The 52,809-nt window shown below is 61.4% G+C and carries 52 protein-coding genes and 2 pseudogenes; 27 read left to right on the forward strand and 27 right to left on the reverse strand.

Going from position 1 to position 52,809, the window contains the following annotated elements; all coding sequences use genetic code 11:
- Positions 1-19 precede the first annotated feature (19 nt).
- Positions 20-172, forward strand: a complete 153-nt coding sequence (locus tag INT12_RS23220) for a DUF3309 family protein (RefSeq protein ID WP_010208879.1) — start codon at positions 20-22, stop codon at positions 170-172.
- Positions 173-226: 54 nt separating this feature from the next.
- Here the strand turns inward: INT12_RS23220 and INT12_RS23225 are convergent, their stop codons facing one another.
- From INT12_RS23225 to INT12_RS23245, 5 genes are all read right to left on the reverse strand, one after another.
- On the reverse strand, positions 227-2,314 hold the full coding sequence (locus INT12_RS23225; RefSeq protein WP_046382577.1) for an LTA synthase family protein: 2,088 nt from the start codon (positions 2,312-2,314) through the stop codon (positions 227-229).
- Positions 2,315-2,728: 414 nt separating this feature from the next.
- Positions 2,729-2,920, reverse strand: coding sequence for a PLDc N-terminal domain-containing protein (locus INT12_RS23230; RefSeq protein ID WP_010567448.1), 192 nt, complete (start codon positions 2,918-2,920; stop codon positions 2,729-2,731).
- A gap of 67 nt (positions 2,921-2,987) precedes the next feature.
- Complete coding sequence (locus INT12_RS23235; RefSeq protein ID WP_193041174.1) at positions 2,988-3,518, reverse strand: hypothetical protein; 531 nt, start codon at positions 3,516-3,518, stop codon at positions 2,988-2,990.
- A gap of 41 nt (positions 3,519-3,559) precedes the next feature.
- Positions 3,560-4,075, reverse strand: coding sequence for an ankyrin repeat domain-containing protein (locus tag INT12_RS23240; protein ID WP_017845853.1), 516 nt, complete (start codon positions 4,073-4,075; stop codon positions 3,560-3,562).
- 111 nt (positions 4,076-4,186) lie between these two features.
- On the reverse strand, positions 4,187-6,013 hold the full coding sequence (locus INT12_RS23245) for a long-chain-acyl-CoA synthetase (RefSeq protein ID WP_193041173.1): 1,827 nt from the start codon (positions 6,011-6,013) through the stop codon (positions 4,187-4,189).
- Positions 6,014-6,408: 395 nt separating this feature from the next.
- On the opposite strand from INT12_RS23245, the gene INT12_RS23250 reads away from it, so the two are divergent.
- Entirely contained in the window at positions 6,409-6,687 is a 279-nt protein-coding gene (locus INT12_RS23250) for a DUF3509 domain-containing protein (protein ID WP_016970113.1), read from the forward strand.
- A 55-nt stretch (positions 6,688-6,742) separates the two neighbouring features.
- Here the strand turns inward: INT12_RS23250 and INT12_RS23255 are convergent, their stop codons facing one another.
- The 4 genes from INT12_RS23255 to aroC form a co-directional block, all read right to left on the reverse strand.
- Positions 6,743-7,009: a response regulator transcription factor gene (locus INT12_RS23255; RefSeq protein WP_017845849.1), complete on the reverse strand. Its 267-nt coding sequence runs from the start codon at positions 7,007-7,009 to the stop codon at positions 6,743-6,745.
- Positions 7,010-7,219: 210 nt separating this feature from the next.
- Complete coding sequence (locus INT12_RS23260; RefSeq protein WP_193040811.1) at positions 7,220-7,750, reverse strand: acireductone dioxygenase; 531 nt, start codon at positions 7,748-7,750, stop codon at positions 7,220-7,222.
- Complete coding sequence (locus INT12_RS23265) at positions 7,747-8,910, reverse strand: MFS transporter (protein WP_017845847.1); 1,164 nt, start codon at positions 8,908-8,910, stop codon at positions 7,747-7,749. Before INT12_RS23265 ends, INT12_RS23260 begins: the two co-directional genes overlap by 4 nt.
- Positions 8,911-8,962: 52 nt before the next feature.
- Positions 8,963-10,054 carry a chorismate synthase gene (gene aroC, locus INT12_RS23270; RefSeq protein WP_046382572.1) on the reverse strand — a complete coding sequence of 364 codons (1,092 nt, stop codon included), beginning with the start codon at positions 10,052-10,054 and terminating at the stop codon, positions 8,963-8,965.
- A gap of 142 nt (positions 10,055-10,196) precedes the next feature.
- Here aroC and INT12_RS23275 point away from each other — a divergent pair, with 142 nt between their 5' ends.
- Both INT12_RS23275 and INT12_RS23280 read left to right on the forward strand, forming a co-directional pair.
- Positions 10,197-11,159, forward strand: coding sequence for an alpha/beta hydrolase (locus INT12_RS23275; RefSeq protein WP_193040810.1), 963 nt, complete (start codon positions 10,197-10,199; stop codon positions 11,157-11,159).
- A 99-nt stretch (positions 11,160-11,258) separates the two neighbouring features.
- On the forward strand, positions 11,259-12,065 hold the full coding sequence (locus INT12_RS23280; RefSeq protein ID WP_017845844.1) for a hypothetical protein: 807 nt from the start codon (positions 11,259-11,261) through the stop codon (positions 12,063-12,065).
- Between the two features lie 105 nt (positions 12,066-12,170).
- Here INT12_RS23280 and prmB read toward each other — a convergent pair whose 3' ends face one another.
- Complete coding sequence (gene prmB / locus INT12_RS23285) at positions 12,171-13,079, reverse strand: 50S ribosomal protein L3 N(5)-glutamine methyltransferase (RefSeq protein WP_017845843.1); 909 nt, start codon at positions 13,077-13,079, stop codon at positions 12,171-12,173.
- A 240-nt stretch (positions 13,080-13,319) separates the two neighbouring features.
- Between prmB and INT12_RS23290 the strand changes: the two genes are divergently transcribed.
- From INT12_RS23290 to INT12_RS23310, 5 genes are all read left to right on the forward strand, one after another.
- Complete coding sequence (locus tag INT12_RS23290) at positions 13,320-13,910, forward strand: cysteine hydrolase family protein (RefSeq protein ID WP_026139885.1); 591 nt, start codon at positions 13,320-13,322, stop codon at positions 13,908-13,910.
- A gap of 140 nt (positions 13,911-14,050) precedes the next feature.
- Positions 14,051-14,371 (forward strand): hypothetical protein, encoded by a 321-nt coding sequence (locus INT12_RS23295; protein ID WP_046382569.1) that lies wholly within the window; start codon positions 14,051-14,053, stop codon positions 14,369-14,371.
- Between the two features lie 75 nt (positions 14,372-14,446).
- Complete coding sequence (locus INT12_RS23300) at positions 14,447-15,004, forward strand: Smr/MutS family protein (protein ID WP_017845840.1); 558 nt, start codon at positions 14,447-14,449, stop codon at positions 15,002-15,004.
- A gap of 78 nt (positions 15,005-15,082) precedes the next feature.
- On the forward strand, positions 15,083-15,628 hold the full coding sequence (gene folE / locus INT12_RS23305) for a GTP cyclohydrolase I FolE (protein ID WP_017845839.1): 546 nt from the start codon (positions 15,083-15,085) through the stop codon (positions 15,626-15,628).
- Between the two features lie 100 nt (positions 15,629-15,728).
- Positions 15,729-16,100 (forward strand): glutathione S-transferase N-terminal domain-containing protein, encoded by a 372-nt coding sequence (locus INT12_RS23310; protein WP_017845838.1) that lies wholly within the window; start codon positions 15,729-15,731, stop codon positions 16,098-16,100.
- A 16-nt stretch (positions 16,101-16,116) separates the two neighbouring features.
- Here the strand turns inward: INT12_RS23310 and INT12_RS31430 are convergent.
- The 4 genes and pseudogenes from INT12_RS31430 to INT12_RS23325 form a co-directional block, all read right to left on the reverse strand.
- Positions 16,117-16,242 (reverse strand): annotated as a pseudogene (locus tag INT12_RS31430) (outer membrane lipoprotein carrier protein LolA); the annotation flags it as partial.
- The gene (locus INT12_RS23315; protein WP_046483978.1) at positions 16,212-16,529 is read right to left on the reverse strand and encodes a hypothetical protein; all 318 of its coding nucleotides are present in this window, start codon (positions 16,527-16,529) and stop codon (positions 16,212-16,214) included. The pseudogene INT12_RS31430 and the gene INT12_RS23315, both read right to left, overlap by 31 nt.
- Positions 16,526-17,851: an acyclic terpene utilization AtuA family protein gene (locus INT12_RS23320; protein WP_193040809.1), complete on the reverse strand. Its 1,326-nt coding sequence runs from the start codon at positions 17,849-17,851 to the stop codon at positions 16,526-16,528. The genes INT12_RS23315 and INT12_RS23320 overlap by 4 nt, the downstream gene beginning before the upstream one ends.
- Before the next feature lies 1 nt (position 17,852).
- On the reverse strand, positions 17,853-19,145 hold the full coding sequence (locus INT12_RS23325) for a CitMHS family transporter (RefSeq protein ID WP_193040808.1): 1,293 nt from the start codon (positions 19,143-19,145) through the stop codon (positions 17,853-17,855).
- Between the two features lie 111 nt (positions 19,146-19,256).
- Between INT12_RS23325 and INT12_RS23330 the strand changes: the two genes are divergently transcribed.
- Positions 19,257-20,153 (forward strand): LysR family transcriptional regulator, encoded by an 897-nt coding sequence (locus INT12_RS23330; protein WP_193040807.1) that lies wholly within the window; start codon positions 19,257-19,259, stop codon positions 20,151-20,153.
- 42 nt (positions 20,154-20,195) lie between these two features.
- Here INT12_RS23330 and INT12_RS23335 read toward each other — a convergent pair whose 3' ends face one another.
- Both INT12_RS23335 and INT12_RS23340 read right to left on the reverse strand, forming a co-directional pair.
- The gene (locus INT12_RS23335) at positions 20,196-20,798 is read right to left on the reverse strand and encodes a glutathione S-transferase family protein (RefSeq protein WP_017845833.1); all 603 of its coding nucleotides are present in this window, start codon (positions 20,796-20,798) and stop codon (positions 20,196-20,198) included.
- A gap of 10 nt (positions 20,799-20,808) precedes the next feature.
- Positions 20,809-21,975 carry a PLP-dependent aminotransferase family protein gene (locus INT12_RS23340; RefSeq protein ID WP_193059033.1) on the reverse strand — a complete coding sequence of 389 codons (1,167 nt, stop codon included), beginning with the start codon at positions 21,973-21,975 and terminating at the stop codon, positions 20,809-20,811.
- 81 nt (positions 21,976-22,056) lie between these two features.
- Between INT12_RS23340 and INT12_RS23345 the strand changes: the two genes are divergently transcribed.
- The 3 genes from INT12_RS23345 (at position 22,057) to INT12_RS23355 (ending at position 24,728) form a co-directional block, all read left to right on the forward strand.
- The gene (locus INT12_RS23345) at positions 22,057-22,491 is read left to right on the forward strand and encodes a MarR family winged helix-turn-helix transcriptional regulator (protein WP_046382563.1); all 435 of its coding nucleotides are present in this window, start codon (positions 22,057-22,059) and stop codon (positions 22,489-22,491) included.
- A 197-nt stretch (positions 22,492-22,688) separates the two neighbouring features.
- On the forward strand, positions 22,689-24,020 hold the full coding sequence (locus INT12_RS23350) for an NCS2 family permease (protein WP_167331342.1): 1,332 nt from the start codon (positions 22,689-22,691) through the stop codon (positions 24,018-24,020).
- Positions 24,021-24,086: 66 nt separating this feature from the next.
- Positions 24,087-24,728: a LysE family translocator gene (locus INT12_RS23355; RefSeq protein WP_057003890.1), complete on the forward strand. Its 642-nt coding sequence runs from the start codon at positions 24,087-24,089 to the stop codon at positions 24,726-24,728.
- On the opposite strand, the gene INT12_RS23360 is transcribed toward INT12_RS23355, so the two are convergent.
- The 6 genes and pseudogenes from INT12_RS23360 to uraH all read right to left on the reverse strand — a co-directional run bounded on the left by INT12_RS23360 (position 24,709) and on the right by uraH (position 35,150).
- The gene (locus INT12_RS23360; RefSeq protein WP_193040449.1) at positions 24,709-29,973 is read right to left on the reverse strand and encodes a dermonecrotic toxin domain-containing protein; all 5,265 of its coding nucleotides are present in this window, start codon (positions 29,971-29,973) and stop codon (positions 24,709-24,711) included. The two genes, INT12_RS23355 and INT12_RS23360, sit on opposite strands and share 20 nt — an antisense overlap.
- Before the next feature lie 588 nt (positions 29,974-30,561).
- Complete coding sequence (locus INT12_RS23365) at positions 30,562-32,907, reverse strand: T6SS phospholipase effector Tle1-like catalytic domain-containing protein (RefSeq protein ID WP_193040450.1); 2,346 nt, start codon at positions 32,905-32,907, stop codon at positions 30,562-30,564.
- Entirely contained in the window at positions 32,895-33,410 is a 516-nt protein-coding gene (locus INT12_RS23370; protein ID WP_082643800.1) for a DUF3304 domain-containing protein, read from the reverse strand. Before INT12_RS23370 ends, INT12_RS23365 begins: the two co-directional genes overlap by 13 nt.
- Positions 33,411-33,512: 102 nt before the next feature.
- Positions 33,513-34,268 carry a DUF4123 domain-containing protein gene (locus INT12_RS23375; protein WP_026139883.1) on the reverse strand — a complete coding sequence of 252 codons (756 nt, stop codon included), beginning with the start codon at positions 34,266-34,268 and terminating at the stop codon, positions 33,513-33,515.
- 291 nt (positions 34,269-34,559) lie between these two features.
- Positions 34,560-34,667: pseudogene (locus INT12_RS23380) on the reverse strand (IS110 family transposase); the annotation flags it as partial.
- Between the two features lie 129 nt (positions 34,668-34,796).
- Positions 34,797-35,150: a hydroxyisourate hydrolase gene (gene uraH, locus INT12_RS23385; protein WP_017845823.1), complete on the reverse strand. Its 354-nt coding sequence runs from the start codon at positions 35,148-35,150 to the stop codon at positions 34,797-34,799.
- 389 nt (positions 35,151-35,539) lie between these two features.
- On the opposite strand from uraH, the gene puuE reads away from it, so the two are divergent.
- From puuE to INT12_RS23420, 7 genes are all read left to right on the forward strand, one after another.
- A complete protein-coding gene (puuE, locus tag INT12_RS23390) occupies positions 35,540-36,466 on the forward strand; it encodes an allantoinase PuuE (RefSeq protein WP_017845822.1) in 927 nt (308 codons plus the stop codon).
- On the forward strand, positions 36,463-36,978 hold the full coding sequence (gene uraD / locus INT12_RS23395; RefSeq protein ID WP_017845821.1) for a 2-oxo-4-hydroxy-4-carboxy-5-ureidoimidazoline decarboxylase: 516 nt from the start codon (positions 36,463-36,465) through the stop codon (positions 36,976-36,978). The genes puuE and uraD overlap by 4 nt, the downstream gene beginning before the upstream one ends.
- A gap of 41 nt (positions 36,979-37,019) precedes the next feature.
- Positions 37,020-38,021, forward strand: coding sequence for an allantoicase (gene alc, locus INT12_RS23400; RefSeq protein WP_017845820.1), 1,002 nt, complete (start codon positions 37,020-37,022; stop codon positions 38,019-38,021).
- Between the two features lie 141 nt (positions 38,022-38,162).
- Positions 38,163-38,666 (forward strand): ureidoglycolate lyase, encoded by a 504-nt coding sequence (locus INT12_RS23405; RefSeq protein WP_017845819.1) that lies wholly within the window; start codon positions 38,163-38,165, stop codon positions 38,664-38,666.
- A gap of 51 nt (positions 38,667-38,717) precedes the next feature.
- Positions 38,718-40,001 (forward strand): urate hydroxylase PuuD, encoded by a 1,284-nt coding sequence (locus INT12_RS23410; protein WP_017845818.1) that lies wholly within the window; start codon positions 38,718-38,720, stop codon positions 39,999-40,001.
- A gap of 107 nt (positions 40,002-40,108) precedes the next feature.
- The gene (locus tag INT12_RS23415; protein ID WP_126589161.1) at positions 40,109-40,486 is read left to right on the forward strand and encodes a hypothetical protein; all 378 of its coding nucleotides are present in this window, start codon (positions 40,109-40,111) and stop codon (positions 40,484-40,486) included.
- Between the two features lie 15 nt (positions 40,487-40,501).
- The gene (locus INT12_RS23420) at positions 40,502-41,287 is read left to right on the forward strand and encodes an outer membrane protein OmpK (RefSeq protein ID WP_026139882.1); all 786 of its coding nucleotides are present in this window, start codon (positions 40,502-40,504) and stop codon (positions 41,285-41,287) included.
- Positions 41,288-41,333: 46 nt separating this feature from the next.
- Here INT12_RS23420 and INT12_RS23425 read toward each other — a convergent pair whose 3' ends face one another.
- Positions 41,334-42,488, reverse strand: a complete 1,155-nt coding sequence (locus INT12_RS23425) for a patatin-like phospholipase family protein (protein ID WP_193059034.1) — start codon at positions 42,486-42,488, stop codon at positions 41,334-41,336.
- 30 nt (positions 42,489-42,518) lie between these two features.
- Positions 42,519-43,454 carry a lipid A biosynthesis lauroyl acyltransferase gene (locus INT12_RS23430; RefSeq protein WP_046483992.1) on the reverse strand — a complete coding sequence of 312 codons (936 nt, stop codon included), beginning with the start codon at positions 43,452-43,454 and terminating at the stop codon, positions 42,519-42,521.
- A gap of 119 nt (positions 43,455-43,573) precedes the next feature.
- Here INT12_RS23430 and minC point away from each other — a divergent pair, with 119 nt between their 5' ends.
- From minC to INT12_RS23465, 7 genes are all read left to right on the forward strand, one after another.
- On the forward strand, positions 43,574-44,311 hold the full coding sequence (minC, locus tag INT12_RS23435) for a septum site-determining protein MinC (protein ID WP_193059035.1): 738 nt from the start codon (positions 43,574-43,576) through the stop codon (positions 44,309-44,311).
- A 200-nt stretch (positions 44,312-44,511) separates the two neighbouring features.
- On the forward strand, positions 44,512-45,324 hold the full coding sequence (minD, locus tag INT12_RS23440; protein WP_003209098.1) for a septum site-determining protein MinD: 813 nt from the start codon (positions 44,512-44,514) through the stop codon (positions 45,322-45,324).
- Between the two features lie 3 nt (positions 45,325-45,327).
- A complete protein-coding gene (minE, locus tag INT12_RS23445; RefSeq protein WP_003175252.1) occupies positions 45,328-45,582 on the forward strand; it encodes a cell division topological specificity factor MinE in 255 nt (84 codons plus the stop codon).
- Positions 45,583-45,678: 96 nt separating this feature from the next.
- Positions 45,679-46,314, forward strand: coding sequence for an RluA family pseudouridine synthase (locus INT12_RS23450; RefSeq protein WP_015885133.1), 636 nt, complete (start codon positions 45,679-45,681; stop codon positions 46,312-46,314).
- Positions 46,315-46,475: 161 nt separating this feature from the next.
- On the forward strand, positions 46,476-47,765 hold the full coding sequence (locus INT12_RS23455) for a M18 family aminopeptidase (RefSeq protein ID WP_193059036.1): 1,290 nt from the start codon (positions 46,476-46,478) through the stop codon (positions 47,763-47,765).
- Between the two features lie 143 nt (positions 47,766-47,908).
- Positions 47,909-48,085: a hypothetical protein gene (locus INT12_RS23460; RefSeq protein ID WP_017845812.1), complete on the forward strand. Its 177-nt coding sequence runs from the start codon at positions 47,909-47,911 to the stop codon at positions 48,083-48,085.
- A 72-nt stretch (positions 48,086-48,157) separates the two neighbouring features.
- A complete protein-coding gene (locus INT12_RS23465; protein WP_102618023.1) occupies positions 48,158-50,326 on the forward strand; it encodes a mechanosensitive ion channel family protein in 2,169 nt (722 codons plus the stop codon).
- Between the two features lie 72 nt (positions 50,327-50,398).
- Here the strand turns inward: INT12_RS23465 and INT12_RS23470 are convergent, their stop codons facing one another.
- The 3 genes from INT12_RS23470 to INT12_RS23480 form a co-directional block, all read right to left on the reverse strand.
- On the reverse strand, positions 50,399-50,620 hold the full coding sequence (locus tag INT12_RS23470; protein WP_017845810.1) for an MbtH family protein: 222 nt from the start codon (positions 50,618-50,620) through the stop codon (positions 50,399-50,401).
- Between the two features lie 82 nt (positions 50,621-50,702).
- Positions 50,703-52,115, reverse strand: a complete 1,413-nt coding sequence (locus INT12_RS23475) for an aspartate aminotransferase family protein (protein WP_046382551.1) — start codon at positions 52,113-52,115, stop codon at positions 50,703-50,705.
- A 174-nt stretch (positions 52,116-52,289) separates the two neighbouring features.
- Positions 52,290-52,809, reverse strand: a 520-nt coding sequence (locus INT12_RS23480; RefSeq protein WP_193059037.1) for an N-acetylmuramoyl-L-alanine amidase, incomplete at its 5' end; no start/stop codon positions are given.

Below are 52,809 nucleotides of genomic sequence, written 5' to 3' on the forward strand. Positions count from 1 at the left end.
CCTATAAGGAAATACAATTATGAGCCTCATTTTAATCATCATCCTGATTCTCCTGCTGGTCGGCGGTTTGCCAGTGTTTCCACACTCCCGTAGCTGGGGTTATGGTCCATCGGGTATTCTCGGCGTAGTCCTGGTGGTGCTGCTGGTGCTGTTGTTACTCGGCAAGATATAAACGCCGGACAAAAAAAGAGGCCTTCATGAAGGCCTCTTTTTTATTGCCGGTCAATCAGTCCGGCTTGCCATCGACAACACCGGCGGTGTTATCCAGCAAACTTTTGGTCGCGGTCTGCAGGAACGATTCGAGCTTCTGTTTCAGCCCTGCCTCGTCCGGCGATTCCGCGATCACTTTACCGGTCGGCTCAGCGCCCAGTTCGTATTCCCACAGCTTCGGAGGCATTTCCTTAGGCAATACCAGCACGCGGTCGCCGGTGACCAGCGCCACGGTCTGATCGCTGCCCGAAGGCTTGATCACGCCGAAACCCTTGTCGCCTTCCGGCAGGTTGAGCAGGTCACGCCCCCAGCACTGGTGCAGAGTGTCGCCACCCAGACGGCCCATGATGGTCGGCACGATGTCGATCTGGGTGCCCACGGTGTGGTCACGCACGCCGAACTTCTCTTGCATGCCCGGAGCAATCATCAGCATCGGCACGTTGAAGCGGCCCAGGTCCATCTCGGTGATCTGCTGCTCGTTGCCGAAACCGTGGTCGCCCACGATCACAAACAGGGTTTCCTTGAAGTACGGCTCCTTGCGGGCCTTTTCAAAGAACTGGCCGAGGGCCCAGTCGGAGTAGCGCATCGCCGTCAAATGCTCGTTGAGGCTGCCACGGTCGGTGACTTTCTCCACCGGCAACGGGGTCGGCAAGGCATACGGCGTGTGGTTGGACAGGGTTTGCAGCAGGGCGTAGAACGGCTTGCCGCCTTCACGCGCTTTCAGTTCTTCCAGGCCACGGTTGAACATGTCCTGGTCGGACACGCCCCAGGTCGGGTCGGAGAACACCGGGTCGACAAAGTCGTTGCGGCCGATGAAGTTGGTCATGCCCTGGTTGCTGAAGAAACCCGACTGGTTGTCCCAGGCGAAGTCGCCGTTGTAGACATACACGTCGTCAAACTTGCGCGCACTGAGCAGCTGCGGCAGGCCCGACAGCTTGTGGCTGCCTTCCGGGGTCTGCATCAGGTATTCGAAACCCGGCAGGTTCGGGAAGCATGCCATGGTGGCAAACATACCCTGGTGGGTGTGGGTGCCGTTGGAGAAGAAGCGGTCGAACAGCAGGCCTTCCTTGGACAGTTTGTCGAAGTACGGCGTGATATTGCCCGGACGCCCCAGGGCGCCCACCGAGTGACCGGCGAAGCTCTCCATCAGGATCACCACGACGTTCTTGATCGGCAGGGTTTTCTCGGCCGGTGGCGTGAAATCACGGCGCACGGCGGCGGTGTCGGTATCCACCAGCTTCTCTTGCGGCAACACCAGCATGTCGCGCACGGTCTGGGTGGCCAGTGGTTGTTCCAGGGTAGCCTTCCAGATGTTGGTGCGTTCTTCGGAGAAGCGCGACTTGGCCGCGGCGATCAACGACAACGTGCCATTGAGGCCCAATTGGTTGGCGAAGTTCGAGTCGGTGGTGTAGACGTCACCCCAACGCAGCGGCGGGCCCTGGCGCAGGGTGCCGCGAGCGGCGACCACGGCGACCAGCAGGCACACCACAAACACCGCGATGCGCGAATACCACGGCGCCACCTGGCGGGTGCCGATACTGCCGCCGCTGAACGGGCCGCGTGGGCGCGTCGCCCGGTCGGCGCCCTTGAAGGCCACGCTGAGGATCAGCGTGCCGACGGCCCAGGCGAGCAGGTAGCGCACCACCGGGAAACCGTACCAGAGCATGCTCATCACGGTTTTCGGGTCTTCCTTCACGTACTGGAAGACCAGGCCGTTGAGGCGCTGGTGGAATTCGCGGTAGAAGTCCATCTCCATCAGGCCCAGGAACAGCGCGATGCTGGAGGCAAGGGTCAGCCAGAAACGGAAGAACCCCCGCGCGGCCATGGCCCGCACGCTGAACAGTGACAGCAGCAAGGGGATCGTCAGGTACACCACCAGGCGAATGTCCAGGCGCAGGCCGTTGGCGAATGCTTCCAGGAAGGTCGAGGCCGGTGTGTCGAGGATCATCTCGCGGTTGTAGGCCAGCAGCGCCAGGCGCAGCAAGGAGAACATCACCATCATGACCAGTGCACAAAGCAGCGTGTATGCCAGATGGGATTTGACGGTCGGTTGCAGCAGGCGATTAGAAGCTCGCTGCTGATTCAGGGCGTCCGGGTTAGCCATGTCGTTTCAGGACCCATTGGAGGTTTAAGTTGCGAAAAAGAGTGCAGTGGCGTCCGGCCCTCGCCCAGGCTGGCTGGGGTAGGCGGTAAACGCGATGGCGCAAATGGTGCCCGATCACTGCCGGCAACGCCATTAATTACTGAGCGCGTGCCGCAAACCTGCAACTGGCGGTGCTTGAGATAGAGCCGTTGCAGGGAGATAAAGCCGGCGAATTGTCTTGGATGAGATGTGAAAATTTCGTACAGCGAATATTTCGACACACAATATCAAGGCATTTGCTGAAACCATTGTGGGAGGGGGCTTGCCCCCGATAGCGGTGGTTCAGTCACTGTTGTAACGACTGATACACCGCTATCGGGGGCAAGCCCCCTCCCACATTTTCCGTGCCCGCTTCAGCTTGAGTGAAGCTGGAGCTCAGAACCGCACGTTGCCCCGCGGCCCGGCAATCGCCCAGATGATCAGGCCCAGGACCGGCAGCAGCAGGATCAACAGAATCCACAACACCTTGGCACCGGTGCTCGCGCCGCTTTTGAACACATTGATGATCGCCCAGATATCCAGCGCGAGGATGATCAGCCCGACCAGACCGTTGAAAGTGGAACCCATGGTGTCGCTCCTAAGTGAGGGCATGCCCTTGTAGGATAGCCAGCCCTGGCCGGGGTTCCGTTTTATTTCAGACGTGGACCGCGACCCGCAGGGCTTCCAGGGACGGTTCGCCGTGGATGCCGACTTCGGCGCACAGTTCCAGCACGCGCGGCAGGTCGTTGCCGTACACCAGCACGGCCTGGATCTCGTCATCCAGCGGGTGGCTGAAGTTCAGCAACACATAACCACCGTCTTGCGGGCTGAGCGCACTCATCTGGATCTGGATGCGATTGAGCGCGGTGAGGGCTTCGGTCTTGGCCAGTTGCTTGGGCTTGAGGTTGAACGCCACGCCGGGGCCGAACGAGGCGACGATCTGCGCAAACAAGTCGCCATAGGTGTCGGCCTGGAACAGCACCGTGTCCGGCAGGCTGCCGACCACCACCCACTCGCCCAGCGGAATCGGGAAAGTATCGTCGTAGTTGATGTCCGGGTTCGCCGCCAGAAAGGCCACCGGGTCGGCGTAGGCCTGCGCCGCTTCCTCGGCGATGCGCGCCACCTCGTCGTCGCCCATGACGCCGGCGCTGATTTTACGGATGAGTTCGACGAGGGCGTTTTTCATGAAGGGGTCCTGTGGCGGGCGGGTTTTCGAGGGCGCGTAGCCTACACCAGTTTCTGCAACTGCGCCGCCGTATCCACCGCGCCCATGGTCTGTGCCGCGGCCAATGCCGTGGCGCCCTGGGCGTCGGCAGTCTTGGGGTTGGCGCCCTGGCTGAGCAGGTAGTCGACCATTTCAACGCGGTTGAACATCGCGGCCATCATCAATGCCGTGCGGCCGTCGGAGGACGACGCGTCAACCGGCGCGCCGCCTTCGATCAGCGCCTTGACCACGGGCAAGTTGCCCTTGAACGCCGCGCCGGCGATCGGCAGTTGATGCTTGTCGTTGGCGATCTGTGGGTCGGCCTTGAACTCCAGCAGCACTTTGACCGCGTCGGCGTGGCCGTGATAGGCGGCCAGCATCAGCAAGGTGTCGCCATTGTGGTTACGCAGGTTGGCTGGCAAGCCCTTGGCCAGCAGCGCGGCAAGCAAGGCGGCATCGCCTCTGCGCGCGACGTCGAAGACCTGCTCGGCAAATTCGGCGGCTTCGTCTTCGGTCATTTGTTTGGCATGGTCTGACATGTGGGGGCTCCTTGTCTGGTGCGGCTTCGGGTACTGAAGAGTAGGCGCCCAGTGTCGCGAGGGAGTTCCCCACTGTCATGGTTTTTTTGTCAACAGCCACCATAGGCAGAATCAATAGCGGAACTGTCCGCCCTGGATCTGCGCCAACAATTGCCCGGTGACCGGCACATAGCAATCCGAACCGGGCAGCCAGGCGTAGACCGGGTCGTTGCCGGCCTTGGCCGGGTCGAACGCTTCTTCCTTGAGCCGCACTTTCTGGTATTTGAACGTGCCCGTTGTCTCCATCTTCATCTTGATCCGCAGGAACAGCGGCACCGCATAGTGCGGCAACTGGCCATGAGCGAACTGCAGCAACTCGCGCATATCCAGGGCGGCCAGGGATTCGCTGGGAGTGATGGCGACCATGCCGGCGCGGCCATTGGTGTTTTCGATCTCGACACCGTAGGCCACCACTTCGGCGATCTGCGGGTGTTGCAGCAGGATGTTCTCGACCTCGGTGGTGGAAACGTTTTCGCCTTTCCAGCGATAGGTGTCGCCCAGGCGATCGACAAACTGCGCATGGCCGAAACCGATGCTGCGCAGCAGATCGCCGGTATTGAAGTAGCGGTCGCCCTTTTCGAACACGTCGGTCAGCACCACCTTGCGGTTCTTTTCCGGGTCGGTGTAACCGTCGAACGGCGCCTTTTCGTCAATCCTCGCCAGCAACAGGCCCTCCCCGCCCGTTTGCACCTTGCGCATGAAACCATCGGCGCCACGCAGCGGCTCACCGTTGTCGTGGGCGTAGTCCACCAGCGCCCAGCGCTGCAGGCAGAAGCCGATGGTGTTGTCGAAATTCAACACATTGGTGAAGCCGATATTGCCGTCACTCGCGGCATACAGCTCACAGATATGCTCGACGCCAAAGCGTTGCTTGAACTGCGCCCATACACCGGGCCGCAGGCCATTGCCGACCATCTTGATCACCCGGTGGTCACGGTCCTGGGCGCTGGCCGGCTGGTCGAGCAGGTAACGGCACAGCTCACCGACATAACCCAGGGTGGTCGCGTTGAACTTGCGCACATCGCCCCAGAACTGGCTGGCGCTGAATTTGCGGCGAATCGCGAACCCCGACTCGCCGACGATCGCCGAGCCCCAGCACACGCAAAGGCCGGTGGCGTGGTACAGCGGCAAGGTGCAATACATGACGTCGGCGGGGCCCATGTCGAGGGCGATGCTGGCGAAGCTGACCGCGGTTTTGGTCCAGCGGCCATGTTTCATGATGCCGGCCTTGGGCAAGCCCGTGGTGCCGGAGGTATAGATATAGAAGCACGGGTCGTTGAAAAAGATCTGCCGGGAACTGGCCGGGTTGTCCAGCGCGCACTCGGCGCTGGCCGCCATCAGGTCGACATAGCCGGCAGGCACCGCGCTGCCGGGTTGATCCGCGACAAACCAGGTGCGATCGGCCGCGATCACCACTTGATCGCGCACCGCTGTGTAGGCCTCCACCAACTCCGCCCCCACCACAATCGCCACCGGGTTGACCAGATTCAGGCTGTGTACCAGCGCCGCCTGGGTTTGCGAGGTATTGAGCATGGCGCAGATGCCGCCCAGCTTGGCCACGGCCAGCACGTTGAGCAGCAATTCGGGGCGATTTTCAATAAACAGCGCCACCACATCGCCTTTGCGGATGCCCTGGCTCTGCAGGTGGTGGGCGATGCGGTTCGCACGCTGGTTGGCATCGCGGTAACTGAGCACGCTGTCGCCGTACAACAACGCCGCGCCGTCAGGGTTGCGCAGGGTGGCTTGCTCGAAATGCCAGCCCAGGCCACAGGGCTGCGCGGGGTCGGTGACATTCGCGGCACGCATGCCGCGGACCACCCGTGGCAAGGCGCGGACGATGGCGGGCACCTTACGCAGCAGCATGCTCCAGGTAATCATGTCGTTTTGCGGATGGCGCATGGAGGAACGTCCTTTTTCTTATTCTTCGTCGGGGCCAGAAACTCCGGCATTTTTTGTAGGCAGGAAGCCAAATGCTCAGGGGAAAATACGCCAGCCGTTCTTCGGCTGTACACGCGGGATTTGAAATGTTTTGTATCCCGAAGCCGCAACCGCCCCACAGGGAATTTTGCGACACATCGGCAGTCCCTATCAGTGACGAGGCGCCCGCCCGGCCGGATCGAGTAGCGCAAAATGCAGGATGCATGATGGCCATTCATGCAATTTGCACGAAATCAAAAATCCTGAATTTTTACAAGTTATTGATTTTTAAAGACTTTATATAAAAACGTGAGATGGCACAATCACTGCACCTATCACTCCATGCTTGCCAACTTGAGCCAACGGAGCTGATAGACATGAGCCTGATCCAAGATAAATTCGCATCAGTATTCTCCCAATACGACGTCACCACTCAGCCACGCCCGGACGGCGGTATCCTGCTGACCCTGCGCAACAGCGAAGGCAAGCAGGTCAAGCGCTCGATCTCCTACCAGCAACTGCACACAGCCGATCAGCTCACCTGGGTGATCAGCGCCATTCGCCGCGACCTGGCCGAACAAGCCAGCGAACTGCCGCAGATTTCCATGCTGCAGAGCCAGAACCGCTTTGCCCTGCCGACTTACCATTCGGCCTAAGACACACAAAAAAGGGCCGCGACGCCATCCAGCGTCGCGGCCCTTTTTCATGGGTTCAGGAAAGGCCCAATCGAGCGGCTTCATTCATCGCTTGTACACGATTGCTGACTTGCAACTTGCCATAGATGTTACGCAGGTGGAATTTCACCGCGGCTTGGGACGTTTCACGAATCCGGCTGATTTCCCAGATGGTCTTGCCTTCGGAGGCCCAGCGCAAGATCTCCAATTCGGTCGGAGTCAGGGGCTTGCCGGACAAGGCCAAGCGTTTTCTGACATCGGTGGGCACGCTCAACGGCGCACCTGACGCCTCTGGATCACTCATCGCTTTCTCTCCTTATTGTTGGCTGATGCTTATCGCCTTTCGGATTCCTCCTATTGACAGGCGATACAAACATTAAGACCGGAGAGAGTTACATAATGGAGCGCGTCAAAGCGTAAGGCCGGCGATAAACAGCCAGGCCTTACAGATAAATAAGCTTCTTCCCACAACAACTTCCAACTCGTCGGGGTTGAAGATTCAAGTCGATTAAGCCTAATCATCCAACCCAGGGAAACCAGCGGCGATATCGTCCCCGCTGAATTCAGGCACCCCGCCGCCTGCCGCATGGGACAGGCGCAGCGTCACAAAATGTGGGTGCTCGCCCATATCAAACCAATGGGGCATGCCGGCCGGGATCAGCAGCAGGTCATTTTTCTCACAGCGCACGCCGTACACATAGTCACCAATGTGCAAGGCAAACAGGCCTTGGCCGGCGATGAAAAAGCGCGCTTCATCTTCGCTGTAACGCCGCTCGGCAAGGAACTGATCGCGCAATGCCGCCTTCTGCGCAGGGTCGCCGGGAGCATGCAGCACCTCGACGCAGGCGTAGCCGAGGGCGTCGATCCGTGGCTGATACGCCGCGATCATGGTGGCGTCGTCCGCGCCTTTTTCAATAACGGCGGGCTGCCAGCGCTCGAATCGCACGCCATGCTCGGCCAGGGTCGACGTGATATCGTCGAAGTGGGTCAGGACTTTGTTCGGTGTATCCGGTGTGGCGACGTGGTAAACGGCTACATAACTCATAGGACGGTTCCTTGGTTCTGCTCGTGCAATCGAAAACCGATGATAAGGGCGGCGGCCAGGGCCGCGACGCTGGCGATACTGAAGGTCAGGGCCGGCCCCAACAGGTTCCAGCTGTAACCGGCGTACAGCGCGCCAAGCGCGCCGCCGGTGCCGGCCAAGGCCGCGTATAACGCCTGGCCCTGACCTTGCTGGCGGGCGCCGAAGCTGCGCTGCACAAAGGCAATCGCCGCCGCATGAAAACTGCCGAAGGTAGCCGCGTGCATCACCTGCGCCAGCAGCAGCACCCAGAAAAATTCCGCGAACGCGCCCAGCAACAACCAGCGCAGCGCCGCCAACAGGAAGCTCGCCAGCAGCACCCGGCGCACCGAGAAACGCGTGAGGATGCGGCTCATGCCCAGGAACATCAACACTTCCGCCACCACCCCGAGGGCCCACAGCATGCCGATCACGCCACGGCTGTAGCCCAAGTGTTCCAGGTGCAGGGTGAGAAAGGTGTAATACGGGCCATGGCTCATTTGCATCAACGCCACGCAGGCGTAAAACGCCAGGACACCGGGGCTGCGCAACTGCTTGAGGAAGCCCTCGCCGGCCAGGCGGGGGCCGTGGTTCGCCGGCTGCGCATTCGGCACCCACAGGCTGGCACCGATGATCCCGGCCATGATCACCACGACCACCACCGGGTAGATATCCAGGCTCAGCCAGTCGAACAGGCGGCCCATGATCACCACCGTGAGGATGAAGCCGATGGAACCCCACAGGCGGATCTGGCTATAGCGCGAGGTCTGCTTATGCAGATGGGCCAGGGTGATCACTTCAAACTGCGGCAGCACCGCATGCCAGAAAAACGCATGCAGGGCCATGACCAGGGCCAGCCAGGCATAGGTCTTGCTGACGAAAATCAACGCAAAACTCACCAGCGTACACAGTGCGCCCACACGCACGATGGCCAGGCGCCGGCCGGTATAGTCGCCCAGCCAGCCCCACAGATTGGGAGCCACGCAGCGCATCAGCATGGGGATGGCCACCAGCTCGCCGATACGCGCGCTGGAGAACCCCAGGTGATCGAAGTACAGCGCCAGGAACGGCGCCGTGGCCCCCAGCAGGGCGAAGTAGAAGAGGTAGAAGCTGGAGAGTCGCCAGTACGGAAGTGCTGGAGTCATGCAAGAGGCCGCTTTGCGGCAAGGCGCGAGCAAGCTCGCGCGCCACACACCGTCACAACTGGCCCAGTACCGGAGTACTCACGCGCACATCGGCGTTTTGCCCACGGTTGCGCAGCAGGTGGTCCATCAACACGATCGCCATCATCGCTTCGGCGATCGGCGTGGCGCGGATGCCGACGCACGGGTCGTGGCGGCCCTTGGTGATCACGTCCACCGGGTTGCCGTGTACATCGATCGAACGGCCCGGGGTGGTGATGCTCGACGTGGCCTTGAGCGCCAGGTGCGCAACGATCGGCTGGCCGGAGGAAATACCGCCGAGGATGCCGCCTGCATTGTTGCTGAGGAAACCCTGCGGGGTCAGTTCGTCGCGGTGCTCGGTGCCGCGCTGGGACACGCAGGCGAACCCGGCGCCGATTTCCACGCCTTTAACGGCGTTGATGCTCATCAGCGCGTGGGCCAGCTCAGCGTCCAGACGGTCGAAGATCGGCTCGCCGAGACCCGGTTTCACGCCCTCGGCGACCACGGTGATTTTCGCCCCGACCGAATCCTGGTCGCGGCGCAACTGGTCCATATAGGCTTCCAGCTCCGGCACTTTGTCCGGGTCCGGGCTGAAAAAGGCGTTGTCGTCGACGCTGTCCCAGGTCTTGAACGGGATTTCGATCGGGCCCAGCTGGCTCATGTAGCCACGGACGACAATACCCTGGGTCGCCAGGTATTTCTTGGCGATGGCACCGGCAGCCACGCGCATCGCGGTTTCGCGGGCCGAGCTGCGGCCGCCGCCACGGTAGTCGCGCTCGCCGTATTTGTGGTGGTAGGTGTAGTCGGCGTGGGCCGGGCGGAACAGGTCCTTGATCGCCGAGTAGTCCTTGGACTTCTGGTCGGTGTTGCGGATCAACAGGCCGATGGCGCAGCCGGTGGTGCGGCCTTCGAACACACCGGAGAGGATCTCGACTTCATCGGGTTCCTGGCGCTGGGTGGTGTGGCGGCTGGTGCCGGGCTTGCGGCGGTCGAGGTCACGCTGCAGGTCTTCCAGGGACAGCTCGAGGCCGGGCGGGCAGCCGTCGACAATGGCGACCAACGCCGGGCCATGGCTTTCGCCCGCGGTGGTGACAGTGAACAGCTTGCCGAAGGTATTGCCGGACATGCAGGGCGCTCCGTGAAATCAGTTGTAATCACTCAGCGGTGATAACCAAGCGCACCAGTATACGCGGGCCAACCGACTAGTTCATCCTCGAAACCTTACCGGTAGACGTTGGTCGAACCGGCACCTCCTGAATAATGGCCCGATGATGCTTCGAGTTTTGTTGTTTACCCTCACCCTGTTCACTGCCGTAGCCCATGCCGCGTCCTCCGTGGTATTGCAACGGCCCATCAGCCTCGACACCGGCAGCGGCGAGCTGTTCGGCTCGCTGCTGCTGCCGCAGTCCGACAAACCGGTGCCGGTGGTGCTGATCATTGCCGGCTCCGGTCCGACCGACCGCAACGGCAACAGTGCCGACGGCGCGCGCAACGACAGTCTCAAGCGCCTGGCGTGGGTCCTGGCCCGGCATAACATCGCCAGCGTGCGCTACGACAAGCGCGGCGTGGCGGCCAGCCTGGCCGCCACGCCCGACGAACGCGACCTGACCCTCGACGCCTACGTGGCCGACGCCGTGGCCTGGGGCAAGCTGCTCAAAGCCGACAAGCGCATGGGCCCGCTGATCATCCTGGGCCACAGCGAAGGCGCGCTGGTGGCCGCCCTGGCGGCACCGCAACTCGACCCGGCCGGGGTGATTTCCCTGTCGGGCAGCGCCCGCCCGGTCGACCAGGTGATCCGCCAGCAACTGGCCGGTCACCTGCCCCCGGCCCTGCAGTTGCGCAGCAATGAAATCCTCGATCACCTCAAGGCCGGCCAAGTGGATACCGATGTGCCTGGCCCGCTTGAAGGGATTTTCCGACCCAGTGTGCAACCGTATCTGATCAGCCTGTTTCGCGCCGACCCCTCGGCCGCCTTTGCCAGACTGCACATGCCCGCGCTGATCATCCAGGGCACCAACGATATCCAGGTGGGTGTGGGCGATGCGCGGCAATTGAAGAACGCCAAGCCCGATGCCGAGCTGACGGTGATCGAAGGCATGAACCATGTGATGCGTATCGTGCCCAAGGAGGTGAAGCAACAGTTGGCGTCCTACAACGACCCGCGATTGCCCCTCGCCGCCGAGCTGGAAACCTGCCTGGTTGGCTTTATCGACGGACTTCAGCCCCGTTAACCGACTAATTGCCTCCAGTACTGGGAAAAACGGCCGATAAGCCGAAAGTCGACAGCAAAAAGCCTGTCGACTGGCTGGGCTAGGACAGGATCGCGCCGCATGACTAACACCGAAGCAACACCAGAACCTACCGCCGACACCCCGGCGGAACACACCGAGGTCGTCGACGCGGCGCCCCTGCCGTGGGCGGACGTACAGGCCGAACATTTCAAAATGCTGCGCCTGGCGCCCCTGCCCACCGACCGCTCCACCGGGGTACGCCCCTTGCGGTTTGTGCAATTTGGCTATGTCGAACGCCACGACCACCATCACAGCCTATTGCGCATGGTCATCCAGTTGCCGGGCCAACGGGTGCGCCGCGAGCAGAATCACCTGGATATCTGGGTCGATCACGCTAAACACCGTGTGCATTTCGGCCCGGGCAACAGCCTGGAAATCGAACCGGCCAACCGTGGCATCGGCCGTTTCCTGGTGGCCCAGGGCGCCGCGTGGGCGAAGAAGAAGTGGTCGCACTACCGCGTCGACGGGGTGGACCTGGCCAACAAGGACGCCCTCAACGAAGCCACACGCCTGCGCCGCGATCACTTCCTGCGTATCCAGGGTTTTGATGTGGCCTACGCCGACGTGCAGCATCTGAAGGGCAACGTGCAGCCCGGCAAGGTCAGCGACGTGCTCGATAGCTGGAACACCGAGAAAGTGCAGTTCGTGGAAATCCTCGAAGCCGCGCAAATGCTGCAACAGGCCGAGCAGAACCTGACGGAGCAGGAAGTGAAGCTGCGCAAGGAAGAAGAAAAGGTCACCAAGTTCAAGCGTGAGGACAGCGGGCTACGCTTCACCATCACCTGTCTGGTGGCGTTTACCGTGTTTCAGGCGGGGTTGTTGATCTGGATTGCCACCCATCGGTGATGTGGGAGCGGGCTTGCTCCCGATAGCGGTGCATCAGTCAATGCATTCAGTGACTGACACGCCCTCATCGGGAGCAAGCCCCCTCCCACACGTCAGAGCGGTCGATTAAACCCGGGCGGCGAATACCGCCTGATGGTTGCGGCACTGCTCGGCCGTGAGCATGAACACACCGTGCCCGCCGCGCTGGAACTCCAGCCAGGCGAAGTCGACTTCCGGGTACAGCGCCTCGACATGCACTTGGCTGTTACCCACTTCGACGATCAACAAGCCCTTCTCGGTCAGGTGGTCCGCCGCTTCGGCGAGCATCCGCCGGACCAGGTTCAAGCCATCGTCGCCGCAGGCCAGGCCCAGTTCCGGTTCGTGCTGGTACTCGTCCGGCATGTCGGCGAAGTCTTCGGCGTCCACATACGGCGGGTTCGACACGATCAAGTCGAAGCGCTGGCCCGGCAGCCCGTCAAAACCGTCGCCCTGTACGGTATACACACGCTCGTCGACGCCATGGCGCTCGATGTTCTGATTGGCCACTTCCAACGCTTCGAACGACACGTCACCCAACACCACTTCGGCGTCCTGGAACTCGTAGGCACAGGCGATGCCGATGCAACCGGAGCCGGTACACAGGTCGAGAATGCGTGCCGGCGGCTGGGCCAGCCAGGGTTCGAAGCGGTTTTCGATGAGTTCGCTGATCGGTGAACGCGGGATCAGCACGCGCTCGTCGACGATAAACGACATGCCACAGAACCAGGCTTCGCCAATCAAGTAGGCTGTCGGCACCCGCTCATGAATGCGACGGTGCAGCAGCCGTTGCAAGTGGGAAACTTCCTCTTCTTCCAGGTTGCAATCCAGGTAGCTGTCGGCAATTTCCCAGGGCAGATGCAAGGCGCCGAGCACCAATTGCCGGGCGTCGTCCCAGGCGTTGTCGGTACCGTGCCCGAAAAACAGCTCTTCCCCATGGAAACGGCTGACAGCCCAACGGATATGGTCGCGCAAGGTGCGCAGGCGGGAAGTGATCACGGGGGCAGACTCCTGGAAAAAACGACTGGCGATTCTAACAGCCTTCGTCTGTAGCGACGACGTGCGAAAAGCCTCAACCGTATGTCGGATTTCATCCAATTTGCCATCATTGCGTCAAACAACCGCACCGCTTGACACGGCTGCACGCCAGCAACGGCGTAGCTTACGATGGAAGCGATTCACAGAACCGCTCAGCCAGTGGACAATGGCGCAAAAGCCCCCCTCACAGGAGCCCCCAGAATGTCCGTTCCAAAGACGATGTTTCAAATCAGCGGTCGAGGTTATGCAGCGGCCAATCTCAGCCATGCGACCCTCGTGATCATCGACGCCCAGAAGGAGTACCTCAGCGGTCCACTCGCCCTCGCGGGCATGGATGCGGCGGTGGGCAATATCAAGCAACTGGTCGCTGCGGCGCGCAACGCCGGTCGCCCGATCGTGCATGTGCGCCACCTGGGCACCGTCGGCGGCCTGTTTGACCCACAAGGCGAGCGCGGCGAATTCATTCCCGGCCTGGAGCCAATGGGCAACGAAACCATCATCGGTAAACTGCTGCCCAGCGCGTTCCACGGCACCGGCCTGGAAAAACACCTGCAGGACCTCGGCTCCCTGGACCTGATCGTCTGCGGCTTCATGAGCCACTCCAGCGTCAGCACCACCGTGCGCGCCGCCAAGAACCTGGGCTTTCGCTGCACCCTGGTGGAAGACGCCTGCGCCACCCGCGACCTGCCTTACAAGGGCGGTGTCCTGAGTGCCGAGCATGTGCAACAAACCGAAATGGCCATCATGGCCGACAACTTCGCCACCCTCGCCCTGACCAAAGACCTGATCTGATTGCCCCGAAATGAGCGGTGCGGCCGATTCGAGGCCCCGCTCATCTGCAAATGCCTGTCATTTGCTGCAATTACCTCTGGCGCCGGAACAACCTGTGTATCTTCCGGTCGAAGGGCCGATACCCTGGAGGAAAGGTCGGAATGAAGATATCCGATGGTTTTGATGCTCGTCGCTTGCGCCCCAAGGGCCCGAGCAACTGGCGTCTGCGCCTGGTAGCCGGCATTGCCGCGCTGCTGGCGATCATAGGTGTGCTGCTGGCGGTCGCCGGTGGCGCGGGCTTGTCGGGGCATTCCCCGGCGCTGGGCGAACTGAATGCCAGCCCCGGTGGCTCGGCAATGCTGTTGGTGGGCGGCCTGCTGGTGCTGTGGTTCGGCGTGTGGTTATGGCGCCGCAGCCGGCGACGGATGCGCCAGCCGTTGTCGCTGAACATCGCCTCGCACCTGATGAAAAAGCACGACTGATGGCGCTTGGATAGCGTTTCCTGCGCCCCGGCCGCCGCGATTTAGGTAAACTGCCCGCCCCTCGCGGAGGCTGACATGCAAGACGACGATTTTTCCCTGTTCAAAAACGAGCTGCGCGGCGTCAAGCCGATCAAGCACGACCGCGCCGACACCGGCAAACCCAAGAGTGACCGAGCGCAGATCGCCAAGCTGCGCCAGGCCGCGACTGTACGCACTGACGCCACCACCGTGGACGGTCTGTCGGACCAGTTCGTGATTGACGTCGGCCCCGAAGACGAGCTGATGTGGGCCCGCGACGGCGTGCAGGAAAGCCAGATACGCAAGCTCAAGACCGGCCAGATCCCCTTCGAAGGCAGCCTCGACCTGCACGGCATGAGCGTGGAAAAAGCCCGGGAAACCCTCTGGGCCTTCCTCGCCGAAGCCACCCGGTTCGAAATCCGCTGCGTGCGCGTCACCCACGGCAAGGCCGTGCGCCTGGATGGCAAGCGGCCGATGATCAAGAGCCACGTCAACACCTGGCTGCGCCAGCATGCCCAAGTACTCGGCTTTACCTCCTGCCAGCCCCGCCACGGTGGCGCCGGCGCGGTGTATGTGATGCTCAAGCGCACCATGCTGGAAGGGCGCGACGAGTAACCCGTGCCATCGTCAGGCTTGCAGCGATGGGTCGGCCACCGTACCCTTGCGCTTTGCGAAAATCCCACAGGTAGTTTCATGTCCCTGGAACAGAATTACACCGCGATCCTCGGCCAACTCGGCGAGGACGTTACCCGCGAGGGCCTGCTCGACACGCCAAAGCGTGCCGCCAAGGCGATGCAGTACCTTTGCCGCGGCTATGAACAGACACTGGAAGAAGTCACCAACGGTGCCTTGTTCAGCTCCGACAACAGCGAAATGGTGCTGGTCAAGGACATCGAGTTGTACTCGTTGTGCGAACACCACCTGCTGCCGTTTATCGGCAAGGCCCACGTCGCGTATATCCCGAGCGGCAAAGTGCTGGGCCTGTCGAAGGTCGCGCGGATTGTCGACATGTATGCGCGCCGCCTGCAGATCCAGGAAAACCTCAGCCGCCAGATCGCCGATGCCGTGATGCAAGTGACCGGCGCCCTGGGCGTGGCCGTGGTGATCGAAGCCAAGCACATGTGCATGATGATGCGCGGTGTGGAGAAACAGAATTCGTCGATGATCACCTCGGTGATGCTGGGTGAGTTCCGCGAAAACGCGGCGACCCGCAGCGAATTCCTCAGCCTGATCAAATAACCGGTCGGGTAGGAAAAAGCCGGCGTTCATTGCCGGTTTTTTTTCGCCCCCACAAATCAAGTAAGATGCGGCCCTCTGTTCTGGGCAAGAGGTTTCAGCCATGTTCGTCAAAGCACTTCGAGTGGGCCTCGGCCACGTCATCATCGCGGGCGACTACATTACCCGTCCACGCAAAAAGCAGCGCCCCGCCGAGCAGCAAGCGCAGGTCAACGCGGCCGCCAAGGAGCTGACCCTGTATCAGTTCCACGCCTGCCCGTTCTGCGTGAAGACCCGTCGCACCCTGCATCGCCTGAATGTGCCGGTAGCGTTGAAGGACGCGAAGAACAACGAACAGGATCGCCAGACCCTGCTGGAGCAAGGCGGCAAGATCAAAGTGCCGTGCCTGCGCATCGAAGAGAATGGCCAGACCACCTGGATGTATGACTCCAAGGTGATCATCGATTACCTGGACAAGCGCTTCGCCGCCGCCTGACAAACGCCCTCTCCTCTGTAGGAGCGAGCTTGCTCGCGAAAAACCTGAGGACGCCGCTGGGTGTCAGGTTCCCCTCGTTATCGTTGACGATTTTCGCGAGCTGGCTCACTCCTACAGAGCGGGGATTTCCATGTCCAGTAATGCGGAGCCCAGGCACTTGCCATGGGCGTCCAGCGCCAGCGAACGGGTCACGCCGCCGCGCAAGATCCCCGGCAACACGAAGTTCAGCGCCTGCACGTTGGGCAATTCATAGCGTCGCACCGGCGCCGCCCCCGGTTCCAACAGCCCGGCGAAGAACGCCGCCACGCGCGCGGCCGTGAGCTGTTCGCAGAGCAGCGGATAATCCTCAGGGCGATAGGCAATGATCGAAATGTTCGAGGTGTCGCCCTTATCCCCGGTGCGGGAATGGGCCAGGGTATGCAGCTTCATGCTTCGATCCTCGGGTTGACGGCGTCACGCGGCAACAACAACGAGGCCACCGCCACCACCTGGCGCACGCTCTTGCTGGCACCGCCGCCGCCGGACGGGCCGTTGGTGTAGAGGGTTTCCACTTCATTGCCGACCCGCACCGCTTCGCTGCGTTCCTCACAACGCGCAGCGACGCGCAGGCGCACTTCCCACGGCTCGACGCGGCTGCGCGGGCCGTGCAGCGAGTCCATGCCGATCAACTCGGCGCGCACGTCCTGCATCTTCACCCCCATCAGTTCCAGGCGCTTGAGCACCACCTCCCGCGCCAGTTGGGCGCGTGCGACGGCTCCCGGCCCGCCGTAGGACATCTGCCCCTCGCCGATCCAACCGTCCAGGTAACCCACGCTGACTTTCAACCGTTCCGGCCGCGCCCGTCCCGCAGCACCCTGGGCGCGTACCCGGTCGACGCTTTCCTCGACAAAGCTCACCTGGGAAAAGTCGGCCGTCACGTCCGGCGTCAGATAGGCCGCCGGGTCGTGTACTTCGTAGATCAATTGTTCAGTACACGTAGCACGGCTGACGCGCCCGCCCGACCCGCTCACTTTGGTGATCACGGCGTTGCCCTCGGCATCGATCTCGGCCAGGGGGAAGCCCAGGCGCGCCAGGTCGTCTACGTCCTTGAACCCGGGATCGGCGAAATAGCCGCCGCTGACCTGCCCCGCGCATTCGAGCAAATGCCCGACCAGCGTGCCACGCCCCAGGCGCAACCAATCGTCAGCCGCCCAGCCGAACGCAAACATCTGCGGCGCCAGAAATAGCGACGGGTCGGCCACGCGCCCGGTGATCACTACATCAGCCTCGGCGCGCAACGCCTGCAGAATGCCGTCGACGCCCAGGTAGGCGTTCGCGGAAATCAGCCGCGCACCCAGCGAGCCAAGGGTCTGGCCGTTATCCAACACCTGCTCGGGGCGCAACACGTCGAGCACATCATCGCCCACCACCGCCACGACTTTGAGCCTCAGGCCCAGCTCATTGGCAATGCGCCGCACTTCAACGGCCGCCGACACCGGGTTGGCCGCGCCCATATTGGTGATCACGCGCAAGCGCCGGCGACCTGCCTGCTCACCGACAAAGGGCAGCACCCGGCGCATGCGCTCACTCAGCAACGGGTCATACCCGCCCTGCGGATCGCTGATGCGTGCCTGTTGCGCCAAGGCGATGGTGCGTTCGGCCAGGCATTCGAAGACCAGGTAATCGAGGTCGCCCTGTTCGGCCAGTTCCACGGCAGGTTCGATGCGGTCGCCGGAATAGCCGGCGCCGGAACCGATGCGCAAGGTTTTCATCTCAAAATACTCCCAGGAGCAACGCGGTCAGGGTCATCAACACCGACGCGGCGAACAGAAACGGAATCGTGAAGCGCTGGTGATCGGCCAGCTCGATCTTGCACAGCCCCACCAACAGGAAGGTCGCGGGGGTCAGCGGGCTGACCGGGAAACCGGTGGTGTGTACACCCAGCAACGACGCCTGGGCCACTTGCAGCGGGTCGACGCCCAGGGCCTTGCCGACTTCGGCGATCACCGGCATCACGCCGAAATAGTAGGAATCAGGGTCGAACAACATGCTCAGCGGCATGGAAATAAAGCCCACCACTGCCGGGATCAACTTGCCGTGGCCGGCCGGAATCTGCGCCACCGCCACTTCGGCAATCGCCTTGAGCATGCCGGTGCCTTGCATGATGCCGGTGAACACGCCGGCGGCGAGCAGGATACTGGCCATGGTCAGGGCGGTCTTGGCATGGGCGTCGATGCGTGCGCGCTGGGCGTCGACATTCGGGTAGTTGATGCACAGCGCGACCACGGTGCCGAGCATGAACATCACCACCGGGTCGACCCAGCCGGCGATCATCACCACCATCACCAGCACGGTGAGAATCAGGTTGACCCAGAACAGCCGTGGGCGTCGCAGCTTGATGTCGTCGTCGCTGAGCACCCGTTGCGGCACGGCATCCACCGTCGAACCGGCGCCCAGGCCAAGGCGTTTTTCTTCACGATGGCCGAGCCACCAGGCGCAGGCGAAGACAAAGATCAGGCCGACGATCTGCACCGGGATCAGCGGCTGGAACAGATCCGCCACCGGCACATGCAACGCCGCCGACGAGCGCAGCACCGGGCCGGTCCACGGCAGGAAGTTGACCCCGGCAGCCATCGCGCAGACGCAGGCGAGGATGCGTTTGTCGATGCCCAGCCGCGTATACAGCGGCAGCATCGCCGGCACCGTCACCAGAAACGTCACCGCGCCGGAACCGTCCAGGTGGACCAGCAAGGCGAGGGTCGCGGTGCCAACGACAATTCGTGTAGGACGCGTCCCTACCGTGCGCAGGATGCGATCAATGATCGGGTCAAGCATGCCGGCATCGGTCATGATCCCGAAAAACAGAATCGCGAACACAAACATGCCCACCACCGGGGCAACGTTCTTGATCCCGGTAATGATGAAGGCACTGGTTTGCAGGCCGAACCCGCCGAGCAGCGCAGCGATGATCGGCAAGGCGATCAGCGCCACCAGGGGCGAGAGGCGTTTGCTCATGACGGCAGCGAGCAAGCAAAGGATGGTAATGACACCCAGGGTAGCGAGCATGGGTTACTCCAGAGCGGCCTTGGTGGCCGGTTATTGTTTTCCCTGAAGTATTGGAAACGCGTTAGTCTTTGTAAATTGGAATATTCACCAGCTAGTGTTCGGAAAAACAAAATGAAGAACTCTATCCAACACATCCAAGCCTTCCTCGCTGTCGCGCGCACCGGCAGCTTTACCAAGGCGGCCAACGAACTGCACCTGTCGCCGTCCGCGCTCACCGTGCAGGTTCAGCAACTCGAGGACTGGCTCGGCGTCGCCCTGCTCGACCGCAGCCCGCGGCATGTCAGCATCACGGCCGCCGGCCAGGAAGCGCACGGGCCGATGGAAAAGCTGCTGCTGGACCTGGACAACATCGTCACCGGCTCCCGCGACCTCGCGGCGTTACGTCGTGGCGTGGTGACCATCGCCGCCCTGCCCTCGGTGTGCGCCGGCGCCCTGCCGCCCGCGCTGCGCCTGTTTCGCGAACGCTTCGGCGGGATCGAAGTGCGCCTGCATGACCTGGTGGCCCATCGCATCCATGCCCAGGTGCGCTCGGGCGAGGTGGACTTCGGCATCGGCGTGCGCGCACGGCTGAACCACGGGCTGGCGTTCGTGCCGGTATTGAATGATCGGCTGTGCGCGTTCGTACCGCTGGATCATCCCCTCGCCCGCTATCCGGCGCTGACCCTGAAGCAACTGGCGGATCAGCCGATCATCCTGACCGGGCGCGACAGCAGTGTGCGCGAACACGTCGAGGCGTTATTTGACGAGACACGCCTGACAATGAACGCGGGCATGGAGGCCAACTACATGTCGACGGTGTTGGCGCTGGTGCGTCAGGGCTTGGGGATCAGTGTGCTGCCGGAGTCGGCGGCGGACAGCCTGGAGGGGTTGAAGCGCATCAGCATCGATCATCCCGGCGTGAACCGCGAGATCGGGTTGATCAGTCGCAACGCGATGGCGCTGAGCCCGGCGGCGCAGCGCTGTTTCGACTTGCTGCATGAAAAATTATCCGACACACCACTGAGCTAAATGCGGGAGGGGCTTGCCCGCTCCCACAATTGACCGAGTGAGTCAGTCGAGCATCGCCACATGTCTGGGATGGCTGGCCACACGCTTCAGCCATGCCTGCAGCGCCGGGTAAGGCGTCAAGTCAAAACCGCCCTCATGCGCCACGTGGGTGTAGGCATACAGCGCAATATCCGCAATCGAATACTGCTCGCCCACCAGGTACGGCGTGCTTTGCAGTTGGCGCTCCATGACCTTCAACGCCTTGTAACCGCCCTTGTGGGTGGTTTTGTATTCGTCGAGGCGATCCTCTGGCATCCCCAAGTACAGTTGGATAAAGCGCGCCACCGCAATGTACGGCTCGTGGCTGTACTGCTCGAAGAACTGCCACTGCAACACTTGGGTGCGCAAGCGCGGTTCGGTCGGCAGAAACTCGCTGCCATCGGCGAGGAAGTTGAGGATCGCATTGGATTCCCACAGGCAGGTGCCGTCTTCGAGCTCCAGCACCGGGATCTTGCCGTTGGGGTTCTTGGCCAGGAATTCGGCGGTCTGGGTGTCGCCCTTGAGGATGTCGACATCCACCCATTGATACGGGATGCCCAACAGGTTGAGCATCAATTTGACCTTGTAGCAGTTGCCCGACTTGTAATCGCCATAAACCTTGTACATGGGGCTCCCCTTATGCCGCTCGCGCGTGCTGTGCTTGACGGACCACCGCGGCCAGGCGCTTGAGACCTTCGTCCAGACGGGACGGGTCGATATGGCTGAAATTGAGCCGCAGTGAGCCAAGGTGCTGGTCCGGCTCGGAAAAGAACGGTTCACCGGGCATGAACGCGACGTTCTGATCGAGCGCAGGAGCCAACAAGGTGCGGGTGTCGAGCGGCTGTTTCAAGGTCAACCAGAAGAATAATCCGCCCTGGGGCACTTGCCAGTCGGCCAATTCGCCGAAATGCCGCTCGAGCGCCGCCTGAAAAGCATCCCGGCGCGCGCGATAGAAACCGCGCAGCTCGACCAGATGCTGTTGATATTTTTCGCTGCCGAGCCACTGCATCGCCTGCCACTGGCCGACGCGGTTGGTGTGCAGGTCGGCCGACTGCTTGAGCTTGAGCAAGTGCGGGAACAGGTCGGGGCTGGCGATCAGGTAACCGACGCGCAGGCCGGGCAACAAGGTTTTCGACACGGTGCCGGTGTAGATCCAACTGGCCTTTTTCAGGCGGCCGGCGATGGGCTGCGCACTGCCGCCGTCGAAGGTCAGTTCGCGGTACGGTTCGTCTTCGATCAGGGTCACGTCGAACTCATCGAGCAGCGCCGCGACGGCTTCGCGCTTGGCCTCGCTGTAACGCACGGCCGACGGGTTCTGGAATGTCGGGATCAGGTAGATGAACGCCGGGCGGTAGCGTTCGAGACGTGAGCGCAACGCGGCCAGGTCCGGGCCGTCGGCTTCCAGTTGTACGGTGAGGCACTCGGCGCCGAACAGTTGGAAAATCTGCAAGGCCGCCAGGTAGGTCGGGCCTTCCAGGAGGATGTTCGTGCCCTTGTCGATATCCAGCTTGGCCGCCAGGTCCAGGGCCTGCTGGGAACCGCTGACCACCAACACCTGGCTGGCCTGGCACGGCACACCCAATGCACGCGCCTCGGCGGCGAGCAATTCACGCAGCTGCGGCTCGCCTTCGCTCATGCCGTATTGGCCGATGTTCACCGGCATGTCGTCCCAGTTCAACGCAGGCAACATCGCTTCGGCCGGCAGCCCACCGGCGAACGACATCATTTCCGGGCGCTGGGCCGCCGCGAGGATTTCACGGATCAAGGAGCTTTTGAGGCGCGTAACACGTTCTGAGAAGGCCATAGGGTCACCGGTAGCAAAGCCTGTGGGAAATACGTCAAACTGGTTGACCGAAATTACGACGACTTGCGTGGATACGTCAATATGCTTGACCTTAAAAACCAGACCAGCCAGCAAACCGCCATGGAAGCGTTCTTCTTCGGCTACCAGGCGTTCACCGCCAAGGCCGACGAAATGCTGGAGCGCCGCGGCCTGAGCCGAGTGCATCAGCGCATCGTATTTTTTATCGCGCGCTACCCCGGCCTGAGCGTGAAGGAACTGCTGGAATTGCTCGGCGTGAGCAAGCAGGCGCTGAACATGCCGCTGCGCCAATTACAGGAAATGCACCTGGTGCAAAGCGTCGCGTCGGAGACCGACAAGCGCAAACGCCTGCTGGAATTGAGCGCCGAAGGTCTGCGTTTCGAGCAGTCCTTGCGCCGCGAACAGGTGAAGTTGTTGCAGCGCGCCTTCAATGAAGCGGGGGAAGCCGCGGTGAACGGCTGGCTGGCGGTCAATCAGGCGTTGAGTGCGGTGAATTAGCCTTTCATCCTTTTTTGCGCAGACAATCGAAAACATTATTTGCTTTTTTTGTATACAAAAGCATAATTCGCTTCGTGCGAGTTCCTGACCCATCAGTCAACAAAACCCGCCAGTACCTCACAGCGCCTGCGCGCTGACCATAACAATAAAATGCTTGAGGAGTACTTGCTGTGGATAGCCGCAAATCCGAAGCCCCGCTGGACCTCGCCGCGCCGAACCTCTCCGCCGCCGACAGCGGCTGGCTCGAACGCCTGTTCAAACTGCGCGTGCATGGCACCACAGTGAAAACCGAGTTGATCGCCGGCCTCACGACGTTTATCACCATGGCCTACATCATCTTCGTCAACCCGAACATCATGGCCGATGCCGGTATCGATCACGGCGCCGCCTTTGTCGCCACGTGCATCGCTGCCGCGCTGGGGTGCCTGCTGATGGGCCTGTACGCCAACTGGCCGGTGGGCCTGGCGCCGGGCATGGGCTTGAACGCATTCTTCACCTACACCGTGGTCGGGACCATGGGCTACACCTGGGAGACGGCCCTCGGCGCGGTGTTTATCTCCGGCGTGTTGTTCATGGTGCTGACGCTGTCGCGCATCCGCGAATGGCTGCTCAACAGCATTCCGGTGAGCCTGCGCCATGCGATGGGTGCCGGTGTCGGCTTGTTCCTCGGGGTGATCGGCCTGAAAACCGCCGGCATCATCGTCGACAGCCCGGCCACCCTGATCAAGCTCGGTTCGCTGCACGAGCCGGCACCGTTGCTGGCGGCCATCTGCTTTCTACTGATTGCCATCCTCAGCTACCACCGGGTGTTCGGCGCGATCCTCATCAGCATCATCGCCGTGACCCTCGCCGGCTGGGGCCTCGGGCTGGTGCACTACAACGGCATCCTCTCTACCCCGCCGAGCCTGGCACCGACCTGGTTAGCCATGGACGTGATGGGTGTATTCAATGTGAGCATGATCAGCGTGGTGTTCGCCTTTCTGTTTGTACACATGTTCGACACCGCCGGCACCCTGATGGGCGTCGCGCAACGGGCCGGGCTGGTCAACCCCGACGGCAAGATCCACAACCTGTCCCGCGCGTTGAAGGCCGACAGCGCCTCCAGCGTGTTCGGCGCCATGGTCGGCGTGCCGCCGGTGACCAGCTACGTGGAAAGTGCCGCCGGTGTCGCCGCCGGCGGCCGTACCGGGCTGACCGCCGTGACCGTGGGCGTGCTGTTTGTGGCGGCGATGTTTTTCGCGCCGCTGGCGGGCATGATTCCTGCGTATGCCACCGCCGGCGCGCTGATTTATGTGGCGATGCTGATGATGGCGAGCATGGCCCATATCAATTGGGACGACGCCACCGACAGCATTCCGGCGATCGTCACCGCGATCATGATGCCGCTGACCTTCTCGGTCGCCGACGGGATCGCCCTGGGCTTTATCACTTACGTGGCGCTCAAGGCCGGCAGCGGCAAGTACCGCGAAATTTCCGTCAGCCTGTGGGTGCTGTGCGCGATCTTTATCGCGAAATTCATCTTCCTCTAGGTCGGCACCCCCCGAAGAAACCGCCTCACCTTTGGGTGAGGCTTTTGCATGAAAGGAGCACTGTGAATGAACCTGGAAACCTGGCTGCTGTTCAGCGGCGCTGCGCTGGTGGTGATCCTGATCCCCGGTCCCCTGTCGTTGCTGATGATCAGCAACAGCTTGAACTACGGCCTGCGCCGTTCGTACCCGGCGTTCCTCGGCGGCGTGTTTGCCTCGATCTGCCTGTTGAGTGCCTCGGCACTCGGCCTGGGTGCGCTGTTGCTCGCGTCGGAACAATTGTTCAGCGCCTTGAAGATAGTCGGCGCGCTCTACCTGTTTTACCTCGCCTGGCAGAGCTGGCAGCAATCGCGCCAACCGGCCCACGGCGCGGTGGTGCCCCTGGCCGTCGCCACGCCGCGTTTTCGCGCCTTGTTTGGCCGTGCGTTTGTGCTGGGCGCCAGCAACCCCAAGGACATTCTGTTCTTCGCCGCCTTCCTGCCGCAGTTCCTCAGCAGCCAACAGCCGTTTCTGCCGCAACTGCTGGTGATGATCGCCACCTGGACCGTGCTCGACCTGTTGTGCAAGCTCGCCTACGGCCTTGGCGCCCACGGCGCGGCACGCTATCTGCGCAGCGGCAACGGCCAGAGCTGGTTCAACCGCACCAGTGCCGGGCTGTTCGGGGCGGCTGGCGCGGTCTCGCTGCTCAACGTCAGAGCGGGGTCACTTTGACAAAATACACGCTGGGGCGGACCGACCCCGTCGCCTGCCACTGAATGCCGGCGGCGATCCGAACCAGGCGGTTTTCCCGCAGCGCACTCTTGACCGCAGCCAACGCCAGCGAGGTCGGGTGTCTGATGATTGCGGCATTGAACCAATGGTCTGTCAGGCGGTTTTCCAACGGCACAGAGCCGCGCCCAAGCCAATGCAACGACACGTAGTACAGTTTGTTTGAACCGCAGCGCGAATGTGTCACGAGCAATTCATGGCTGGGCTTTTTGCCGCGCATGACCTGCAGTTCCTGCACGTCGAAGCCCTGCTGTTCGAGCACGCGCTTAACGGCTGCGCGCTGTGCAATCTCCCGCTGCGGCGCACGCGCGCGGCCGCCGGTGCGCAGGGTCGGGTCCAGGCCGGCCACGTTGAAGTCGACGCGAGTGAAGCCCGGTGCCTTGCCGTCGAAGCCGATATAGATCGATCGGCCGCTGCTTTCGGTGGGCCGCAGCATTCTCAGCAAATCATCGGTCTGGCCCAGCCGGTTGGCGGTGGGGGTCAACCAATTGTCCAGCGCTGCACGCACATTGAGCAGGTGGCTGGCCGTCGCCGAGCGAGAAGTATCGGCCAGTTCGACCAGCCGGGCGACGGCCATGCTGCGGCTATGGGTAGTAAGGTTCGGGAACGCCGTGGCGACAGACCGTTCCAACGGCGTGTCGAACAACGGCGCATGGAGCTGCCACTCGCCCGCCTGGGTGCGTGATACCGGGATGGGCTGTTCCTCCAGCGCAGTGTCTGTCCAACGCTCAAGGTCCGCCCGGGCCAGTGATACCAGCGGTTCATCCTTGGTAATGAATGCAAGGCCGCTCCAGGGCGCACTGTCCCCCGGCGCCAGCACCCGGTAATAACCCACCCCCGATGCCGTCGGGCGGTCGTACTGGGCGCCGATATAGATGACATCGTAGGGAAACCCCGGCGGGTCCATATGCACATGAAACGTGCCGAACGCCGAGGAGCCAGGCACTTGGCCCGTGGGCACGCGCGCGCGCCAGGCGAACCACTCGGTGTTCGGCGCAGACGAGCGATAAATGCGGCTTTCCGTAGCGGCGCGCACCGTCGGTGGGCGCCAGTCCGGTGGCGGCGTCACGGGTGGGCGCCATGGGTTGAGCCCCCCGGAACTGGTGCCCGCGACCGGTTGTGGTGCATCCGCGCCGAGTAACCATTCCTTGGACTGGTGGATGTGCAAAATCAGTTCGTCCTGCCCCGGCGCCTGCGGGTTCTTCAGGCGAAACGCCGGTTCGTCTCCACGTCGGTAAAGGGGGTAAGTGTGGGTGTCGTCCGCCACAAAGAGCTCACCGTGTTTCACCTGCACGCCTGCCGTGTCCGGCCCTTTCAGCGCAACGGCGCCCTCAGGCACGCCGTTGATTTTGAAGCGATCCAAGGCCTTGAGCCGAGTCACGGGCGGCGTTGCCACGCGGGAAACCCCGGCATCCGTCGCCATCCGTAAACGATGTAGCCGCCCCAGCACGGCCCTCAGCGCCGGCCGCGCGACACCTGCGCCGACACGTCCGACTTTCCTGGGGCCGGGGACAAAGTTCAGCAACACGTCGATCACCATAAAGGCGCTCATGAAACCCACATCGACCGCGTCCCGGGGGTCGCCGAAACGGTGATAACGCCGTGACACCAGCAGCAGCTCATGGAAGTCATTGAACGTCCCGTACAACGGCGAAAAAAACCCCACCAGCGCCCGTGCGCGGGTATCGCCCTGCTCATTCAGGCGCTGGTTCCGATAGTGCTCCAACGCCTTGCCGGAATGACTGGCCGCTTGAGTGCGGCGTTGCAGCTCCTGCACGCTGGCGTGGTAGAGCAATGCCTGGGCGTTGCAGTGGGGCACGGCCACAAGCGCGAGCCAGTCCTGCGGAGCACTGGCGATCTGTTCAAGGGTCTGGGCTTCGATCTCCTTGAGCACCACCGCAGGTTCCAGGTGCTTGATGCCGAATGAGCGCACGAAGTCGATCCCCCGCCAGATGCCCTTCATCATGAAAAACGCCGGTATGGCTTTCAGCGTTTTGGCGGCCTGGGCGCGCGCATCGACACCCTCCGGTGGCTGGGGGAGCGCCTCGAATGCCCAGCCCGGCGCGACCTGCCGCGCCAGTGTCTTGACGTTATCCGTTAACGCACCGATGCGGTTCAATGCAGCATGGGCCTGTTGCAAGCTGCCGTACTCGGTCAGGACCAGGGCCGGCGGCGCATCGGGCCAGTAAACCACGCACAGGTCGGTACGCGGGTCATGTACCGCGACGATCCCTGCGACATAGCGATCATGCTGCAGGGTGTGGCCGACCAGATGGACCACATACAGTTGCAGCGCGGGCTGACTGCTCGACAGGTCCTGCGGCGTGCGTGCCGCCATCGCCGTCTTGAACAGGCTTTGTGCCGTTGCCGTCAGCCCCCGTTGCACCGCATCGAACAGGTGATATGCAGCGCCCGCTTGCAAGGCGCGATTCAATAACCCAGGGATACGTCCGTTGCTGAGCACACGGTCGGTTTCACGACGGGGATAATAAACTTGGTGGATCAGGGCATCGTAGCGGCCACCGATGTCCAGTGAAGACACCAGCCCGATCAAGTAAGCGGCATTGAGGCGCTGCTTCCACTCGGGTTGCAGATAACGCGCATGATCGAATCGCCACTGCGTCCAGGGTGCCAGCGGGTCCAGGTTATGCAGCGCCAGTTGCAGCAAGCTGAAGGAGGTGCGCGTCGCGGTCGGGGTCAGCACGATGCGGCGATCACCCACGGCGCAGCCACTGGTCCAGCCACAGAAAGCACCGTGGACATCATCGGGCATCTCGATCAACGCTTGGTCGATATCCAACTGCGGAAAAAAACCGTCCTCGCGCAAACGGGCGATCAAGGCGCGCCGGGCAAAGGTGTTCAGATCAGGCAGGCATTGCTCCAGCCGGCTTTTGAAGGCCAACGCGTTGCCCAGGTACAAGCGCAGCAAGCGCTTGAAGTGTTGACGCTGGGCCCGTGGTGCGTGCGCGAGCCAGGCGGGCAACGTTTTCGCCTCAGACGCCGCCGTGCGCAGCAGCTCAATATTGGCCAGCGCCTGGCTCAGGGCGTTATTGGGCGGGATCTTCAACTGCGCGTCCAGATCGACCATCAGCAGCGCGCGGCTCAGGTCGGCATCCGTCACTTCGCTGAACACCCGCGTGATGTCCTCGCTGCTGCGGTGTAAGCGGTCGTAGCTCCCCAGCAGTTTCTTGAGCGCAGCCAGCGCGGGCTTGCCGTTGATTTCAACGTAGCGCACGTCGAGTGTTTGCGCGGCGGCATGGGCGCGCAGGTCGGCGCGTTTATCGTGCTCGACGCAGCGCCACAACACCGAGTCGTCTGGGCTGTTCAGGCTTGCCTTGAGGCTGCGGGTCAACGCGTCCAGCCCGGCAAACGCCTTGATCCCGCCCTCCACGCCGAAAGCGTAAAGCACCACCGGCAGTTGGCGCGACGAGCGCTCTAGCGCCGCAGCCGTGGTCACCACCCACACGTTATGGAGCGGGTAGAAAGCGTCCGGCGCGCAGCCCACCGCGATCGACAGCACTTGGGCAAGACTGCCCGGGCGACGGCTGGCCAAGGGTTGGTCGACCACCTCGATCATCAGGTCGCGATGCGCCGTACTGATCAGCTTGAGGCGGTGTTGCAACTCCACCTCGCAACGCAGGGCTGCGGTTTGGGCCTGCATAAACAACGACACGCGCCTGGGCGTACCCGCTCCCCCCGGACGCTCAGCCCAAAAAGCCAACTCCAGCAGCCGTTGCCCGGCATCTTGCATCAACGTATTCAACGCTTGGATATGCACGTCAATTTGGCTCATCAGCGACGCAATGACCCGGTACGCCAGGGTATCCGCGCTGGGATCAGCCGGGACCAACAGCGCGAGCAGCGCATCTTCGTAGCGTGCGACCTGACGCTGCGCCGTGTGCAGGGCCAGGCCGGAGGCCGTGCTGGCGAAGATGATTTCTGCGCCTCGGCGTTGCCGGTCCCACTTGAGTAATTGCGCGCCGATCACGCCAAGCCGAGCGCCGCCGACCCATTGCTGCCTCGCCCCTTCGACCGCGGCCAGAAACGGTGCGGCATCCGGCAGTCGAGGCCGCCCTTCGGAAAACACGTAGCCGTCATTCATCTTCGCCGCACACGCCAACTCGTTGCTCCATTGCCCACTCAGCAAGGCCTCGGCACCCAGCGCCAGCGCATCGGCCATCAGCGGCAGGCCGCGCATAAAGGCGCTCGTCGCAGACAAGGCAGCGGGGCGGTACACGTTATCGCGCCGACTTAACGGCAGGCACTGCCAGAGCGCGTGGAACCGCGACCGGTCCAGCGCCAGCAGGCCGTCCTGCAGGGCGGCGAAGGACGGGTACTCGTAGAAGTTGCGGCCCCCACCCGGCAGGTAAACCACGTGCGGCGCATCGCTGGGGTCGCCCTCGCGATACAGATGCAGTGCCCCTGGGATCGCGACCGCCGATGCCCCCGGCCACAGCAACTGGCCGACGCGCAGCGTAGCCCAAGCCCCGCCCGCACGTCGGCGCGCCTCGGCGCTGGGCGCATCGATCAGGGCCTGAACCATGGCGAATCCCGCACGCGATAGCTCGTCCAGTTGCCACGCCAAAAAGGCCCGGTCCGCAAACAGCTCCGTGTGCAACTCGACCCAGCGTTCCCGGCGTGTGAGCCAGGTGCCCTGCGCCAGGCAGTCCCAGTAGGCGCTCACCGCATGGGCGAGCCGCTCGAACAGCTGCAGCGCGACGACGCGGCGCAGGGCTTCCAGCGGCGTATACGGCAAGTGCCGTTCCGGCGCGTCTTTGACACTCAGGGCGGTGAATTGATTGACGTTGATCACCACCGTCGGCAGGACCAGCAACGCCAACGCCCGCTCGGTCAGGCTCTCGACTTTGCGCGGCGCGGCGGGCGGCTTGGGCTCGCTGAACAAGAGGTGGTCCGGGTCCATTTCGAAGGCTTTGCGCAGCTCGGCGCGGATGACCGTCAAGACTTTCGGCGAACGGCCTATCAGCCGCGCCAGCGCGCGTGTCGCGGCGACGCAACGCGCGTCGGCAAGCGCAATTCGATTGATCAGGCGACTGGGGTGCGTGTAGGCGTTAATCCGCCGTATCAGTTGCTCGCGAATCGCCTGCGCTTGTACTTGGGCGGCAAGGTCCGGGTCGTCGGCATTAACGGTGTCGGGTGAAGCACTCGCGTGATCGGGGGACGAGGTCATGGGGTTTTCTTCTGCATGAGGAAAACACCCAGCCTAGGCAGCGCCGCAGGGCAAAAGGCGCTAGATAGTTGCATGCGCAAGCGGCATAAAAATCTATGGTCACCCCCATTTTTGCAATACTGATTAACGGGTGGTCCAGACAAAGCGTCAGCCAAGAGAGTTCGAATTCCCTACGGTTATTGAAGTCACCGAGTTCCTCGCGATATGTCAGCGCTTGAACATCCCCTCCGATATTGCTCCCATCGCAGAACATTGCGCATTGGTTATCGAGCCGACGTCCATATATCTGGCAACTGCTCGCAGATCGACAGCAGGAAGTCGCTGATGACAATGCGATCCGCATTTTGCTTGAACAGCTACACAGCCCTGAAGGTTTGCCGCCCAAGGCCGACAGCGTCTGCCATTTGATCAATCAGCATCTGTTGGAACACCCTCAACTGCTCTGGCCAATTGGTTGGGCAGCCGAGAACAGTTGCGGGCTGATTGGGGTGGGAAGCGAGAAGGTGCAGCTCGATTATCAAAGCCATCAGTTGAAGTTGGAACTGAGGTTTGTAGGGTAATCGACCAGAATGATTTATTTTTCGCGTCTTAAACGACACTATCCGGTTCGAACAAGCTGCCCGTCTTGCGCAACATGGCTGTGGTTCGTTCCATGCGTCGGGCAAAGTCATCCAGTTCAATCTGATGCTTCTGCTCCGACGCGATCTGACCCACATGGCTGCTTGGTTGCAGGAGTTGTTCTGCGCCTGGCAAGAACGGTACCACTAGGCCAGTGGCCTTATCGATCACCTGGTAGCCGATGGTCGCCACCCCAATGCCCGCCGCCAGTCCGCCAACACCACCTAATACACCACGGCGCTTGATGCCATACACCGTAGCCCCGGCAATCATCGCCACGCCCAATATGCGACCGGCCACTACGACTGGGGACAGATCACGGCTATTGTCATTGCCGAAATAGGTCATGCGGTAAAAGAAATAACCGGCCCACAACTCCCTCGACTTCAACTTGTCGTGCATGAACCAGGCCCGCGAGTCGTGTATCTGGTCATCGAACAACGCCACCAGTAGGGCCATCTCAGGGTCTGCACCGGACGTGCCTTGAGCATCACGGAACAGTTGCTTACTGCGCAGATCACCTGCCGTCTTGAGGGCGTCATGGTCCTTGGACTCGTCATTCTCGTTAAGTAAATAGATCGCATCGCGTAACACCACGTCGGTCACCGTGCCTTGCCAACTGGATTGCTCACGCTTCTGGCCGGTGTAGTCAGACTTGAATTCCTCGGCAGCTTGGCTGAGTTGGGTCTGATCAATCTGCGGTTCATAGATTCGTGGGCCGGGATACTGAGGGTTCTCCCGCCGCATTTTCACGGCATCAGCCTGGTCTTTTCTATACTGTTCGCGCTCAGTAGTTTCCTGATAGGGCGTCGCCTCTTTGGCTTGGGTGAAAAAAGGCTGGCGCTTATAGCTGTCGTTATTACCTTGAGGATCATTGACGTAACGACCAATACGCCAACCGGTGATCCAGCCCAGTTGATCGGCAAGGGTGTCTTCTACGGTGGTGTTCAGACGCAGCGGCTTATAGGCCGAGTCCTCGACGGATTCGTCAGCCGCAACACCTGGTAGGGTTTTGAGGCGCCAGGCGTTGAAGCGCTCAATCAGTTGCTGACTGACCACAAACTCTGAGGAAGTCCCAGGCCCCATTTTTCTCCACAACCTCTCCGAGCTAGTATTAAACGTGTCCGGCAGTACCTCTTCTGGCACTTGCAGAGGGGCACCCGCTGCAAAAGCAGCGGCATACAAGTCGTGCAAGACAATCTGCGACACCAGCTCATGAGTACCTTCACGAGCTTTGCCCTGGTCATTTTTCGGGTAGCCGCCGCCCACATCCGAATGCACACCGGGGTACACCACTTCGTAGGTATTGGCCGGATACTGGCCGTTTTCGTTACGAATCGAATCCAACGGAAAGCATGAGCGTTGCTCGAAGCCCGCGACAAAATGCCGACAACACTTGACCAGTTCCGGGAACCGCTGCGCATCCGGTAGCAACTGGGTGTTATCGGCCCAGTCCATATGCCCAGCAAAGAATGGGGCTACATGGGCAATACCCACCGAGGCCACCGTGTCCAGCACGCCAAGAAACTCGACGCTGACAGGCAAGCCCAACAGTTCCTGTTTTGGCAGTTCATCCCCTTCTGGGGTGTCGAACAACTGACTCAACCAGGTAACAAAAGTGCGAGCCTCTGCCGCTCCCCGAGAGAAACCGTACACGTACAGTTTGACCGCCAGCACTTTAGGCTGGGCCTCGTCCTTGCGAACGTGTAAAGGGGCCAGCAGCTCTTTCATGATTCGGCGGCGATTGCCTTCACCCAGAGCACTCATCAGCGGTGCCTTCCAGGTGCTCATGGCCTCGACCTTGGTCTTGGCGACAATGTCATCAATTCCGCTTTTATTGTTCAGAGCATAAGATAACGCGCTGGCCACCTGTACCAAGGCCCAGTTGATCCGGTCTTCCCCCCCAGTGGCATATTGCAGCCCGCTATCGCTGTAATCCAGTTCGCCAACTTCGGGGAATGGCGTGCCGACACCGGGCATATAATACGAAAAATAACCCTGCCCCATCGCGTCTTTACCTCGTAGTGAGGCATGAAACAGCTTGGCGATATTAGTGGGATGCCCCTCCTGGGTGTCGCTCTTTTCGTTATTGTTGGTGCCATCGAAAAACAGACTGATATGCAGGCTATGACAACAGGTAAAACGTTGTGTGCGACGCCCTTGATCGTCACGTTTTTGTTGAAGCCGATTTTGCTCAGCAATTTGCTTATTGTAGTTATCTGTCACATCCGATGTTTTCGTCGGGAAACGCCCTGCAGCAGGAAAAACTGGCGGTCCCCAAGCTTTGTCTTTTGAATTATTATTCACTTCGGACATACGGCCGGCTCCTTCATTTGCGAGGGTTCTTTAATCGGGTAATGCTCTGAGTTAAATGCCCAACATGAGCTCGTAACCTTGATCTGGTTACAAACCAAAAAGTGTACCTTCAGGCCGCATCGCTCCGTTCCAGGCCACTCTGGAATATCCACGGTGGTGCTGTGGCGCTGATAGTTGGCTGCATGTTTGGCATAAACCTCTCTGAACTCATCTGATGTTACAGAGGGCATTTTTGCAGACGGCTCAGGATCGACCTCCCATTCAATCTGGGCCTTTAAGCCAGGACGCCATTTGACGGGCATGATGATGCAACACGAGCTTCCACCACCACCGTCCGCTCGGTAACCATTGACCGACATCCAGTTAATACCGTGCATGGTATGGTTGATGGCTTGCAGGTTTCCCCCTGCCATTTCATTGTTCGCTGAAGAACACCCAGATAACGCGAACCCCAACAAGTAAAACGCGACTTTTTGTGTTGTTTTTTTTATTATCGATTGCATCGCTAGCAACTTCCTTGCTGATCACCTTGATCGCGTAAACCATTCAAACCACTTGTGCATGCAATACACTCTTGTCCCAGCGCAAAGTGGCTATCCAGGCACCTAGGTTCTGCTTAAGTTCTGTTTCACATACTCGGTCAAATCGCCGAAATAATTTTCCTGACCCGCTTGCACAACAAGTGAGTGAATTAGCGCGAAACGCCGCTCTCGGCTCTCATCCAGGAAATCAAAATTTTTGCCATTTAACAGTTGCTGTGCATCGCTGATACAACCAAGCAGGTCAAATTGTTGATCGTTCATTTCCACGAAGGGACTGACCTGGATATTGCTCTGATGGGTGAGCCTCGTGCCTTGTAACCACTGCGGCTGGTTATCCCGATCAAGCCAGCCCCAATAAGCAGCGGCTTGCAGAAACTCGGCGCGCTGCTGATCGGTGAGGATCGAGGACATCAGCAGGGGAAAGATGCGTGAGTCGTAATACCGTAACAAACCGGTTTGTCCACCCCAAGCCAATTGCGAAAACCCTTGCAGGGCTTTACTCAAAACTTCGAAGGGCAATGACGAGATCACCACCATTAGGCGGCCATCGGTGGCATGCTCCACCAACTGTTCCAGCCAGGCCTTATGTCGCCACTGCGTCAAATCCAGACGCATCAACAGAGGGGCCTGATCCAACAGGTTTTGCTCTGACGTGCCGGTGAACAACGAGAACCAGGGGACTTCAGGCGTTAGCATCTCCAAGGCAGGCACAGCACGGTGGCTCCATCCTGCCTGGTCGAGCAGTAGGTCAATCTGGCTTATGCCAATGTGGGCGCAAACATGTTCGATCTGTTCTTGCCATTGAGTGGGCATCGTCATGTCCATATTCCCTCGATTAATTATCGCGGATCAGTCCGGTCGAGGTTCTCGCGTCGGCGGGCAGACGCTCAAACGATGCGCCAAAGGCTGCACACATAAAAATCGAGAGTAAATAGGACATTTCCCAAAGATGAGAGCCTAGTCATGCAAAATATTTCATGGCGATCACACTGGAAACTACTCCCTGGTGCAATTGCCACAAAGCAGCACTGATGTACTTAGCGTGTCAGAAAGTCGATGAATGCGAGTCGCATATTTTTCAAGCGCGAACCGTTACAAGTAGGCAGAATTTTGGTGTGAGCATTTTCTGCGAAAGACCTCGCGGCCCGACTTATCCTCGCCGTGCAGGTGGAAAGTGTGTTTACCGAGACCGATACCGATCAGTGCTGACTCGCTCATGATGATGGCCTCCGAAAACAAAACACCCCGTGAAAACGTAGCCCTCACAGGGTGTTGGGAGTGACCATCTCATTAGCCCGCAGTGTGGGCGGGCAAAAAAACCAACGAAGAGCGTCGAGGGGATGATGCTCAGCTACCGCGATAGGTGGAATAGCTGTAGGGCGAAATCAACAGCGGCACATGGTAGTGCTCCTGTTCGGCGCTGATGCCGAAGCGCAGCACCACCACGTCGAGGAACGCCGGCTCCGGCAATTGCACGCCACGCGCCCGGTAATAGTCGCCGGCGCTGAATTGCAGTTGGTACACACCGCTGCGGTAGGCGTCGCCTTGCAGCAACGGTGCGTCGCAGCGGCCGTCGCTGTTGGTGACGGCAGTGGCGACCAGTTCCAGTTGCGCGCCGTCGACGCGGTACAGCTCAACCGTGATGCTGCTGCCGGGACAGCCGTGAGCGGCGTCCAAAACGTGTGTGGTCAAACGTCCCATGGCGTGTACGCGCCTCCCGAGGTCAGTAGAAATGAGTGCCGCACTTTTTCAGGGCAGCGAAAAAGCTGGTGCGGGCCGATTAAGACACTTTCCAAAAAAATTGTACACAATAAAAATCACAAACCTTGCGATCCTTCCACTGGCCTGGCGCGACCGGCCGATTCATGAGTCATCCTTGCTTTTAAACGACCTTTTGTCCATTAGCTGACCAGTCAGGCAAGTTTCTTGCTACACCCTTGAAGGTGAGCGTTGCGGAAAAAATGCAGAAATCCGGGCTTACAAAGTGGCGAATAAGTTGTATACAATCACTCATCGCTGTGACGCCACTCAGTCTTTTCACTGCCCGGCCGCCACACCCACCGCTACCACGCACAAGAAGGAAGACTGCAGTGAGCGCTGACTACCCACGCGACCTGATCGGTTACGGCAGTAACCCTCCTCACCCCCACTGGCCGGGCAAGGCACGCATTGCGTTGTCTTTTGTACTCAACTACGAAGAAGGCGGCGAGCGCAATATCTTGCACGGTGACAAAGAGTCCGAAGCCTTCCTTTCCGAAATGGTCTCGGCCCAGCCGCTGCAAGGCGAGCGCAACATGAGCATGGAGTCGCTGTACGAATACGGCAGCCGTGCCGGCGTGTGGCGCATCCTCAAATTGTTTAAAGCATTCGATATCCCGCTGACCGTCTTCGCCGTGGCCATGGCCGCCCAGCGCCATCCGGACGTGATCCGCGCGATGGTCGCCGCCGGCCATGAAATCTGCAGCCACGGCTACCGCTGGATCGACTACCAGTACATGGACGAGGCCCAGGAGCGCGAGCATATGCTCGAAGCCATCCGCATCCTCACCGAACTGACCGGCGAACGCCCGCTGGGCTGGTACACCGGCCGCACCGGTCCGAATACGCGGCGCCTGGTGATGGAGGAAGGCGGCTTCCTCTACGACTGCGACACCTACGACGACGACCTGCCCTACTGGGAACCCAACAACCCCACCGGCAAGCCGCACCTGGTGATCCCTTACACCCTGGACACCAACGACATGCGCTTCACCCAGGTGCAAGGCTTCAACAAGGGCGATGACTTTTTCGAGTACCTCAAAGACGCTTTCGACGTGCTCTACGCCGAAGGCGCCGACGCGCCGAAGATGCTTTCCATTGGCCTGCACTGCCGCCTGATCGGCCGCCCGGCGCGCCTCGCGGCGTTGAAGCGCTTTATCGAATACGCCAAGGGCCATGAACAGGTGTGGTTCACCCGCCGGGTCGACATCGCCCGCCACTGGCACGCCACTCACCCTTATAAGGGTGCGGCGCAATGACCAGGTTCCAGACCGTCAAACCGTCGACCTTGAGCCGCGATGCATTCATCAGCGCCTTTGCCGACATCTACGAACATTCGCCATGGGTGGCCGAAAAAGCCTTCGACCTGGGGCAGGACGCTTCGCTCGACGAGATCGAAACCCTGCACCAGCGCATGCGCGATATCCTGCTCAGCGCCGATCACGCCACGCAACTGGCGCTGATCAACGCTCACCCGGACCTGGCAGGCCGTGCAGCCGTCCAGGGCCAACTGACCGAAGCCAGCACTCATGAACAAGCCGGCGCCGGTATTCACCAATGCACGGCCGAAGAGTTCTCACGCTTCACCGAGCTGAATGAGGCCTACAAGGCCAAGTTCAAGTTTCCCTTCATCATGGCGGTAAAAGGCAGCAACCGGCATCAGATCATCAAAGCGTTCGAAACGCGCATCCACCACCCGGTCGACACCGAGTTCAAGTGCGCGCTGGACGAGATCAACAAGATCGCGTTGTTCCGCTTACTGACCCTCTAAACGACCATCCCCAGCCACTCTATCCAAGGCAGACAAGAAGAATGAAAGCGCAACCCGTACCTTTCGAGAAGTTCGTCAACCTGGCCGACGCCCGCCTCGGCACCAAAATCATCTCGGTGACCGATGACTGGTTCGCCGACGCCAACCGCCTGTTCCAGCCGACCCCGGCTGTGTGGAAGGAGGGCGTTTTCGATGACAACGGCAAGTGGATGGACGGCTGGGAGTCGCGCCGCAAGCGCTTCGAAGGCTACGACAGCGCGGTGATCCGCCTGGGCGCACCCGGCTCGATCAAAGGCGTGGACATCGACACTTCATTCTTCACCGGCAACTTCCCGCCGTCGGCCTCCCTGGAAGCCTGCTTCCTCGCCTCGGGCGAGCCGGATGACAGCACCCAGTGGGTGGAAGTGCTGTCGGCCGTCGAGCTGCAAGGCAACAGCCACCACTACCACGCAATCAACCATGACCAGGCGTTCAGCCACCTGCGCTTCAACATCTACCCGGATGGCGGCGTGGCCCGTCTGCGCGTGTACGGCGTACCGTTCCGCGACTGGTCCGCAGTGGGCGACAACGAACAGGTCGACCTGGCGGCAGCGCTGAACGGCGGTCGCGCCCTGGCCTGTTCCGACGAACACTTCGGCCGCATGGGCAACCTCCTCAACCCCGGCCGTGGCGTCAACATGGGCGACGGCTGGGAAACCGCGCGGCGTCGCACACCAGGCAATGACTGGGTGATCGTCGCGCTCGGGCATGCGGGCGAGATCGAGAAAGTCATCGTCGACACCCTGCACTTCAAGGGCAACTACCCGGACACCTGCTCGATCCAGGCCGCGTTCGTGAAAGGCGGCACCGACAGCCAGATCGAAACCCAATCGCTGTTCTGGCGCGAACTGCTGCCGGCGCAGAAGCTGGAAATGCACGCCGAACACACCTTCGCCGAGCAGATCAAGGCGCTGGGGCCGATCACCCACATCCGCCTGAACGTGTTCCCGGATGGCGGTGTGAGTCGCCTGCGCGTCCTGGGCAAGGTCGCCAAGTCATGCTGAACCTGTAGGAGCGAGCTTGCTCGCGAAAAACTCAAGGACACCGCGTTCATTCAGGATGCACGCGTTATCGTTGACGACCTTCGCGAGCAAGCTTGCTTCTACAACGGTCCATCAATAACCCAACAGATTAAGAAGCCAGCCATGCGCACACTGATGATCGAACCCCTGACCAAAGAAGCCTTCGCCCCCTTCGGAGACGTGATCGAAACCGACGGCAGCGAGCACTTCATGATCAACAACGGGTCGACCATGCGTTTTCACAAGCTGGCAACGGTGGAAACCGCCCAGCCGCAAGACCACGCCATCATCAGCATCTTCCGCGCCGACGCGCTGGAAATGCCGCTGACCGTGTGCATGCTGGAGCGACACCCGCTGGGCAGCCAAGCCTTCATTCCGCTGCTCGGCAACCCCTTTCTGATCGTGGTCGCGCCACTTGGCGATGCACCTGTATCAGGCTTGGTCCGCGCCTTCGTCACCAACGGCAGGCAGGGCATTAATTACCATCGCGGCGTCTGGCACCACCCGGTGCTGACGATCGAAAAGCGGGATGACTTCCTGGTGGTTGATCGCAGTGGCACCGGCAATAACTGCGATGAGCATTTTTTCAAAGAGGATGAGCGGTTGATCCTCGCCCCCCACCAATAAGAGAAGGCCGGATCACCCGACAACAAGGGTGACAGGCGAGAGGTAAAGACTGTGGAAGCACATCTGTTGGAATGGCTGAACCTCAGCGTGCGCTGGGTTCATATGATCACTGGCGTGGCCTGGATCGGCGCGTCGTTTTATTTCGTCTGGCTGGAAAACAACCTCAACCGCGTCAACCCCAAGGACGGTCTGTCCGGTGACTTGTGGGCGATCCACGGTGGCGGTATCTACCACCTGGAAAAATACAAACTGGCCCCGCCGACCATGCCGGACAACCTGCACTGGTTCAAATGGGAAGCCTATTTCACCTGGATGTCGGGCGTCGCGCTGCTGTGCGTGGTGTTCTACCTCAACCCGACGCTGTACCTGCTCGCCCCCGGCAGCAGCCTGAGCGGCACCGAAGGCGTGTTGCTGGGCATCGGCTCACTGTTCGCCGGCTGGTTCATCTACTCCTTTCTCTGCGACTCGGCCCTGGGCAAACGCCCGGCCCTGCTCGGTTTGATCCTGTTCGTGCTGTTGATCGCGGCGGCATACGGCTTCAGCACAGTGTTCAGCGGCCGGGGCGCGTACCTGCATGTGGGGGCGATCATCGGCACCATCATGGTGGGCAACGTGTTCCGCATCATCATGCCGGCACAACGCGCGCTGGTGGCGGCGATCGCGGAGCAGCGCACGCCGGACCCAGCCCTGCCGGCCAAGGGCTTGCTGCGTTCACGGCACAACAACTACTTCACCTTGCCGGTGCTGTTCATCATGATCAGCAACCACTTCCCGAGCACCTACGGCAGCCACTACAACTGGCTGATCCTGGCGGGGATCGCGGTGGCGGCGGTGTTGGTGCGGCATTATTTCAACACCCGGCACAACAGCCAGAAATATGCCTGGACCTTGCCGGTGGGCGCGTTGGCGATGATTTGCCTGGCGTATGTCACCGGGCCCAGGCCGATCGCCGAAGTGGCCAAGGCACCGGCGGCCATCGAGTACCAGCCGTTGCCGGAGACCGCATTGGGCGGCGGCGAGAAACCCGTCGCACCGGCCGCCCCCGCTGCGGCACCCGCGCCGGCCCAGGCGACGGTCGACTTCGACAAGGTGCATGGGGTGATCCAGGCACGCTGCGCCGTGTGCCATTCGGCCAAGCCCACCAGCCCGCTGTTCAGCACCGCACCGGCGGGGGTGATGTTCGACACGCCGACGCAGATCCAGCAACAGGCCGCGCGCATTCAGGCGCAGGCCGTGGCGAGCCAGATCATGCCGCTGGGCAACATCACCCAGATGACCCAGCAGGAACGCGACCTGATCGGCACCTGGATCAACCAGGGCGCCCGCACGAACTGACTGACTCACACAGATCCCAATGTGGGCGGTTCTGAACGACCCGCCGTCGCCCACACTCATTGATTCCTTCGTCACAACAAAAACAATAACGAACAGGGAACGCCCACATGTACACCTTTGACCTGGGGACGGCCACGAGCCGTGCCCCATTCTCGCCCCACGCGCGCTCTAACAGCGCACTTGAGCCAAGGCTTTGGAGCCAGTATTCTCCGCGCCCGCTCGAATCGACTGAAAAAAAAACAGCGAATGTAAAAGCTGACTGCAAGGCCAACTTATCCCGGCCTGCGGGCGGCGGCCCAAGTGCGCAAAAGCCCTCTGAATTCGACTGCAGCCGCTGCAGCCGACGGGGATTTTTTTGGCTTTTTTTACACCTTGGCGCAGCTCTTGCTAAAAGCATTAAAGCTGACCGAACAGACGATTTTTTCAGCGAACCAAAAGGCGCCACACCAGAGCGCCTGCTTAGAAGAAAAACCATAAAACTTTAACTCGGGAGCAACCGAATGAAACCTATGTTCAAAGGCCTGATGCTGGCGGCAACCCTGCTGGCGGGCGGCCAAGCCGTTGCCGGCGACTTGTTGCAGTGGCAGAACAACAGCCTGACGTACCTGTGGGGCAAAAACTTCACCGTCAACCCGCAGATCCAACAGACCGTCACGTTTGAACACGCCGATGCGTGGAAGTACGGCGACAACTTCTTTTTCCTCGACCGCATCTTTTACAACGGCAAGGAAGACGGCAACGTCGGCCCCAGTACTTACTACGGCGAGTTCAGCCCGCGTCTATCGTTCGGCAAGATTTTCGACAAGGACTTGTCCTTCGGACCGATCAAAGATGTATTGCTGGCATTCACTTATGAGTTCGGCGAAGGCGATAACGAATCGTACCTGCTGGGCCCGGGCTTCGACCTGAACATCCCTGGTTTCGACTACTTCCAGTTGAACTTCTACCAGCGCCAGACCGAAGGCAATCGCCCGGGCGACGGTGTGTGGCAGATCACCCCGGTGTGGTCATACACCCTTCCCGTGGGCAACTCCAACATCCTGATCGACGGCTATATGGATTGGGTGGTCGACAACGACAAGAACGCCCGTGGCACTTATCACGCCAACCTGCACTTCAACCCACAAGTCAAATATGACCTGGGCAAGGCGTTGAACTGGGGCGAGAAACAGCTGTACGTCGGTTTTGAATACGACTACTGGAAGAACAAGTATGGGATCGAAGATTCCGGCGCGTTCAAGACCAACCAGGATACGGCGAGCTTTTTGGTCAAGTACCACTTCTGACCACACCGCCGGCCTGATGGGGGAGCTGGCGTGCCTGCTCCCAAATTCAGCTAGGGGACCGCCCCAAAAACCGGGTTATCTCCTCGCGCTTGGCCAGCGCATCACTGCGCCCCAACTCGATCAACTCACTGCAATACCCCGCCTCGAACAGCAAGTAACTGAGCACCCCCGCCCCGCTGGTCTTGGTCGCACCTGGCCCGCGCAGGAACAGGCGCAACGCCGCGGGCAATTCCTGCCGATGCCGCGCCGCGATTTCATCGATCGGCTGACTCGGCGCAATCACCAGCACATCCACCGGCGCCAGGCCCCGGGCCGCGCTGTCGGCGGGCTGGAAATGGCTGAACTGGTTCAAGCGCTCCAGCAACTCGATATCGCTTTCCAGGCTGTCAATGAACGTGCTGTTGAGCATGTGCCCACCGATCTGCGCCAGGGTCGGCTGCTGGCCGGTGTAGGCGCGCTGCGAGGCGTGTTCATGCTCGACGCCGCGCGGGTTGCCGCTGACACCCACCACCAGCACGCGGCTGGCGCCCAGGTGCAAAGCCGGGCTGATGGGGGCCGATTGCCGCACCGCGCCATCGCCGAAATACTCCTGGTCGAGCTTCACCGGAGCAAACAGCAAGGGGATCGCCGAACTGGCCAACAGGTGTTCGACCGTGAGCCGGCTGGGCACACCGATACGTCGATGGCGCAGCCAGGCATCGATGGTGCCGCCGCCCTGGTAAAAGGTCACTGCTTGCCCGGACTCGTAACCGAAGGCCGTGACCGCCACCGCCTTCAGGTGTTTTTCGCGGATGGCCTGGTCAATGCCATCCAGGTGCAGCATCTCGTGCAGCAGATCCCGTAGCGGCGCGCTGTTGAGCAGCGCCACCGGGACCTGGGCGCCCAGGCCGAGCAGGCTGTGGAAACAGAAACGAGCGGCCTGGTGAATCACCCCCGGCCAATCGCTGCGCAGCACCAGGTGGCTGCGAAAGCCCTGCCAGAACGCCGTCAGACGCTCGATCGCCGCGCTGAAGTCCATGGCGCCGCTGGCCAGGCTCACCGCGTTGATCGCGCCGGCCGATGTGCCGACGATCACCGGAAACGGATTGGCCGCGCCCGGCGGCAGCAACTCGGCAATCGCCGCCAGTACCCCCACCTGATACGCCGCACGCGCCCCGCCGCCGGAAAGAATCAAGCCTGTAACCGGTTCAGCTGGGCGCATTGCGTCACTCCATGTAGAGAAAGGCGGGTCTTACCGACGGCGTTTTTCGTACAACCTGGGCTCACCCGGCGGCCGGCTCTTGAAGCGGCGATGGGTCCACAGGTATTGCTCGGGGCATTCGCGCACCGAGGTCTCGACCCACTGGTTGATGCGCAGGCAATCGATCTCATCGGTTTCGCCGGGGAAATCGCTCAACGGCGGGTGGATCACCAGGCGATAACCGCTGCCGTCGGCCAGGCGCTCCTGGGTAAACGGCACCACCAGCGCCTTGCCCAGGCGGGCGAACTTGCTGGTAGCGGTCACGGTGGCGGCCTGGATGCCGAACAGCGGCACGAAGATACTTTGCTTGGCGCCGTAGTCCTGGTCCGGCGCGTACCAGATGGCGCGGCCGGCGCGCAGCAGCTTGAGCATGCCGCGCACGTCTTCACGCTCCACGGCCAGGGAGTCGAGGTTGTGGCGCTCGCGGCCACGGCGCTGGATAAAGTCGAACAGCGGGTTGCCATGCTCGCGGTACATGCCATCGATCGTGTGTTTTTGCCCGAGCAGGGCCGCGCCGATTTCCAGGGTGGTGAAATGCAGGGCCATGAGGATCACGCCCTTGCCGTCCAACTGAGCCTGCTTGAGGTGCTCCAGGCCTTCGACGTGGGCCAGCCGCGCCAGGCGCTGGCGCGACCACCACCAACTCATGGCCATTTCAAAGAAGGCTATGCCGGTGGAGGCGAAGTTTTCCTTGAGCAAATGTTTACGCTCTTGCGCGGACTTTTCCGGGAAGCACAGTTCCAGGTTGCGCGCGGCGATGCGGCGACGTTCGCCGGCCACGCGGTACATGCCCGCGCCCAGCAGGCGACCAATGGTCAGCAGCACGCGGTATGGCAATTGAGTGACCAGCCACAGCAGGCCGAGTCCCAGCCATAGCAGCCAAAATCGCGGGTGAAAAAATACAGCTCGAAAACGCGGGCGATCCATTACAGATTCCGGTAAAGACAAGGGCCGCGCATTCTACAACGGTTCGACTCGGCTTGCGGCCAGTGGTTGTTCTCGTTATAAGTCTCGACACTTTTCGTGACAAGCCGCTTTTGCCGACCATGAGCCAAACCGAACCGCTAGACCAAGATCCCGTGTTCCAGCTGAAAGGCAGCATGCTCGCCATTACCGTGCTGGAATTGGCCCGCAATGACCTCGACGCCCTGGACCGCCAGCTCGCCGCCAAGGTCGCCCTGGCACCGAACTTTTTCAACAACGCGCCGCTGGTGCTGGCCCTGGACAAGCTGCCAGCCGGCCAGGGCGCAATCGACCTGCCGGGCCTGATGCGCGTGTGCCGCTCCCATGGCCTGCGCACCCTGGCGATTCGTGCCAGCCGTATCGAAGACATTGCCGCCGCCATCGCTATTGAACTGCCAGTACTGCCACCGGCCGGTGCCCGCGAGCGCCCACTCGATCCGCTGGCCGGTGAAGTGAAGAAAAAACCGGAAAAACCGCCGGAGCCGACGGTCAAGCCGACCAAGATCATCACCTCCCCCGTGCGCGGCGGGCAGCAGATTTACGCCCAGGGCGGCGACCTGGTGGTGATCTCGTCGGTCAGTCCGGGCGCGGAACTTCTGGCCGATGGCAACATCCATGTATACGGCCCCATGCGCGGACGTGCCCTCGCCGGCATCAAGGGTGATACCAAGGCACGTATTTTTTGCCAGCAGTTGACCGCTGAACTCGTGTCGATCGCAGGTCAGTACAAGGTTTCAGAAGATTTGCGCCGCGATCCACTGTGGGGCGCCGCGGTACAAGTCAGCCTGTCGGGCGATGTGTTGAACATCATCCGTCTTTAACGGATACTGCCGCATTTTCCAAGCATCTCTAGACTCTGATAGCACAGCGAAACCGGCAAGACTTGCGTAGGACTCATTTGAAGTTGGCGTTTCCCCGCGGAAACCACCTCTTTTCCCTACAAAGGCTGTCCGCCTGCAGCGAGTTCCAAGAGATGTTTTTCGGGGGCTGAAAAGTCCTTTTTCCTTAGGGGTGAAACACCTTGGCCAAGATTCTCGTGGTTACATCCGGCAAGGGTGGTGTGGGTAAGACCACCACCAGCGCCGCTATCGGTACCGGCCTCGCTCTGCGCGGCCACAAGACAGTCATCGTCGACTTCGACGTCGGTTTGCGTAACCTCGACCTGATCATGGGCTGCGAACGCCGCGTGGTGTACGACTTCGTCAACGTGGTCAACGGTGAAGCCAACCTGCAACAGGCCCTGATCAAGGACAAGCGCCTTGAGAACCTGTACGTACTGGCCGCCAGCCAGACCCGCGACAAAGATGCGCTCACCAAGGAAGGCGTAGGCAAAGTCCTCGCTGAACTGAAGGAAACCTTCGAATACGTGGTGTGCGACTCCCCGGCCGGTATCGAAACCGGTGCTCACCTGGCGATGTACTTCGCCGACGAAGCCATCGTGGTGACCAACCCGGAAGTCTCCTCGGTACGTGACTCGGACCGCATGCTCGGCCTGCTGGCCAGCAAGTCCCAGCGCGCCGAAAAAGGCGAAGACCCGATCAAGGAGCACCTGCTGCTCACCCGCTACAACCCTGAGCGCGTCAGCAATGGCGAGATGCTCGGCGTTGAAGACGTCAAAGAGATCCTCGCAGTGACCCTGCTGGGTGTCATTCCCGAGTCCCAGGCGGTGCTGAAGGCCTCCAACCAGGGCGTCCCGGTGATTCTGGACGACCAGAGCGACGCCGGCCAGGCGTACAGCGACGCGGTTGATCGCTTACTGGGCAAGACCGTGGAACACCGCTTCCTCGATGTCAAGAAGAAGGGATTCTTCGAGCGTATCTTTGGAGGCAACTAAACAATGAAATTTCTCGACTTCTTTCGCGCCAACAAAAAGCCAAGTACCGCGTCGGTAGCGAAAGAGCGTCTACAGATCATCGTGGCGCACGAACGCGGCCAACGCAGCACCCCGGACTACCTGCCAGCCTTGCAGAAGGAACTGGTCGAAGTGATCCGCAAGTACGTCAATATCGGTAACGACGACGTACATGTCGCCCTGGAAAACGACGGCAGTTGCTCGATTCTGGAACTCAATATCACCCTGCCCGATCGTTGATCGAAAGGGCGGTCGCCACGGCGGCTCCGTCACCTTGATCCCTTTGCGGGAGCCGGGTGATCGAGCCGCCGTTGGCGTTTGTTACGAGGCTGTTTAATGCCGTTGTCCAACATCCATATCCTCTACCAGGACGCCGCCGTCCTGGTGGTGAACAAGCCGACTCTGCTGCTCTCGGTGCCCGGCCGCGCCGACGACAACAAGGACTGCCTGATCACCCGCCTGCAGGAAAACGGCTACCCAGAGGCCCGAATCGTCCATCGCCTGGATTGGGAAACTTCCGGGATCATTCTGCTCGCGCGGGACGCCGACACCCACCGCGAACTGTCCCGCCAGTTTCATGACCGCGAAACCGAAAAGGCCTACACCGCCCTGGCCTGGGGTCAACCGGAATTGGACAGCGGCAGCATCGACCTGCCCCTGCGCTACGATCCGCCAACCAAGCCACGCCATGTGGTCGACCACGAGTTCGGCAAGCATGCGCTGACCTTCTGGAAGGTGCTGGAACGTTGCGGTGACTGGTGCCGCGTCGAGCTGACGCCGATCACCGGGCGCTCGCACCAGTTGCGGGTACACATGCTTTCCATCGGCCACCCGCTGCTCGGCGACGGCTTGTACGCCCATGAACAAGCCCTGGCCGCCTGGCCGCGCCTGTGCCTGCACGCGAGCATGCTGAGCTTCACCCACCCGCAAAGCGGCGAGCGGCTGCGCTTCGAGTGCCCGGCCCCCTTCTAAAGCTGTAAACACCGTCAAATGTGGGAGGGGATTGCAGTGGGTCAGTGAACAAATGCAGTGACTGACACTCCGCCATCGGGGGCAAGCCCCCTCCCACATTTGTTTTGTGCACTTCTTGCCATCGAACGGTAAACTTGCGGCATTGCTGTCTGGAGCTATTTATGCGCGAAGCGTTGAATCAAGGCCTGATCGACTTCCTCAAGGCCTCCCCTACTCCTTTTCATGCCACTGCGGCCCTGGCCCAACGCCTCGAAGCGGCCGGTTACCAGCGTCTCGACGAGCGCGACACCTGGACCACCGAAGCCAACGGGCGCTATTACGTGACCCGCAACGACTCCTCGATCATCGCCTTCCAGCTCGGCCGCCACTCGCCGCTGCAGGGCGGTATCCGCCTGGTCGGCGCCCACACCGACAGCCCGTGCCTGCGGGTCAAGCCGCAACCCGAGCTGCAACGCCAGGGTTTCTGGCAACTGGGCGTCGAAGTCTACGGCGGCGCATTGCTGGCACCGTGGTTCGACCGCGACCTGTCCCTGGCCGGCCGCGTGACCTTCCGCCGCGACGGCAAGGTCGAAAGCCAGCTGATCGACTTCAAGCTGCCGATTGCCATCATCCCCAACCTGGCCATCCACCTGAACCGTGAAGCCAACCAGGGCTGGGCGATCAATGCCCAGACCGAACTGCCGCCGATCCTCGCGCAGTTCGCCGGCGACGAGCGCGTGGACTTCCGCGCCGTGCTCACCGAGCAGTTGGCCCGCGAGCACGGGCTGAACGCCGATGTGGTGCTCGATTACGAGCTGAGCTTCTACGACACCCAAAGCGCCGCCGTGATCGGCCTCAATGGCGACTTCATCGCCGGCGCCCGCCTGGACAACCTGCTGTCGTGCTACGCCGGCCTGCAAGCCTTGCTCACCAGCGAGACCGATGAAACCTGCGTGCTGGTGTGCAACGACCACGAAGAAGTCGGCTCCTGCTCGGCCTGCGGTGCCGATGGCCCGATGCTCGAGCAGACCCTGCGCCGCCTGCTGCCCGAAGGTGATGAATTTGTCCGCACCATTCAGAAATCGCTGCTGGTATCGGCCGACAATGCCCACGGCGTCCACCCGAACTATGCCGACAAGCATGACGCCAACCACGGCCCGAAACTCAATGCCGGCCCGGTGATCAAGGTCAACAGCAACCAGCGCTACGCCACCAACAGCGAAACCGCCGGTTTCTTCCGCCACCTGTGCATGGCCGAGGAAGTCCCGGTGCAGAGCTTTGTGGTGCGCAGCGACATGGGCTGCGGCTCGACCATCGGCCCGATCACCGCCAGCCACCTGGGCGTGCGGACCGTCGACATCGGTTTGCCGACGTTCGCCATGCACTCCATTCGCGAACTGTGCGGCAGCCATGACCTGGCACATCTGGTGAAAGTGCTCGGCGCGTTCTACGCAAGCCGCGATCTGCCCTGATCCAAAGGCCGGATGCAGTTAAACATGTGGGAGCAAGCCCCCTCCCACATTTGGCTTCGCGTGGACCTGATCTATATCACCTGCATTTCCCGCAATCCCACCTAGACTTGTCAGTATTCCCACTCTGAGAAGGCCATCGCCTCATGATCACCATGTCCTCCTTCCACGCCATGCTCATCCCTATCCTGATCGGCATGATCATGCTCGCGGTCGGCTTCAATTTTCGTGACAAGCCCCTCGGCGTGTTCGGCATGTGGATCGGCATGCTGTTGATTCTGGGCACCGTGGTTTACAAGATCCTCGCTAAACTCGCTGAATAACAAATGCACTCGCATTGGGCATAGGGGCCTCGTACACTCGGTCAATTCGTCGTTTTCAAGGTTGACCGCCTCGTGCTTTCCCGTCTGCTTGCCCTGCCCTGCTGTTTGCTGATCGCCCTGCTTACCCTGCTCCCGCTCGCCCCGGCCCAGGCCATGGGTTTGCCCGGGCTGCTGGGTGGCACCAGCAAGCCGCAACCCCAGGCCGAGCTGCCGCTGGGGCAGTCGCTGGACGAGGTGATCAAGACCCTGGAAAACGACCAGCAGCGCACCCAGTTGCTGAACGACCTGAAAAAGCTGCGCCAGACCGCGCAAAAGGCCCAGCCGGCCGCCGAACAAGGCGTGCTCGGGCTGATCGGCAGCACGTTGTCCGGCCTTGAGCAGCAGTTTTCCGGCGCCGACAGCCCACTGGGACGCTGGTCCGACGAAGTGGACATGGCCACGGATGAACTCAAGGCCTTGATGCTGCCGGCCAGCGAATGGCTGCCGATCATCTTCGGTTTTGCCCTGATCCTCGCCGTGTGGAGCCTGCTGGCTGCCGCGCTGATCTGGCTCAGCCACCGGGTGCGCGAGCGCTTCGGCCTGACCGAAGAACTGCCGCAACACCCGCGCACCTGGGACTTGCTGCGCTTCGCCCTGCGCAAACTGGGGCCGTGGCTGATCGCGCTGGTAATCACCGTGTACCTGAGTTACGCGCTGCCCTCGTCCCTGGGCAAATCCCTGGCGATGGTGCTGGCGTATGCGCTGGTGGTTGGCACCTGTTTCTCGGCGATCTGCGTGATCGCATTCTCCGTGCTGGACGGCCCCCATCGCCGTCACGCGTTGTATATCCTGCGGCGCCAGGCGTTCCGGCCGTTGTGGTGGATCGGCAGTTTCGCCGCTTTTGGCGAAGCCCTGGGCGACCCCAGGCTGGTCGCTGCGCTGGGCCAGCACCTGGCGCACACGGCGGCAACCGTCGCCAATGTGATGGCCGCGTTGTCCACCGGCGTGTTCATCCTGCGCTTCCGGCGGCCGATTGCGCACCTGATCCGCAACCAGCCGCTGTCCCGTCGCCTGACCCGCCGCGCCCTCAGCGACACGATCGAAATCATCGGCACCTTCTGGTATATCCCGGCCCTGCTGTTGGTCGGCATTTCACTGTTCGCCACCTTCGTCTCCGCCGGCGACACCAGCACCGCCTTGCGCCAGTCGCTGCTCTGCACGGTGTTGCTGGTGCTGTGCATGGTGATCAACGGCCTGGTACGCCGCCATGCCCTCAAGCCGCAACGCGGGCACAAGCGCCATGCGCTGTACTCCGAGCGCTTGAAGAGTTTCGTCTACACCCTCGCCCACCTGCTGGTGTGGCTGACGTTTATCGAGCTGGGGCTGCGGGTCTGGGGCCTGTCGCTGATCCGCTTCACCGAAGGCGACGGCCATGAAATCAGCGTCAAGCTGTTCGGCCTCGGTGGCACGCTGCTGTTTGCCTGGCTGATCTGGATTCTCAGCGACACCGCGATCCATCACGCCCTCACCCGTTCGCGCAAAGGCCTGGCCAACGCCCGTGCGCAAACCATGATGCCGCTGATCCGTAACGTGCTGTTCGTGACCATCTTCATCATTGCCGCCATCGTCGCCCTGGCCAACATGGGCATGAACGTCACGCCGCTGCTGGCCGGTGCCGGTGTGATCGGCCTGGCCATCGGTTTTGGCGCGCAGTCGCTGGTGGCGGACTTGATCACCGGCCTGTTCATCATCATCGAAGACTCCCTGGCCATCGACGACTATGTCGACGTCGGCGGCCACCTCGGCACGGTCGAGGGCCTGACCATCCGTACCGTGCGCCTGCGCGACATCGACGGCATCGTGCATACCATCCCGTTCAGCGAGATCAAGAGCATCAAGAACTACTCCCGTGAGTTCGGCTACGCGATCTTCCGGGTAGCGATCCCCTACAACATGGAAATCGACGATGCGATCAAGTTGATGCGCGACGTCGGCCAGAAAATGCGCAACGACCCGCTGCAACGCCGCAATATCTGGTCACCGCTGGAGATTCAGGGCGTGGAAAGTTTCGAGTCGGGCAGCGCGATTCTGCGGGCGCGCTTCAAGACCGCGCCGATCAAGCAGTGGGAGGTGTCGCGGGCGTTCAACCTGTCGCTGAAACGTCATCTGGACGAGGCCGGGCTGGACCTGGCCACGCCGCGCCTGAGTGTGCAAGTGGTGACCGGCGCGTCGGGCGGGCTGGAGAAAGACAAGAACGCCTGAGTCCTGAGGGTCAATGTGGGAGCAAGCGGCCGAGCCCCACATTGGATCTTCGCTGATGTCAGTGTCGCGGGTTCAAGCCAGCGCGGTGCCGTCCATTTTCTGGCGCAGGCTCAACGGACGCATGTCGGTCCAGACCTCTTCGATGTAGGCCAGGCACTCCTTCTTCATGCCGCTCTTGCCCACGGTGCGCCAGCCTTCCGGCACGGCCTTGTAGTCGGGCCAGATCGAATACTGTTCTTCATGGTTGACCACTACCTGAAACAGGATGTCGTCGCGGTCGAATACTGAGGTCATTGCTGTTCTCCATCGCTCAAAGGCCGGCTGCGCACCACGCGCAGCGCTGATATCTGTAGGAACGTACCAGGCGGGTAAAAAATTAGAGGCTGGCGACCGCCGCAGCCAGGGCACGCCCGAAGATCTCGGCGACCTGGTCGATCTGGGCGGCGCTGATCACCAACGGCGGCAGGAAGCGCACCACGCTGCCATGGCGGCCGCCCAGTTCCAGAATCAGGCCGCGCTTGAGGCATTCACGCTGCACCAGCGGCGCCAGTTGGCGGTGGACCGGCGGGTGGCCCTGGATATCCGGCGCGCCGTTCGGGTCCACCAGTTCCACGCCGAGCATCAACCCGCGCCCGCGAATATCGCCCAATTGCGCAAAGTCGCGCTGCAGGATGCGCAACTGCTCCGCCAGGCGCTCGCCCATCGCCGCCGCATGGCCGGCCAGGTCGTGCTCCTTGAGGTAGCGCATCACCGCCGACCCTGCCGCCATCGCCATCTGATTGCCACGGAAGGTGCCGGCATGGGCGCCCGGCAACCAGGTGTCGAGCCAGTCGCGGTACACCACCACCGCCAACGGCAGGCTGCCGCCGATGGCCTTGGACATCACCACCACATCCGGAATGATGCCCGCGTGTTCGAAGGCGAACATCTTGCCGGTGCGCGCGAAACCGCTCTGGATTTCATCGACGATCAACGCCACACCCGCCTGCTCGGTAATCCGCCGCAGGCCGCGCAGCCAGTCGAGGTCCGCCGGGATCACGCCACCCTCGCCCTGCACCACTTCGACAATCACCGCCGCCGGCAACAGCACCCCGGCTTCCGGGTCGTTGAGCAGGTTTTCCAGATAATGCAGGTTGACCCGCACGCCTTGCGCGCCGCCCAGGCCGAACGGGCAACGGTAATCGTAGGGGAACGGCAGGAATTGCACGCCATTGCCGAGCAAGGCGCCCAAGGGTTTCTTCGGCCCCAGGCTGCCCATCAAGCTCAGCGCGCCCTGGCTCATGCCGTGATAACCGCCCTGGAACGACAGCACCGTGCTACGCCCCGTGGCGGTACGTACCAGCTTCAACGCGGCCTCCACCGCGTCAGTGCCGGTGGGGCCGCAGAACTGGATTTTCGCTTCCTGCGCCAACGCGGCCGGCAACAGGCCGAACAGGTCTTGCACGAATTGATCCTTGACCGGGGTGGTCAGGTCGAGGGTGTGCAACGGCAGTTCGTCGCTCAACACCTGCTGGATGGCGGCGATCACCACCGGGTGGTTATGCCCCAACGCCAAGGTGCCCGCTCCGGCCAGGCAGTCGATGAAACGGCGGCCTTCCACGTCTTCCACGTAGATGCCCTTGGCGCGCTTGAGTGCCAAAGGGATGCGCCGCGGGTAGCTGCGGGCGTTGGACTCCTGCTGACGCTGGCGTGCCAGCAGCGGGCTTTCGTCGAACTGGTAGAGCGTTTCCACGGGCGCCGGGCTGACCTGCACCCGAGCGTCTGCGATTTGGCTGGTAGCGACTGACATCTCTGGATCCCTCGATACGCGGGTGATGGTGACCAAACTGCCGATCCGTTGGCATCTGGCCCAAGGGCCTGCGCGCGGATTGCCTGTTGTGGAAACGCACCAGCGTCGAATGGATTTAGGAGTTGTGGCGGTTAACGGACGGATCAAGCGCCGCCAATTGAGCCGCGCTCGCTGTCAAAGGCCCCGATACTTGTCATTCAGCGCATACAAAATCGCACACGTCTCAGCGTCCAGGGCCCCGCCGTAATCCCTGGGCCGAAAGTGCATTTGAAACGCGCGGGTCCGCAGCTCGAACGCCTGGCGATTCTGCGCCGGTTTATACCCGTAGCGCTGAAACGCCCGCTCCACTTCCACCTCGGGCGGTAACCCGACACAAAAGCGGCGCTGATACATCGCCCGCGTTGCTTCATCGAACCAGGCCCCCACGCCCGCCTCGAACAGGCCGCGCCAAGGCAAGCGCGGCCCCGGATCGCTCTTGCGCCAGTACGCCACATCCGAATGCCCGAGGATGTCGCTCGGGCCGATGTGCGGGTAACGCGCGAGAATGTCGCGCAGCAATTCAATCAATACCTCCACCTGCTCCCGAGGGTACGCAGGAAAGGTAAACACCCCGCCCTCATCCCGCGCTAGGTTGACGACCTCGATGCCGATCGCGCGGCTGTTGAGGTTGTCCCGTCCACCCCAGTGGCTCGCC

The organism is Pseudomonas sp. K8 (assembly GCF_014889455.1).
Taxonomy (GTDB): Bacteria; Pseudomonadota; Gammaproteobacteria; order Pseudomonadales; family Pseudomonadaceae; genus Aquipseudomonas; species Aquipseudomonas veronii.

What these genes read in the sequence shown, in the direction of transcription:
- INT12_RS23450 (WP_015885133.1), top strand. Translation starts at nt 45,679, where the DNA reads ATGCCGTTGTCCAACATCCATATCCTCTACCAGGACGCCGCCGTCCTG.
- INT12_RS23245 (WP_193041173.1), bottom strand. Translation starts at nt 6,013, where the DNA reads ATGCGCCATCCGCAAAACGACATGATTACCTGGAGCATGCTGCTGCGT.
- INT12_RS23260 (WP_193040811.1), bottom strand. Translation starts at nt 7,750, where the DNA reads ATGAGTTATGTAGCCGTTTACCACGTCGCCACACCGGATACACCGAAC.
- INT12_RS23370 (WP_082643800.1), bottom strand. Translation starts at nt 33,410, where the DNA reads ATGCAATCGATAATAAAAAAAACAACACAAAAAGTCGCGTTTTACTTG.
- INT12_RS23470 (WP_017845810.1), bottom strand. Translation starts at nt 50,620, where the DNA reads ATGACCTCAGTATTCGACCGCGACGACATCCTGTTTCAGGTAGTGGTC.
- INT12_RS23355 (WP_057003890.1), top strand. Translation starts at nt 24,087, where the DNA reads ATGAACCTGGAAACCTGGCTGCTGTTCAGCGGCGCTGCGCTGGTGGTG.
- INT12_RS23375 (WP_026139883.1), bottom strand. Translation starts at nt 34,268, where the DNA reads ATGACGATGCCCACTCAATGGCAAGAACAGATCGAACATGTTTGCGCC.
- INT12_RS23275 (WP_193040810.1), top strand. Translation starts at nt 10,197, where the DNA reads ATGATGCTTCGAGTTTTGTTGTTTACCCTCACCCTGTTCACTGCCGTA.
- INT12_RS23310 (WP_017845838.1), top strand. Translation starts at nt 15,729, where the DNA reads ATGTTCGTCAAAGCACTTCGAGTGGGCCTCGGCCACGTCATCATCGCG.
- INT12_RS23300 (WP_017845840.1), top strand. Translation starts at nt 14,447, where the DNA reads ATGCAAGACGACGATTTTTCCCTGTTCAAAAACGAGCTGCGCGGCGTC.
- INT12_RS23455 (WP_193059036.1), top strand. Translation starts at nt 46,476, where the DNA reads ATGCGCGAAGCGTTGAATCAAGGCCTGATCGACTTCCTCAAGGCCTCC.
- INT12_RS23420 (WP_026139882.1), top strand. Translation starts at nt 40,502, where the DNA reads ATGAAACCTATGTTCAAAGGCCTGATGCTGGCGGCAACCCTGCTGGCG.
- INT12_RS23405 (WP_017845819.1), top strand. Translation starts at nt 38,163, where the DNA reads ATGCGCACACTGATGATCGAACCCCTGACCAAAGAAGCCTTCGCCCCC.
- INT12_RS23425 (WP_193059034.1), bottom strand. Translation starts at nt 42,488, where the DNA reads ATGCGCCCAGCTGAACCGGTTACAGGCTTGATTCTTTCCGGCGGCGGG.
- INT12_RS23320 (WP_193040809.1), bottom strand. Translation starts at nt 17,851, where the DNA reads ATGAAAACCTTGCGCATCGGTTCCGGCGCCGGCTATTCCGGCGACCGC.
- INT12_RS23460 (WP_017845812.1), top strand. Translation starts at nt 47,909, where the DNA reads ATGATCACCATGTCCTCCTTCCACGCCATGCTCATCCCTATCCTGATC.
- INT12_RS23225 (WP_046382577.1), bottom strand. Translation starts at nt 2,314, where the DNA reads ATGGCTAACCCGGACGCCCTGAATCAGCAGCGAGCTTCTAATCGCCTG.
- INT12_RS23250 (WP_016970113.1), top strand. Translation starts at nt 6,409, where the DNA reads ATGAGCCTGATCCAAGATAAATTCGCATCAGTATTCTCCCAATACGAC.
- INT12_RS23220 (WP_010208879.1), top strand. Translation starts at nt 20, where the DNA reads ATGAGCCTCATTTTAATCATCATCCTGATTCTCCTGCTGGTCGGCGGT.
- INT12_RS23415 (WP_126589161.1), top strand. Translation starts at nt 40,109, where the DNA reads ATGTACACCTTTGACCTGGGGACGGCCACGAGCCGTGCCCCATTCTCG.
- INT12_RS23280 (WP_017845844.1), top strand. Translation starts at nt 11,259, where the DNA reads ATGACTAACACCGAAGCAACACCAGAACCTACCGCCGACACCCCGGCG.
- INT12_RS23265 (WP_017845847.1), bottom strand. Translation starts at nt 8,910, where the DNA reads ATGACTCCAGCACTTCCGTACTGGCGACTCTCCAGCTTCTACCTCTTC.
- INT12_RS23235 (WP_193041174.1), bottom strand. Translation starts at nt 3,518, where the DNA reads ATGAAAAACGCCCTCGTCGAACTCATCCGTAAAATCAGCGCCGGCGTC.
- INT12_RS23240 (WP_017845853.1), bottom strand. Translation starts at nt 4,075, where the DNA reads ATGTCAGACCATGCCAAACAAATGACCGAAGACGAAGCCGCCGAATTT.
- folE (WP_017845839.1), top strand. Translation starts at nt 15,083, where the DNA reads ATGTCCCTGGAACAGAATTACACCGCGATCCTCGGCCAACTCGGCGAG.
- INT12_RS23255 (WP_017845849.1), bottom strand. Translation starts at nt 7,009, where the DNA reads ATGAGTGATCCAGAGGCGTCAGGTGCGCCGTTGAGCGTGCCCACCGAT.
- INT12_RS23290 (WP_026139885.1), top strand. Translation starts at nt 13,320, where the DNA reads ATGTCCGTTCCAAAGACGATGTTTCAAATCAGCGGTCGAGGTTATGCA.
- INT12_RS23330 (WP_193040807.1), top strand. Translation starts at nt 19,257, where the DNA reads ATGAAGAACTCTATCCAACACATCCAAGCCTTCCTCGCTGTCGCGCGC.
- INT12_RS23315 (WP_046483978.1), bottom strand. Translation starts at nt 16,529, where the DNA reads ATGAAGCTGCATACCCTGGCCCATTCCCGCACCGGGGATAAGGGCGAC.
- INT12_RS23295 (WP_046382569.1), top strand. Translation starts at nt 14,051, where the DNA reads ATGAAGATATCCGATGGTTTTGATGCTCGTCGCTTGCGCCCCAAGGGC.
- INT12_RS23325 (WP_193040808.1), bottom strand. Translation starts at nt 19,145, where the DNA reads ATGCTCGCTACCCTGGGTGTCATTACCATCCTTTGCTTGCTCGCTGCC.
- aroC (WP_046382572.1), bottom strand. Translation starts at nt 10,054, where the DNA reads ATGTCCGGCAATACCTTCGGCAAGCTGTTCACTGTCACCACCGCGGGC.
- INT12_RS23335 (WP_017845833.1), bottom strand. Translation starts at nt 20,798, where the DNA reads ATGTACAAGGTTTATGGCGATTACAAGTCGGGCAACTGCTACAAGGTC.
- INT12_RS23230 (WP_010567448.1), bottom strand. Translation starts at nt 2,920, where the DNA reads ATGGGTTCCACTTTCAACGGTCTGGTCGGGCTGATCATCCTCGCGCTG.
- minE (WP_003175252.1), top strand. Translation starts at nt 45,328, where the DNA reads ATGAAATTTCTCGACTTCTTTCGCGCCAACAAAAAGCCAAGTACCGCG.
- uraD (WP_017845821.1), top strand. Translation starts at nt 36,463, where the DNA reads ATGACCAGGTTCCAGACCGTCAAACCGTCGACCTTGAGCCGCGATGCA.
- INT12_RS23340 (WP_193059033.1), bottom strand. Translation starts at nt 21,975, where the DNA reads ATGGCCTTCTCAGAACGTGTTACGCGCCTCAAAAGCTCCTTGATCCGT.
- uraH (WP_017845823.1), bottom strand. Translation starts at nt 35,150, where the DNA reads ATGGGACGTTTGACCACACACGTTTTGGACGCCGCTCACGGCTGTCCC.
- INT12_RS23475 (WP_046382551.1), bottom strand. Translation starts at nt 52,115, where the DNA reads ATGTCAGTCGCTACCAGCCAAATCGCAGACGCTCGGGTGCAGGTCAGC.
- INT12_RS23345 (WP_046382563.1), top strand. Translation starts at nt 22,057, where the DNA reads ATGCTTGACCTTAAAAACCAGACCAGCCAGCAAACCGCCATGGAAGCG.
- alc (WP_017845820.1), top strand. Translation starts at nt 37,020, where the DNA reads ATGAAAGCGCAACCCGTACCTTTCGAGAAGTTCGTCAACCTGGCCGAC.
- minC (WP_193059035.1), top strand. Translation starts at nt 43,574, where the DNA reads ATGAGCCAAACCGAACCGCTAGACCAAGATCCCGTGTTCCAGCTGAAA.
- INT12_RS23365 (WP_193040450.1), bottom strand. Translation starts at nt 32,907, where the DNA reads ATGTCCGAAGTGAATAATAATTCAAAAGACAAAGCTTGGGGACCGCCA.
- INT12_RS23360 (WP_193040449.1), bottom strand. Translation starts at nt 29,973, where the DNA reads ATGACCTCGTCCCCCGATCACGCGAGTGCTTCACCCGACACCGTTAAT.
- INT12_RS23430 (WP_046483992.1), bottom strand. Translation starts at nt 43,454, where the DNA reads ATGGATCGCCCGCGTTTTCGAGCTGTATTTTTTCACCCGCGATTTTGG.